This is a genomic window from Paenibacillus rhizoplanae (assembly GCF_042684125.1).
In the GTDB taxonomy this organism is placed as follows: domain Bacteria; phylum Bacillota; class Bacilli; order Paenibacillales; family Paenibacillaceae; genus Paenibacillus_AQ; species Paenibacillus_AQ rhizoplanae.
In genome coordinates, this window is the sequence record NZ_JBHUKY010000021.1 from 230,687 (window position 1) to 288,357 (window position 57,671).

Below are 57,671 nucleotides of genomic sequence, written 5' to 3' on the forward strand. Positions count from 1 at the left end.
AGGCCCAGATCCTTGATCTGATGAAGGACCTGCAGAAGAAGATTGATACAGCGATCATTTTCATCACCCATGACCTTGGGGTTGTGGCTAGAATGGCTGACCGTGTAGCGGTTATGTATGCCGGACAGATCGTTGAAATGGGTACAGCAGAAGAAATCTTCTACGATCCAAGACATCCTTATACTTGGGGCCTGCTGGCTTCCATGCCAAGTCTGGAGAGCAAGGGCTCGATGCTTACAGCTATCCCGGGCACACCTCCCGATCTGATCAAGCCGCCTAAGGGAGATGCTTTTGCCCTGCGCAGCACGTATGCAATGGCGATCGACATGGAGAAGGAACCGCCAATGTACAAGGTATCGGATTCCCATCTTGTGAAGTCCTGGCTGATGCATCCGATGGCACCAGCGGTGGAGCCGCCGGATGTTGTGAAGAAGCAGCGCCGCGTGTTGAGCAATGCCTATCCAGAGCCGGTACTTGTCGGCAACAGCAGCGAATACTAAATTTGATTGATTAGATCAGCGTCAGGCCTTAATGGGCCTGGCGTTTTTTTGTTATATGGGGGATTATATTTCATATAAACATAAAACAAAACTAACTAATATAAATAAAAGTGTTGACTAAATCTCATTTGCCCAGCAAAATGTAAGGGTATACATAGGGAGGTTATGATGAGATGAGAAAAAGATCCTTAACGGCATTGATATCCCTATCCCTGCTGTCGGCATGCAGTGGAGGGAATCCGGAGGGGCCGCCGGAGTTCGGGAATGTATCTGTACACGATCCTTCTGTGATTAAGGTGGAGGATACGTATTACGTGTTCGGTTCGCATCTGGCGTCGGCCAAATCCAATGACCTGATGTCCTGGACGCAGATTTCTTCCGGCGTGACGGATGACAACGTGCTGATACCGAATGTAACGGAGGAGCTCAGCGAGACGCTTAGCTGGGCCCAGTCGGATACGCTGTGGGCACCGGATGTCATTCAATTGGCAGACGGCAAGTTCTACATGTATTACGATGCCTGCAAGGGGGATTCTCCGTTGTCCGCGCTTGGCATTGCCGTAGCCGATGAGATTGAAGGTCCTTACAAGAATAAAGGTATTATTCTGAAGTCGGGAATGTCCGGCATCGGGGATGATGGAGAGGTCTACGATGCCACGGAGAAGCCGAATGTGGTGGACCCTGATGTGTTTTGGGATAAGGACGGCAAGCTGTGGATGGTCTACGGCTCCTACTCGGGCGGAATCTTCATCCTGGAGCTGGACCCGGCTACGGGCTTCCCGCTGGAGGGCCAGGGCTACGGCAAGAAGCTGCTCGGAGGGAATCATGCGCGGATTGAAGGGCCATATATGCTATATAGCCCGGAGACTGATTATTACTACCTGTTCCTCTCCTACGGAGGGCTTGATGCGAATGGCGGCTATAATATCCGTGTCGCCCGTTCCAAGCATCCGGCTGGCCCGTTCGAGGACTCGGAAGGCAAGGCTATGCTGGACGCGCAGGGGACGCCTGGGGTATTGTTCGACGATCCGGCCTACTCACCCTACGGAGTTAAGCTGATGGGGAATCATGAATTTGTGAATACAGACGAAGAAGCCACGGGATCGGGTACAGGTTATGTCTCCCCGGGACATAATTCGGCGTACTATGATGAGACAAGCGGGCAGTATTATCTGATTTTCCACACGCGGTTCCCGGGTCTTGGGGAGCAGCATGAGGTTCGGGTTCACCAGATGTTCATGAATGAAGCGGGCTGGCCTGTTGTCGCACCCCACCGTTACGGCGGCGAGAAGATAGGCAAGTACACGGCCAAGGAGGTGGCGGGTGCTTACAAACTGGTGAACCACGGCAAGGAGATTACGGCTGAGCTGGCGGAGTCGCAGATAGTGGAGCTGAACACAGACGGGACGATTAGCGGGTCAGTAACAGGTACATGGGCCTTGAGCAATGATAATATGGCGAAGCTGACGATAGAGGGTGCGGAGTACAGCGGGGTGTTCCTGCGGGAATGGAATGAAGCGACCTCAAGCGAGGTAATGACCTTCACGGCACTTTCAGCGGAAGGCGTAGCAGTCTGGGGAAGCCATGTATCACCAGAGAAAAAGTAACCTGATCCACTGAGCAGTCACAGCCAGCATCGTATCCTTAACCATTACAAACAGCGGGTCTCCCCTAGAATGGGCGACCCGCTGTTTGCTGTACATAGGAATTAACTGATATTACGCTTCATACTTGCGCAGAACGATTACAGCGTTATGGCCGCCGAAGCCAAAGGAATTGGAGATCCCGATCTTCAGATCCGCTTGGCGGGCTACGTTAGGAACATAATCCAGGTCGCAGTACTCGTCCGGCTGCTCCAGATTAATTGTCGGCGGGATCAGCCCTTCTTGCAGGCTTTTGAGCAGAGCAATGGCTTCCAGACCACCGGCTGCGCCTAGGGCATGTCCGGTCATCGATTTGTTCGCCGTGACCGGAATCCGGTAGGCCTGCTCTCCGAATAGCTTCTTGATTGCCAGGGTCTCCGAACGGTCTCCGACGATCGTGCTGGTTGCGTGTGCGCTGATGACATCTACCTCTCCGGGACTAATTCCAGCCTCGCTGAGCGCCAGCTTCATCGCCTGGTAGGCTCCTATCCCCTCGGGATGGGTGGCTACCATATGATAAGCGTCCGAGCTGGCGCCATATCCGGTGACCTCGCCATAGATGACGGCATCTCTGCGCAGGGCATGAGAGAGGGACTCCAGGATCACAATAGCTCCGCCCTCCGCGATGACAAATCCGTCCCTGTCCTGGTCAAAAGGCCGGCTGGCCCCCTGCGGCTCCCCGTTCCGGGTAGACAAGGCGGTCGCATTGCCGAAGCTGGCCAGAGCAATCTCGGTCACCGCCGCTTCTGCGCCTCCGGCGATAATCACATCGGCCCCGCCGTAACGGATCAGGCGGAAGGCTTCTCCGATAGCCGTGTTCCCGATGGAACAGGCGGTCACCGGCGAGAGTGTCGGCCCCTGTGCCCCGAGCTTGATGCTGATCATCGCTGCCGCCATATTGGAGATCAGCATCGGGATCAGGGTAGGGCTTACCCGCTCCGGTCCCCTGGATCGCAGCAGCTCGCCCTGGTCCATTAACGTCTGGATACCGCCTACGCCGGAGCCTACATAGACGCCCAGCCGTTCCCGGTCCAGCTCCTCCAGCCGGAGACCGGAGTGCGTCCAGGCTTCCTCTGCGGCAGCAAGCGCGAACTGGCTGAACCGGTCCATCCGCCGGGCCTCCTTGCGGCCGAATCTGGCATTCGGGTCGAAGGCTTGCACCGAGCCGGCAATCTTGGTTTTGAAATGGGTAGTATCAAAAGAATCAATCGGCGTAATCCCCGATTCTCCTGCCGCCAAACGGCTCCAGAACTGGTCCACGGTATTGCCAAGCGGGGAGATGACACCCATTCCAGTAATCACGACACGTTCCATCTTCTATTCCTCCTGTTAATCTGAATAAGCTTATTTTTTCATGTTGTTTATCCTATTACAAGTTGTAGTTTATACTAGTATAATTACTACTACACTAACAGGTAGATGAACTATTTGGCAGGAGGAAGCATAATGTCCAATCAGAACAGGCTTCAAGCATTATCGGAATTTCTGAAAGCCAGACGCGCGGCCATTACCCCGGCAGCGGCGGGGCTCCCGGAGGGCACCCGCAGGCGGACGCCCGGGCTTCGGCGCGAGGAAGTGGCGCAGCTCTCGGGAGTAAGCAGCACCTGGTATACCTGGCTGGAGCAGGGGCGGGATATTAAAGTATCTCCATCCGTTCTTGATTGTATTGCCGCAGCACTTCAGCTGACGAAGGATGAGCGGAGTTACTTGTTCGCTCTGGCGCTCGAGAACGGGCCGGGAGTCGCAGATTATACCCAAGAGGAGCATTCGGTGATTCATCCGTCCCTGCAGAAGATATTGCAGGAGCTGAAAACCTGCCCGACAATCATCTCGGACCGGCACTGCGGCATTGTCGGCTGGAATGGGGCAGCGGCGCATGTGTTTCTTGATTTCGCCAAGCTGGCTCCGCTGCAGCGTAATATGATCTCACTGCTGTTCGAGCGCAAGGAGTTCAGGCGGCTGGCGGTGAACTGGGAGCAGTTCGTCCGGGGATACTTATCGATCTTCCGCGCTTACTATGGGCAATACCTGGAGGACCGCTGGTACGATGAATTCATTGCGGAGATGAAGGAGGGGCATCCGGAATTCAATCATTTATGGGAAGAGAGCCGGGTCAGCTCTGCACCGGATGTTGTCCTGGAATTCCGGCATGCCAAAGCCGGCAAAATGCTGTTCCATCTCACCTCGTTACAGGTGCAGGGCGCTGCGGATCTGCGCTGTAGCATCTACACGCCAGCCGGTGACTCTGGCACAGAAGCCAAGCTGAAGCAGCTCATGGAGCCTAAGTAGGGCAGGCGATAGATTTTTCTTATGGATTCATAAAAAACAATAAATATGCAATATAGATTTTGCAGTTTATACTCCTAATATGATGAATTTCTTCCTGCGGGAGCGAAAAAGGGGCAAAGGTATAATGGCTAAAGTAACGGGATTAGAAGGCGTAGTTGCCGGAGAGACAAAAATTGGATGGGTAGATGGAGAGAAAGGGTATTTGGTGTACCGAGGATATTGGGCCAAGGAGCTTGCGGTGAGCAAAACTTATGAGGAAGTCGCTTATTTGCTCTGGAACGGACACCTGCCTGACGCGGAGGAGCTGGCGCAGCTCAAGGCGCAAATGGCAGCGGAGAGAGTGATTCCTGAATATCTCTGCAAGATGCTCGATCTGTATCCGGCGTCTGTCCCGCTAATGCTGGTATTACAAAGTGCAGTGGCTGCACTTGGGGATGAGGAGAACGCTACCTGGCCGCCCACGCTGAAGCAGGCAGTGCGGCTGACGGCAATGCTTCCGTCGATTATTGCTTACAGGTACCGTAGCCTTCAAGGCTTGGAGCCGCTGCAATCGCTTCCTGAGCTTGGCCATGCCGCGAATTATCTGTATCTGCTCACAGGCAAGCTGCCGGAGGAGGCTCATGTGCAGGCGCTCAGTGCCTATCTGATCCTCTGTATGGAGCACGGAATGAATGCCTCGACCTTCGCCGGGCGGGTGGTATTGTCTACGGAATCTGATATCTGTGCGGCCGTAGCCGGATCGATCGGGGCCATGAAGGGTCCGCTGCATGGTGGCGCGCCGTATGAAGTGATATCGATGCTGGAGGAGATCGGAACGAAGGAACGCGCGGAGCCTTGGCTGAGAGGGAAGCTTGAGGCCGGGGAGAAGCTGATGGGCTTCGGGCACCGGATCTACAAGACCAAGGACCCTCGGGCTGAAGCGCTGCAAATTGCAACACTTACGATGATTGGCAAGGATGCCTACTTTGATCTTGCACTTCATGTAGAGGCTACAGCGGTTGCGCTGCTGGAGGAATACAAGCCGGGCCGCCGGCTGTTCACCAATGTCGAGTTCTATGCTGCGGCTATTCTGAAGGCGCTGCAGCTGGCACCGGAGATCTTCACGCCTACATTCACAGCGGGAAGAATTGTCGGTTGGACGGCCCATCTGCTGGAGCAGTCGGCCCATAACCGGATTTTCCGGCCACAATCTACTTATATCGGACCTATGCCTGAATCAGAGACAATCTGATAGTAACAGCTTCTCTCTTGAACATGCAAAAGCACCCCCGGCCGTCTACCAGCCGGAGATGCTTAACAAGGGAATGTTAATGAGAGAGCATGAGGGGGTACTCTTACATTAGATTTTAGAAATCAGAGGTTGCCACTTCGATAGTGCCGAATACGGCACCGGCCGCCGTGCTCAGAAGTCCAGCGACAAGCAGTGCATGAACAGCTAGAGTGAGACTGTTAAATGCAGGGATAATATAAGTGACCACAGGTGCATTGACCCGGTAAATAACAAGATCCACGGGGAACCCGGAATTGTTGTTTACAGTCACTGCCGCGTTGATGCCACCTGCCAGATTTTCATAGTAAGATTTACCTACAGAAGCTGGCAGGTTGAAGAATTGTTGCGGTAACAAGATAGCCATTGTAATGACCTCCTTTTCCTTGTGATAGGATAGTATATTCAGCGAAACTATGATTGCTGTAACGTATGACATGGGAGATTCACACATTTCAATAGGATGCCGGCAGGTTCATAGACAACCCGGATCTATGGTACACTGGATGTAATCTAGTGACAGGTAAGGGGAAATGACAACGATGAAGCTGGTGTCCTGGAATGTTAACGGTCTGAGAGCTTGTGTGAATAAAGGGTTTAACGAGTATTTCCGGGAGGTTGACGCAGATATCTTCTGTGTGCAGGAGACGAAGCTCCAGGAGGGGCAGATTGTTCTGGACCACGGGGAGGAATATGCTCAGTACTGGAATTATGCGCTCAAAAAAGGATATTCGGGTACGGCTGTATTTACTAGAATTAAGCCGCTATCCGTACGATATGGACTGGATCAGGATACGGAAGATGAAGGGCGGATTATCACCCTGGAATTCATGGATTTCTATCTGGTGAATGTGTATACGCCGAATGCCAAGCGCGATCTGACGAGGCTGGACTACCGGATGGAGTGGGAGGACCGGTTCCGAGCCTACTTGCTGAAGCTGGATGAGCATAAGCCGGTTGTCGTATGCGGGGATCTGAATGTGGCGCATCAGGAGATTGACCTGAAGAATGCGAGATCGAACCGGGGGAATTCAGGCTTCACAGAGGAAGAACGCGGCAAAATGACCACGCTGCTCGCAGCCGGCTTCGTGGATACCTTCAGATGGTTCTATCCTGAGCTGGAGGGTGCCTACAGCTGGTGGTCTTATATGCCTAAGGTCAGAGAGAAGAACGTGGGCTGGCGGATCGATTATTTTCTCGCTTCAGAGCGCTTGACCCCGCGTCTGCTGGACGCCGGAATTGAATGCAATGTCCTTGGCAGCGATCATTGCCCTGTGGTCCTTCATCTGGCGGATACGGCGGAAGCATAGACAGAGTGTATATCTATGATATACAAGAGGCTGTATCCCGGAGTTCGGGATACAGCCTCTTGTAGTTGTGTCAGCGGCTGAGCGGTGGCTTGCCAGGTTATTCTGACGCGCTGCCTGGCTCCAGCACCGGCGGTCGCCTGTGCTTCGTGGCTTGTTCGTAACTATACGCAATCCCTAGCAGCATAGCTTCACTATGGGCTGAGGCACAGAAGGTGATACCCTGCGGTCCCTTGGTAAGATAGCCGCCTGGTGCAACAACACCCGAGCAGGTGTAGCCGGCAGGAACTGTAATCAGCGGATAACCCGCTCTTGCTGCTACTTCACATCCGTGATCTCCGGGGAACAGGAGCGCATCCAGACCGTAATGCTCCAGGGCATAATCGATTCCCTGCTTACCGGCCAGTGAACGGGAAGACTGCAGCTGCTCGAGGTATTCCTGCTCTGTAATTTCATCTCCGGAGGTGTTTAGCCATTCCAGTGTTCCTTGGCCATATTTCAGCGCCTGTTCGCCATGCTGCTGGTTGAAAACTATCAGCTCTTGCAGAGAATGCACAGGAGCCGATTCCGGCAGGCTTCCCAGATAGCGGTTCAATCTTGGCTTGAATTCATATTGCAGAATCGTAGTCTTCCATTCAGTATCCTGACAGGGAAGCTCGACAGGGTCAATGATTTCTGCCCCCAGCTCTCTCAGGACCTCTATGGCAGATTCCATCATATCTAATGCTTCATTATCCAAATTACGATAATAGAATCGCGGAATTCCGATCCGCTTGGCTGCCAGTGCATGAAGCTCCAGACCTGCCGAATAATCCAGTACAGCTGAGGAAGAGTCAGCACTCCCGGCTAATACATTAAGCAGGAGTGCAGCGTCCTTGACCGTTCTGGCCATCGGACCGGCGCTGTCCTGGCTGGCGATTCCCGGTATAATCCCCTTGTTGCTGACCAGTCCCCAGGTAGGCTTAAGGCCGACCAGGGAGTTATGGGCTGCCGGGCTGATGATGGAGCCGGAGGTCTCCGTGCCCACGGCGATGGTGACAAGGTTAGCGGCAACCGCCGCCGCACTTCCCGAGCTGGAGCCGCCAATGAACAGCTCCCCCGGGCCGTAAGGGCTCAGTACAAGACCACCGCGCGAGCTGTATCCGGCCCACATCGCCGATGACATGAAGTTGGCCCATTCGGTCATATTGGCTTTGCCCAGAATCACTGCTCCGGCTGTCCTTAGCTGTGTGATAAGCTCAGCGTCTTCTGCTGCTATGCAATCGGCAAGCGCCAAGGCTCCTGCACTGGTGTGCAGCTTATCTGCTGTTCCGATGTTATCTTTGACAAGTACAGGAATTCCGTGCAGCGGTCCCCGGCTGCCCTGATCCCTTCGTTCCTGATCGAGCTTTGCGGCAATCGCAAGAGCCTCTGGATTCACCTCCAGTACGGAGCGGAGCAGACCGTCCAACCGGTTGATCCGTTTCAAATACCAGTCTACCAGTACCTCGGAGGTTAAGCTCCCTTGTGCCATTTGCTCCTGAATGCTGGTGATGTCTGCTTCTATTAACCACTCTTGCTCATCTGGAGCAGGGGGTATACGGGTGAAGTCGTTATTGTTCATAAGGGTGTTGTGCCTCTATTCATTGTTTACTGTATTATCTTGGGTCTCGCTTGCCGCTGCCTGATGCCGCTTCGGCCAGCTGATTACATTGCGGGTTCTGCTAAGATCCTCGTAGATGAGCGGACGGTCGCGCTTAATCAACCGCTGTACCAGATGAATGAAGAATGCCAAATCTGCCAATAGGATGACCATTTTCGCAACAGCAGTCAGGGCTGTGCCGATGGAGACGAAGAAGGAGGAGTCTGGCATCAGGGAGTTCATTCCGCCTAAGACGCCATAGAGTAATCCGTATCGTGCCCATACCCCCCAGGGTCTGGCCGGGCCGCCGTCTTCACTCCTTAGCCGGATACGTACAACCCATTTGCCGAAGGTGCGTCCGCCTGTGAACAGAGGAATGCTCAGGAAATAGACCATACTAACTGCCCACAGCGAAATACGCAGTGAGAGCAGATTGAGGAGAATAGTCACCGCGAGCAGCAGGATGGAATCCAGCAGGAAAGCAAGGGCGCGGCGGGTGTATGTTACTTTTTTGGCAGAAAGGTCCTCTTGGCTGTCAAGCTTCTCAATCCTCGGCAGCAGGCCGGTGATCCATAGGGAGAGCTTGAATCCGATCATGCCGCCCAGCGTATTCGTGATCATGTCATCGACATCGAAGATCCGGTAGGGATGGTCAAAGAACCCGTAAATGCCGGTAATCTGGGTGATTTCGAACAACAGCGACAGCGCAAAGGACAGGATAATGCACACCACCCAGCGCGTGCGGAAGTAGTAGCCCAGGAACATACCGAAGGGCACCGTCAGCACCACATTGAAAGCGGCCAGCAGAAAATCCGTCTCCCCCAGCACCTTCAGGTAGCTTGACGGGTCACTGCGCGTAAGCTGCGTGTTATGCATAATATCCTGGATGAATTGCAGCGGTACGAACTGGAGCATGCTCCCGGAGGGAGCTGCATTATGCCTGGAATCAGGTAAGGGCAGCAGGACCAGGAAGAACGCGTTAAGCAGGTACAGCAGCAGCAGATACAGCACTAAGGCCCGGATTTTATTGATATAGCCGTGCCGGCGGTATTGCACAATCAGCAGCGGCAGGGTGAAGAACAGTGCCGCAACCGGAAAAGCCATGAATGCATAGGAAATCGGAAATAGATAAGTCTGAAACATGGGTTCACCTGCTGTCCGTTTTTTGTCATAACGACTTCATTATAGAGTTAAACATAACCTGTCTCAACAGAATTAATCATTCTAACCGTTCTTTCCTGCATAGACATGTTAGGAGAGGAGCGTGAGCACTGTATGGAAAAGAAGGTTCAACAGTATTACAAGCTCAAGGCGAAGCAGAAGGAGCTGGAAAAGGAGCTGGCCGGACTACGGCAGGAGATCCTTGCCCATATCAATGAAGCGGGGCAGACTGAAGCGGTGTTCGGCAGCTACAAGGTCAAGCTGGTCACTCAGAACCGTAAGGAATATGATGACGACAAGCTCTATCAGACCTTATCCGACCCTGAGCTGTGGAGGCTGCTCTCCCGGGCAGACCCGGCCAAGGTGGCGAGCCTGACGAAGCTGAAAGTGATCGCAGAGGAGAAAATTGCCCATACTTACGATGTGAAGACCATTCAGCTGTTGCAGGTGGATAAGCAGTAGAGCAGCGTTGCCGGAAGCTTAAGCGTTACATCATGCTCAGCTTCCGGTTGTACATAGAACTTAGAGTACGTGCCATCTTCCCTGTCTTCCGCTATAATTATACAGAGAAAGAGAAGAAATGGAGGAAGAGAAGAAATGAAGGATTTTGAGCAGATGCTGGAGAAATACGCAGAGCTGGTAGTGAAGGTCGGTGTGAATGTGCAGCCGGGACAAGTGCTGATGGTTCACGCCCCGCTGGAGACAGCGGAGCTTACCCGGCTGATTGTAGGCAAGGCCTATGACGCAGGCGCGAAATACGTGCTTGTGGACTGGGACGATGAAGCGGTCACACGCATCCGTTACGAGAAGGCTCCTGAGGAATCATTCGGGTATTATCCGCAGTGGCATGCTGATATGCTGGAGGGATTCGCTGAAGAAGGCGGGGCTATATTACATATAAAGGTGCCGGACCCGGAATTGTTCCGCGGGATCGATTCGGCCAAGGTCTCCACTGCCGTTAAGGCAGCGGCGGTTGCGCGCAAGAAATACCAGGCCTACACCCGCAACAGCAGAATCAGCTGGTCGCTGATCAAGGCGCCGACACGTGCCTGGGCGGACAAGGTGTTCGCAGATCTGCCAGAGGAAGAGCGGATCGATGCCATGTGGGAAGCGGTGTTCCAGATGAACCGTGTGAACAGCGAAGACCCGGTGGCCGCCTGGCGCAGTCACATTGGCGAGCTGAAGCAGAGCCAGGACCGGATGAATGCCAAACGCTACAAAAGCCTGCACTACCGCGCTCCGGGCACGGATCTGCGTGTCGAGCTGCCGGAAGGCCATTTATGGCGGGGCGGCGGCGGGGAGAACGCACGCGGCGTCTATTTTGTAGCGAATATGCCTACAGAAGAGATCTATACCATGCCGCACCGGACAGGTGTGAATGGGACAGTCAAGAGCACGCTTCCGCTTAATCTGAACGGGCGGCTCGTCGACGGAATTACCGTTACCTTTACAGATGGCAAGGTTACAGCTTATGACGCTGAATCCGGCCGTGAGCACCTGACCTCCCTGCTGGATACGGATGAAGGAGCCTCCTACCTCGGAGAAGTGGCACTGGTGCCGTATGATTCGCCAATCTCCAGGCTGAACAGAGTGTTCTACAACACCGGAATTGACGAGAATGCTTCCTGCCATTTCGCGCTGGGCAGTGCCTATCCGGTGAATATTGAAGGTGGTACCTCCATGACCAGCGAGGAACTGATATCCAGAGGGGCTAACGTCAGCCTCACACATGTTGATTTCATGGTAGGCTCCGATGCGCTTGATATTGACGGAGAACTGGCTGACGGCACGATTGAGCCGGTGTTCCGTAAGGGGAATTGGGTGCTCTAGGTGTGACCTATATAAGACGCACTTAAGATTTAAACTTGAAGCTTCATCGTCACTGCGGTGAACATTTGGACTTCCGGCCGCTGCCCATCCCCAGATTTCTTGATTTTGAACCGCTGTTCGCGGGTGAAATCCGGTGACAAAGGCGGACGCTATCGCTCCTACAGTTCCAAATTTCCCCTCCGCTTCTTTTGCTTTTTGTTTATTTCTTTAGTGCTTTTTATATAGTTAGAAGTTAAATAATCTACAGAACTAAGTAATCCTATCGATGAATAGGATTACCTTCGCACCAGCACAATGTATACTGTTTTTCACATACATTCGGGCCATACGCCCGTGCGCAGCACAATGTATACTGTTTTCCACATACATTCGGGCCATATGCCTGCTTGCGAACACAATGTATACTGTTTTCCGCATACATTTGGTCCAACACACCTTCTCCGCAGCAGCAGGAAACTATAGTTTCCTAGTATAATTAAGAAAGGCCGCAACATTCCCGGCAGCGGGGGTTGCGGCTTTTCTGTTGAAATATAAGAATTTCATGGAAGTTATAAAATAATTGCCGCAGACTAAAACTGTTTGCATAACCTCTCCGTCTAATTCATGAAAAGTGATGGAGAGGAGAGGGAGAGATGACTTTGTCCGGGGCAGAGATGAAGCGGGTCACTGCCGCTGTGCCGCTTGAGGAGACGGATTGGGCCAAAGCGGTGATGGAGCATAGCGACCAGCTATACCATATTGCTTACAGTTATCTGGGCAACCGCAATGACGCACTGGAAGCGCTCCAGGAGACCACCTGCCGGGCTTGGATAAAGCGGCGAACCCTGAAGGACCCGAGCGCGTTCAAAACCTGGCTGATCCGAATATTGATCTATGTCTGTATAGATGAGCAGCGGAGAAGAAAGAAGGCGGTCCCTACGGCCGCAGAGAATATGCAGCAGGGGGTCATGCAGAACAGTACGGATGCCATGGAAATGCAGTGGGCGCTCTCGCAGGTGAAGGTGAAATACCGCCATGTGCTGCTGCTCAAATATTATAATGATCTGACCCTGGCCGAGATAGCAGTCCTGCTGGGCAAGCCGGAGGGAACCGTCAAAACCTGGCAGCACAAGGGCCTGAAGCAGCTTAGGGAAATTATGAAGAACCGGGGTGAATGGAATGGACAATAGCAGAGAAGAACAGGCGATGCTGACGGATGCGATACGTATCCGTGAGGAGGTACGGGTGGACTGCGGGGGCAGTGAGGTCAGAGGGGCGGTTCAGGCGGGAATCGAGCGCGGACGCCAAAAAAGCTGGCAAGGCAGACTCACCAAAGGTTCCTTCCTCGGATTAGCCGCAGCCGCGGTTGCTGCAATAATTCTGTTCCTCATTCCGGTCATTCATGATGCTGCACCTCGTGCTGCCGAACCTGCCGGAGAAGTGAATTGGGGCGGGCTGGAAATGTTCAAGAGGCTATATGAATTCGATTTAGAAGCGCCTACACTGGATACGGCGATCCGGCACGGCTACATTCAGGAAATTAATCAAAGCGCAGCCAGCGGGAATTACCGGATTACCTTGAATGCGGTAACGGCGGATGAGAACAAAATCATCTTTTTGTATACAGCTAATGTCGCGGAAGGACAGGAGATCTATGGAATTAGCAGTGCGAGAATCAAGAATCTGGCAACCGGATACGATCTGGAGAACGGGGGCGGGATCGGCGCCCATGCTAAAAACAATGGACACGATGATAAGCGTATTTTTTACGGGCGCGGCGCCATCCTTCTGGACCGGAGCAAGCCGTTCCCGGAGCAGTTGGAAGCGGATTTCCAGATTTCCTCAATGGATAAAGGGAAAATGAAAGATCTGGCGAAGGGTGTCAATGTAGCCGATGTGCATTATTCCCCGAGACTCAAGATCAGCTTCAAGCTTGACCCGAAATTCAAACAGCAGCAGACGGTGATTGTCCAGCCAGAGGAGGATTTCATGCTGGAGGGCATTCAAGTGACACTGGAGCAGGTTGAGCTCTCCCCCCTGATGATCCGTACTGTGTTCAAAATTAAGAACGAGTCTGAGGTTACATGGCAGAACCGGCAAAAGATATTTGGCGTGGCATACGGGGAAAAAATTCAATCGATAACGAAGCATGGGACCACCGAGATCGGGTCATCGCTGGGCTCAGGCACCGATGAGGGCTTTGAACATTATTTCGGCAGCAATCTGCTCGATAAGCCGGAATCGATGAACATGATTATGAAGACCGGAGAAGGCAAGAATACCAGGGAGATTAACCTGCCGATTCTGCCGTGAATCCTCGGACACAAGTGGGAACGAATTTAAAAAGGCTGACTGCTGGAATATCCGGCGGGTCAGCCTTTTTGGCGGTTAAGTTATTACTTCGCAGAGACCAGTTCTAAGTAGCTAACCGGACCAGTGGACAGCTTGGTTTTGGTTTTGCCGTCATTGCTGTACCGGTACAGGCAGTCGTTATCCAGACCGTTGATATAATACAAGCCGGGAATATCGTCTGTAATTACAGAGTAATCGGATTCTACACCAGCCATTTTGGTCAGGGTCGAATTGGCATTCAGGACGTAAGCATCCGTCTTGGTGAACAATACGGTGGTGAGCGTCGTTCCGTTCTTAACCGTTCTGACATCTTGAACATTCGTCAGTGGAAGAGGCTTGGAGGAGGTGACTTTGCCGTTAGCAAGCGTGCTGATGTAAGCCTTGCCTTTGGAATCTGCATATACCAGCTTATTCGCAGCAATCTCGCTGATGCTGGTCACACTGTTCTGGCTGAGCTGCAGGATCTTCCCGTTCTTATCCATCAGGAAGCCTTTGCCGGTGTTATAGTCCAGCTCATCGCCGGTGGCGTCCACTTTAATGCCTTTATTGAACAGAAAATAATGGTCGGACCAACTGCCGGCAGTAGCAGCATTGGATTCAAGCGGATTTTTGGCATTGGCTGCTTTGGGAGCTCCACCGCTTAGAGGCAGGGTGTAGAGCACCATGGAGTTCAGAGAATACTCGGTTTCGGCAGGTTTATTGTCAATCATAAGGTTAATACTTGTAGCGTAGGGATGATAAAATTTGCTCTTCTGAATTGCTCCGCCGGCTATCCACTGAATGACTCCACTCCCGTCGCGGGACCTCGAAGCAACCCACGTAGTGTTATTCTTCAGCGCATTATAGTAGATCCGCCCGCCTGAGACGTCGAAGGCCCGGAAATTCACATCGGCATTGTCTGCGATAAGGGTAAGCTGTGAATCATCGTCAGCGTCGGCCAAGGTGCGGTAGATGTGTCCTGTATCATCCAGGAAGTACAGATAGGGACCCTCGAACAGGTAAAAGAGGATATTCCGGTCCCCGAGGAAGCTGGTAATTAAAGCATCGGGATCGCTCAGAGACAGCCGCTGAATTCCCATACCGTCATCATAATAAAAATACAGATATTTGCCGGTCGAGTCTAATCCGTTGCCGTCAAAATTCTCAGCGATCTTCTGTGTCTCACTTCCATCTGTCGTTACACGATATAGAACATCATTAGAGACATAGTACACATAGGGTTTCGCAGAAGCTGCCGCTGCTGCCGTGTGTGACTCTCTGCCGCCCCCAACTGTACCGAGTGTTGCCAGTAGCAGTACGAGCAGAAGGACACCTGTTTTTCTGGATAGCAATTCTAAAGCCTTCATAGTAATTCTCCCCTTCAGCCAATGTGGTGAACATACGAGCAAATCCTGTTCTAATAAGATATCGGAGAAATTCACGGTTTCAAATATACAGCTTAAGCCCTAAAGAGCTTGCATGAAAGAGCAAATAAAGGGGTGCGAGGGGACTTAGGTCTCGATAGCATCAATGGGATAAGCAATAGATCAGGATGGCTTGCTGAACATAGATCAGGCTTTTCTTGAACCCGAATCCGGCAAAATAAGGCGAAGCAATCGCCTCTTCACTGACCTCCTCATTGCGGAAGAAGGGAGGACAGGGGTTCAGCAGCGCCCCGGGTCTTGTCTGCTTCATCCGGTCCAGAGTAATCTGATAGGCGCTGATATACTCCGGGGTCAAGAAATCCTTGGGCAATGAATCGGTAAGAATCACATCGCTCTCCGGTAAAACGCTATCCAGGCTCGTATGAAAGGTATAGCCCGGGTGATTCCCGCTGGCCATCTCATGACCTGGCGTGCATACATGATGGAAGGATAAATTCAGGGCTTGCGCCGCCTCCAGCCAAGTTCTTGATATATTGCCGGGCGGTCCAACAAAGGTGTAGGTCAGCTCCCGGTAGTTGTGCCGGAGGGTGCGCAGAGCATACAGGTCAGCCAGAATCTCGCAAGGGTGATTATGTGCAGTCATCGCATTAATAACGGGAACAGAGGCGTGTGCAGACAGCTCCTCCAGTTTGCAAAGGTCAGGGGTTCTGGCAATGATGCCATCCCCCCAGTTCTCCAGGTAGCGGACGATATCGCCCGGCGCTTCTTTCTTGTCGAGCGTCTCCGGCGGAAAGCTAATGCAGGCCCCGCCCAGATCACGGATGCCTTTCTCGAAGCTCACCCTTGTCCGCAGACTGGTCTCCGGGAAGAAGAGAATCATGGTTTTGTCTGCGAGCAACGGTTCTGATTTTCGGAGACGAAGCCGGTCGGTTAATTCGAAGATTTCCAGGATCTGCTCTGAACTGAGCTGGTTGATATTCAAAAAATGCATAGATGTATCCCCCGGTAGATGAGAAATCAGCAATAAATGCCGGTTGAATAAATATACAATAAACAGGAATAGTATACAACCCATTTTATGTTAAAAAGCACATTCTACCGGCAGTTGAATAAAAGGGATGCAGCCGTTCAACCAGCGATTGATAGGAATGTGTATGCTGAAATGCTATGCTGTTTTCGACAGTGCGCGCTGTACATTTTATGATCTCGGAGGGATATCATGCTCGACTTGCGTAGAATTGGAGCTTATATATCGCGGCTTCGCAAAGACCAGGATTGGACCCAGCTGGAGCTTGCCGATCAACTGAATGTAAGCCATCAGGCTGTATCGAAATGGGAGCGGGGCGACTCGCTGCCGGACATTGGAACACTTCCGCAGGTTGCGGGGTTATTCGGCTTAACCGTAGATGATATTTTGAATGCAGGAGATAACGCAGACCATCGGGAGCACCCGCACATGGGTCGGATCGTAGAGGAGATCGCAGGGAACAGGCCGGGACAGGTTGCAGAGATGGTCAATGCGGGTAAGCTGGAGATGGAAGAGCTTGTAGAGGTAGCGCCTTTTGTAAAAGCAAGTGCCCTGCATAAGGTTACAGAGAACATAGACAGCAGCGTCCTTACGTTAGATGTAATTATGCGGCTGGCCCCGTTCCTTGGAAGAGATACATTGGATGAGCTGGTTCGTCAGGTAGAAGAGGACACCCTGGGCTGGCAATCTATTAACTGGCATTGTATTCAAGGGCTGGCCCCCTTTATTAACAGGGAAACTTTAGACCGTTTGGTTGACCGGGTTGCAGACGGCTCTATCGATGCGCACCGGATTATGAGCCTAGCTCCTTTTCTGGACAGGGATAGAATCGGGAAATTATTAGGTGAAGTCGAAGCGGATCAGCTCAACCCGGATCTGCTGGCAAGCCTAGCTCCTTTCCTGGATCAAGGGACGTTGAGCAGAATGGTGACAGGCTTGTTGAATAAAGGGAAGTAGACAGCAAAAGGAACATAGACAGACAAAAAAACAGAGCACCGGCGTATCCTCAGCCATGCTCTGTTTTGCGTTAAATATGGGCAGTGATGCTACAGCCCGAGCGTATTACCCTTTTCCAGCCGCTGAATCTGCTGTTCCCCGTTATCTGCCAGCTCCCGGAACTGGATAATCGTCTCCCGCATCTTGGGGAGCGCTTCCTGCTTGTAGGTGCTGATCGAATCCAAGGCAGAGAGGACGTCGGTGAAGGCCACCTTCAGCGTATCGACCGAAATACTAGTTTCGAGCGATTGCTTGTGAATGGCTGCACCCTGCTCTTTTAGCATTCTGGAGGTGCCGCTGATCAGATTGTCGGTGGTCTGGTTCAACAGCTCGATTTTTTGGAGGACGATCTTCTGGTTATACAAGGCGCTGGCGACAGTAACCGAAATTTTGAGCGCAGATACCGTAACATTTCGGGCTCTGTCGACTCCACGGATCAGTTCCTTGTTGTTGCGGATGACCACCTCAATGGCCATAATGCCCTGTTGATTGACCACGAGCATCTGCTGCAGATCCATTACCCGCTGGCGCAGCGGGAACAGGACCTCCTCCGTAATGAACCGCACCTTATCCTCATCTTCACTGCGCTGCTTGGCAGCTTCAATCTGCTTCTCGATTTCCTCATCCATCAGGATGCCGAGCTGAATCTCCTTCTTAAGCCGCTTGGTCAGCTCCCGCAGGGTCTGCTGTTCAATCTCCAGTGTCGTATTGTCATTCTTCAGCACGGCTTTGCCTTTATCCAGGGATAGAATAATATCTGAGATGACGGCATCGGCCTTTTGATATTTGGCGAAATAATTACGCAGGGGGTGGAAAAACTTGCCGAGGAACCCGCTTTTGGCGAAATCGACCGCGCTGGGGTCCAGATCCTTGAGCTGCTGATGCAGCTCGGTTAATCCCTTGGCGACCTGACCGCCTTCATCCCCGGTCTTGGACAGATTACCCACCGATACCTGAAGCAGGGAGTTCTTCTCCGACGAGGAGCGCATGGTGCCCATCCCGAAGCTGTCAATCGACTGCAGCACAGCCTTGCGTTTCTCCAAAGATTCGAAGTCCAGCTCCAGGATACTGGAGACATTATTGATCGCCTGCTCCTTAAGCTGGGTGACTTCCTCCGGCTCCGGCTGGACCTGCTCCTCGATGACCGATTTCAGCTTCTCGGGGCTGGGGATTTCCATGGTGAATGACATATGAACCCTCCTTCAGAATATAAAGTCTACATTTGCACGTTGAGCAGGTTTCCGATTTTGTATACTACATCCTCTGTGTCGGCGTTGATATTGGCTGCCTCGTTGATGCTGGAGATGCTCTCCAGAGCCTTGATATTAGCGTTATACCCGATGGTGTATACCGGAATCTTGTACGTCTGAATCAAGCCCCGGATATCATCCAGGGAATGGCCTTCGTTGGTCTCCCCGTCGCTAAGCACGAAGATCAGGGGCTTCATATCCGGGTTCACCGCCAGCTCATCCTTCAGCATCTTCATCGCAACCACCAACCCGTCGAAGGTAGCCGTACCGCCCACAGGCTGAAGGCTGTTAATCGCCCCAACGAACATGGACTGCTGATTGGTGTCATATTTGCCGATGGGCAGATTGATAGTCACATCACTGGAATAAGAGACAAAGCCGATGCTGTTGTCCTTGCCGAGGAATTTCTGGCCCTTCAGCAGGGACTCCTTGAGACGGTTCAGCGGCTCGCCGGCCATGCTGCCTGAGACATCGGCTACGAACACTGCCGCAATCGGTTTACTGCCGTTCTTTTTCTCCTTCCAGAGCTTCTGGGCCGAGGAGAGAATGGAGCCGTCAACCGGTGCCAGCTCTGAGACATAGTCGGTCAGGCCGTTGAAGCCCTTGTCCGCAGCCGTCTTCTGGTATTTATCCTGCTGGACGAATTCGCCGAACTTCTTAATGATCGCCAGCTTCTCCGGCGGCAGCTGCCCGAGTGCATAGAGCGGGCTGTCATGTCTTACCCCGAAGGGGGTGAACACATAGCCGCTGGTCAGATCCTTCGCATTAACGAAGGTCTGATACTCAAGGACGAAGGCATCCAACATGCCGGATTTGGCCGCTTCCCGCATTTGCAGGGTGGTGGAGGCGATGAAGGGCACGTTGGCCTGGAACTTCTCGAAGCCTTGAACCGCCTTGGCTCCCAGCAGATCCGTACTGTCGAAGGTGCTTAGTGCGGTGACCAGGAAGTTCAGCCCCGTTGAGCTGGCAAAAGGATCGGTGTACCCCATCGCCAGCTCATTAGCCGCAATGGCATCGGTAATTGTCTTCACGTTGATCGAGCCGTATTTGTCGACCAGCTGATCGTATTTCTGCTTGCTCATTACCACTCCGGCCACGTTGCCGGTCAGCCGCTTCGTAACCAGCTCGGCTTGCACGCCGCTGGCCTTGACCATCTCGCCCCATAGCTCATTAGAGGGAGTGAAGGCGTCAGGCACATATTTGCCGGACCGGATATAATCAGCGGCTGTGCCGGAAGCGATGTTGCGGATTTTGACTGAGGCCGGTTTGCCGTCTATTGTAATACCGGCAGCGTTGAAATCAGCGGCCACCTCATTCAGCCAGCCGTCGTTGCCTGTTCCTGACTTCTCCGTGGAGGAGAAAATCTCGACAAAGCTGTCCGTGGTGCTCTCTATGGAGATGGGGAACTTGGAGATATCGGGCAATGAATCGCCGATGGATGCCGGATCAAGATCGATCTGCCCTTTTACAGGCTCAGCACTGGTCACGTTGATATCCTTATAGATGCGGTTCAGTCTTTTGTCGGCGTCTTCGGCAGAGATTTCTGTCTTGGATTTGCCCAGATTGGACGTTAAGGTAATGCCGAAATAGACAAGTGCGAAGACGGATGCGGCGATAATGCCGAGTATGAACAGTGTTTTGCCTTTCCTCATAGGTTCATCTCCCTTTCCTTACTGATAGAGTTTCGTCTGCCCGATCAGGGCGGTCAATTCCTGCATGCATGGCATGTCTTCCACATTGGTATAATCTGCGCTGCCCAGCTCGGTAATCTCCAGCAGCAGCTGATCCAGCTTCAGCAGAATTTCTTCATTGGCTCCGAGACTGCCTTTGACATAAGTCAGATATTCGTTGTACACGGCTGTTTTTTTCTGAATCAGGGAGCTGGAGAACCGGCTTGACGCGTTACCGGCGTTGAATTTGGCGAACTCCGCGGCATCGAATACACTGAGCTTGTTCAGAAGCCCCCGGATATTCAGGTAGAAGAGCTTCTCGACCTCCAGAATGACGGAATGAAACTTGCGGAAGCTGAGCTCAGCCGGATCGAACCTGCGGCCCAGCACTTGGAGCAGTGTGGTCTTCTTCTTCTCAATCCGCTCCATCTGGTCGAGGGCGAGGGAGATATCCTCCTTCAGCACCTTCACATTCCGGTGACGGCTCAGGCCGGCAATGTAATCCTCCCGCGTCTCTAATTGCACGCTGGCGGGCGTGGCAGCCGGAGGTCTGAAGAGCAAGGTGTAACTCCCGTATAGGACGACCAGCAGACTGATGATTAGCAGGGTTACTGCCGATGCCGTTTCCAGCGGACTTCCGCCGATCTCGATACCGAGCAGGCCGGGAGATAGAACGATGACATTTAAAATTACAACTCCGGCAATCATGCCGAGGAGCTTAACGGGCCCGGATCTGTTCAGGATCTACACCTCCTTCAGTTATGTATATTTCGGTAAACCATGGGATCATTCATGCCTCCGGGTGATCACGCGGTTCCCTTCACAATATTACCCATCTCACATAGAAATGATTGGAATAAAGGGCGGTTACACACTGATACGCAGCGTAACTTGTCTTTGTTTCAAATTTTTACTTTATTTATTCATAGAGGGCTGCCCTTGGATTGCTGTTCATTACAAATAAATGGAAGTATAATAGGAAGGTTAACAGAATCTATGAGAATAAAGTAAATTACAAGGGGGAAAAGCCATTGTTACTTCGTAAATCAAAGCTTCTCATCGCATCACTTCTGATATTATCCTTATGCTTTCCTGCCGGCAGCGAGGCCGCTGCTGCGGTGCCCAGAGCTGTAAGTGTATCGGGCGGCTCTGCGCATGGAATTGCGGCTTGGAGTGACGGGACGGTAACAGGCTGGGGAGATAATAAGTTCGGTCAAGTCGGGGACGGGACAAGTATTAACCAATACATCCCCAGACAGGTGGAAGGTCTGAGCGGGATTGTGCAGGTGGCGGCGGCAGGAAGAGTGTCTTTTGCACTCAGCAGGGATGGAGAGGTATGGGGCTGGGGCCTGGACTACAGCAGCTATATTGAGAATGATCCTCTGTTGAGGTATCAAAAACGGGGAGGTCCGGTCAAGCTGGAGGGTCTTCGGGAAGTATCCTCCATCACTGCGAATGGTAGCCTCGGCATCGCTGTAAAAAAAGACAGGACGGCCACCCTGTGGTACCCTTCCTACGATCAGCCCGGTGTGCTTCCGGTGCAGATTCACTATTTGGAGCTCAAGGCAGTTACGGGGATTAGATCCGCCCTAATTAACGGTAACGATGCGTTGTTTCTTACTGAAGAGGGCAGTGTGAAGCAGATGAGTATTGTTAACACAGTGTATAACCGTATCCGCTTGGAGAGTGATCCGGTCAGTGTAGCTACGATTGCTTCATCCTCGATAACCGGTATGGCAGCATCGCAAGGTGAGCTGTTCCTGCTGCGCAGTGACGGCCAAGTCTTGCGCTGGAACAGGGGGCTTAAAGCACCATCTGCCGTTGCTGGCCTTAATAATGTCTACAAGCTGGATACCGGCTTCTACCGGCTGTTTGCCTTGAAGAGAAACGGAACGCTCTGGCAATGGAACTATAATTCTGGAGTGCTGGCTAAGCCGTATCAGATAAAAAAAGGAAATCAAATCAGCAATATTTGGGGAAGCAGTGGAACCTTTGGTTTTGCTCAGCACAAGGATGGGACGCTTCTGGGCTGGGGCGACCGCTTCGACACGGGACTTGCGACCGGGAGGGGGACAGTGACCAAGGATCAAGCTGGATATATCCTGACACCGGTCCGACAGCCATTGATGTTCTTCGTCAACGGTGAGCCGTTCTCATTCTATGGCACGCCCTCCATCAAGGATGACAAGCTGTATGTACCGCCGACTAGTGTATTCAAGGCGCTTGGCGTACAGGTAAGCTATGGGACATTTAAAGCTGATCCGAAATATGGAAATGATCCATTCACAGGCTGGTCTTTTGTATACGGTAATAACATCGTTCAGGTGAAAGTCAGCGATCCGCTCGAATTGTATATCAATGGCAAGAAATCAGACCGCGAATTTACAATGAACAGGCTGCCGGATTCGGCACAATTCCCGCTGGAGGCAATATGTGATCTTCTCGGTATTGGCTTACAGTGGAATAAAAGTACGGGTGAAGTAAGGCTGGAGAATTGAAAAGAAAGAGGTCTATCTTTCCTAAATTTCAAATTTAAAATAATTAAGGCTTGACGTCAGCTCACTTGGCGTGTAACATATGAACAGTCGTCAATCAGGCAATACTTCACAACTCTATATTGTTCTCGTATAACCTCGCAGCCATTCAGATGTCACAGGGCGAGGGTTTCTACAGGAAGCCTATTCTTCCTAACTACGATGATAAGGACCATGAACCAGCGGTCCCTGTCCCGGAGTTAGGATTTTTTGCGTCTGGCGGTCCTTGACCTTGACGCAACATGATTCAGATCAAAAGATTCAGGAGGCATAATCAGAATGAAAGATATGAAATATTTAATCTCCGTACTTGTAGGCGCGATGAGCTACGGCATTTTATCAACGATTGTTGTATTGGCCTACGGGCACGGTTACAAGCTGGGAGAGGTGGTCGGCACGCAGCTCTTAACCGGCTGTATTCTCGCCTGGCTGCTTGCGTTATATACCAAGCTCAGAGCGAACCGCAACGAGCGCAGCACAGCGAACGTTACAGCACCCGCCAAGGCGGTTCCCACCCGGCTGACCTGGAAGCATAGAGTGTTCTTGATGATGGCCGGTGCGCCAACCGTGGTTACGGGTCTGCTGTACTACCAGTCACTCCGGTATATTCCGGCTTCGCTGGCGATTATCCTGCTGTTCCAGTTCACCTGGATCAGTGTGCTGATTCAGGCGGTAAGCAAACGTCAGCGCCCAGACAAAATCACGGTGCTGACGCTGATCCTGCTGTTCGGCGGAACCCTGCTGGCCGCAGGTATTCTGAATCAGGGAGCTGCTGAGTTCAACCTGCTGGGGCTGGTACTCGGATTATTATCGGCAGTCAGCTATTCCATGTTCATTATCTTCAGCGGCAAAGCCGTTCCTTCGGCCCATCCGGCCTACCGGAGCGCCTGGATGGTCACTGGCGGCCTGGTGCTGCTGTGCATCCTGTTCCCGCCGACCTTCCTGTTTAACGGTATGCTATGGGGACCACTGCTGCTGTTCGGCTTCCTGCTGGGCTTGTTCGGCGCCTTCATCCCGCCGCTGCTGTTCGCCATCGGGGTTCCGCATATCGGCGGCGGCATGGCCGGTATTCTGGGCGCCGTCGAACTGCCTGTTGCCGTCTTAATGTCTTCGTTCGTATTGCAAGAGCATGTAAGTCTTCTGCAATGGACCGGAGTGGTGCTGGTGCTGCTGGGTGTGGTATTGCCTGAGTTATATAAGCTGCGGTGGGGCAATGGAAATGCCCAAGCCGTGAGTTCGTCATCGGTCTGAGTTCAGGCGGAGAGAAGAGGAGTGTTCCCTGTGAATAGGGGGCGCTCCTCTTTGCAGGTTGATAGATTATGTAAGCGCAAACAATTTTGTTGCCAAAAGTGAAATTAGGTGCTATTCTGAATTTGGGATTGTTACTGCAAAGGCAAAACCCAAAACATGGTCACGTGTTTTGGGTTTTGCCTTTCTTTATGTTAAGGGCCCTGCGGGACGCCGCAAGGAACCTTGACCCGTCTAACATCCTGTAAGCAGTGCCAAAATGAAATTCGGGGTAAAGGAGGGCAGCTTGGTTGATTATCAAGAAGATTTTCAATAACAATGCCATTATTGCCAAGGATTCAGGTAAGGATGAATTGGTTGTTATGGGACGCGGCATCGGCTTCAAGAAGAGCCCGGGTGATCCGGTGGATGTCTCTCTGATCGAGAAGACCTTTGTCCTGAAGCGAAATGACGCGTCCGAGAAATTCAAGGCCTTAATGGCGGATGCCCCCGCCGAATATGTAGCCTTAAGCTATGACATTATCGAGTATGCCAAGCAGACGCTGAAGGCCCGGCTGAGCGATTATATCTATGTGACCTTGACGGATCATTTGACTCATGCACTAAGGCTTCATGAGCAGGGTATCCGCAATCACAATCCGCTTCTCTGGGAGATTCAGCGCTGTTATCCGAGGGAATATGCCATCGGGCATCATGCCATGGGGATGATTGAGCAGTATACCCGTATCCGCCTGCCGGAGGATGAGGCCGGGAACATTGCCCTCCATCTGATTAATGCGCAAATGAACAGCTCGGGCAACAAAATTGCAGACCTTACCAGGCAGACTCAGCAGATTGATGACATCCTCAATATTGTGAAGTATTCCTATAACAACGAAATTGATGAGCATACGGTCAGCTACGAACGGTTCATCACCCATCTGCGGTATTTCTTCCAGCGCTCGCGCAAGCAGGAGTCTGAGGAGTCCGTGGACGATTTTCTGCTCAAGCAGGTGAGGATGAAATACAGGAAGGCGCATCACTGTGTGCTCAAAATTGAGAAGTATCTGGACCTGAAGCTCCTGGATGAAGAAATCCTGTATCTAACGATTCACATTCAGCGGGTAACGCAAAGACAAACTGAATAAAACCACTTGGATTGTTACTGGTCATGCAGGCGAAACCAAATCAGGCAGGAAGCTGCCGGGATGGTTTCGCCTTTTGCTTATCATTCATCAGGAAACGGGAGGATTTACTATGAAATATGAGGCACTAGCCAAGGATATTATCAAGCAGGTCGGCGGCAAGGAGAATATCAACGGACTCAGCCATTGCGTGACCCGTCTGCGCTTCAAGCTGAAGAATGAGGCGGTGGCGAATACAGATGTGCTGAAGAATATGGACGGAATTGTAACGGTGATTCAGAGCGGCGGCCAGTACCAGGTCGTGATCGGCAATCATGTGTCTGAGGTCTACGCCCAGGTGATGACGGCGGGCGGATTACAGGAAGGCGGATCAGAGACAGCCTCCGGTGAGAAAATGGGGCTGTTCAACAGCTTCATCGACATGATCTCCGGCGTATTCTCGCCGACCCTTGGCGTACTGGCTGCGACCGGGATGATCAAGGGCTTCACGGCCCTATTTCTAACCGTGGGACTCCTTACCAAGGAGTCGGGGACCTACCAGATTCTGAATGCGCTCGGGGATTGCCTGTTCTACTTCTTCCCGATCTTCCTGGGGTATACCTCGGCCAAGAAATTCGGGGCCAACATCTTTATCGGGATGGCGATAGGCGCTACGCTGGTCTACCCGTCCTTCGGCAGCATCACGGCGGCGGGCGAACCGCTGTATACGCTTTTTAGCGGAACGATCTTTGAATCGCCTGTGTACATTACCTTCCTGGGGATTCCGGTCATCCTGATGTCCTATACCTCCAGCGTCATTCCGATCATCATCTCGACTTATATTGGCTCCAAGCTGGAGGCCTTCTTCCGAAAAGTGACGCCGAGCGTGGTACGTACCTTCCTCGTCCCGTTCTTCACCCTGCTGGTCACCGTTCCGCTGGCGCTGATTGCAATTGGACCAATCTCCACCTGGGCCGGACAGCTGCTGGGGCAGGGAACCTTGTTCCTCTACAACCTCAGTCCGGTTATTGAGGGGCTGCTGGTAGGCGCATTTTGGCAGGTCTTTGTGATCTTCGGACTGCACTGGGGTCTGGTGCCGATTGCCCTCAATAACATGGCTGTACTGAAATCCGATCCGATTCTGGCGGCTTCCTTCGGCGCTTCGTTTGCTCAGACCGGTGCTGTGCTGGCGATTATGCTGCGGACCAAGAACGCCAAGCTGAAGTCATTGTCGATTCCGGCTATTATCTCAGGGATCTTCGGAGTTACGGAGCCTGCCATTTACGGAATTACGCTCCCACGTAAGAAGCCGTTCATCTTAAGCTGTGTCGCGGCGGCGGTCGGCGGCGGTATCGTCGGTCTGATGGGCACCAAAGGCTATATTCTCGGCGGTCTGGGGATCTTCGGTATCCCAAGCTACATTAGTCCTGACGGGATGGATAAAGGCTTCTACGGCGCGATTGCCGCCATTGTAATCAGCTTCATTCTCGGGTTCATTCTTGTCTTCTTCTCCGGGTTCAAGGATGAGGAAGCGGTGGACAGCAAGAGCGGCGGGACTGCCCGGAGCGTTTTGGTGAAGCAGGAGACGGTGGGAAGTCCGCTGAAGGGCCAGATCAGAGCCTTGTCGGAGCTTACGGACGAAGCTTTTTCTACTGGCGCAATGGGCAAAGGTATAGCGATTGAACCGCTGGAAGGCAAGGTGTACTCTCCCGTTGACGGGGTATTGACCACCTTATTCGCCTCCGGCCATGCGATTGGCATTACCAGTGATAACGGGGTCGATATTCTGATTCATGTCGGGAAGGACACGGTCAAATTGAAGGGCAAACACTTCACCCCCCGGGCCAAGCAAGGCGATACTGTCACCAAAGGCCAGCTGCTCATGGAGTTCGACGTTGCCGCGATTAGAGAGGCGGGCTATACGCTGACTACGCCTGTGATCATCTCCAATTCCGGTGAGTATCTCGACGTTATTGAGACGGACCAGAAGAGCATCGATTACCGGGAGAATCTGCTGACCGTCATGATCTAATCACTAACCTAATCCAATCGCAGGAGGAACTAATATGAATATGAATAAGAATATGAGTGTGAACAATAGAAGATTTCCGGACAATTTCCTGTGGGGCGGCGCAACGGCTGCGAATCAGCTCGAAGGCGGGTTCGATGCGGGCGGCAAGGGGTTAAGCACGGCGGATGTCATGACCGCAGGAACGCATACAGTCTCCCGGAGAATTACTCCGGTGTTGGAAGCCGGTTCTAATTATCCGAGCCATGAAGCAGTTGATTTCTATCACCGGTAGGAGGAGGATATCGCGCTGTTCGCCGAAATGGGCTTTAAGGTGTTCCGCATGTCGATCGCCTGGTCCAGGATCTTCCCGAACGGGGATGATGCCATGCCAAGCGAAGAAGGGCTTAAGTTCTATGACCGGGTGTTTGCCGAGCTGGCCAAGCACGGGATCGAACCGCTGGTGACGATCTCGCATTATGAAGCGCCTTATCATCTGGCGGAAGCCTATAACGGATGGGCGGACCGCAGAACGATTGATTTCTATGTCCGTTACTGCGAGGTGATCTTTAACCGCTACAAGCACAACGTGAAGTATTGGCTGACTTTCAATGAGATCAACATCCTTACGATGCCATTCGGGACATTTATGGCAGGAGCGATGAAGCCGGAAGGAAGTGCCGAACTAACGGCATCCGCGCAAACTGACAATGAGCAACTAAGATATCAAGCGCTCCATCACCAGTTCATCGCTAGTGCCAGAGCCGTGAAGCTGGGACATGAGATTCATAAGGATTTTCAGATCGGCTGTATGATTGCCTACATGTGCTCTTACCCGCTGACCTGTAATCCCGAGGATGTACTGCAGGCCCAGCAAAAGGATAATCTGAGTAATTTCCTCTGCTCCGATGTTCAGGTGAGAGGCGCTTATCCGGGCTTCGCGCTGCGACACTTCCGGGAGAAACAGATTGAGCTGCAGATGGAGGCGGGTGACGAGCGGATTCTTAAGGAAGGCTGTGTGGACTTCTACACCTTCAGCTACTATTCATCCACCTGCGTAAGCGCAGCTCCGGATCAGGAGGCGATTGGCGGCAATATGTCGCTGGGTCTGAAGAACCCGTATCTGCAGGCAAGCGCCTGGGAATGGCAGATTGACCCGCAAGGCCTGCGGTGGTCCCTGAATAATATCTACAACCGTTACGGACTGCCGATGATGGTGGTGGAGAACGGCCTTGGCGCAGTAGATACTGTAGAAGCAGACGGTTCTATCAAGGACATTTACCGGATCGAATATTTGCGGGAACATGTCCGGGCGATGGGGGAAGCGCTGGCTGACGGCGTGGACTTGATCGGATACACCTCTTGGGGCTGTATCGATCTGGTCAGTGCAGGCACCGGAGAGATGAAGAAGCGCTACGGCTTCATCTATGTGGATAAGGATAACGAAGGCAAGGGTACTCTGGACCGGTCCCGCAAAGACAGCTTTTTCTGGTATCAAAGGGTAATCGCCAGTAACGGAGCTGAGCTGGAGTAATCCGCGTCTGCCTTCAGCTCACTTTTTACAAATATCTGTCTGCTGTTTCAGTCTGTGGTCCCTACGGTATATGATTATTAATAACCATTAAAGGGGATTTCCTATGATCATAAAAGGGATCGAAAACATGGACGGCGGCAATATAATGAGCCAGATTCAGCAAGGGGGCAAATTCGTGATCTACACGTATTGCTTCTCTGTTGTCCTGATGACGTTCAGACGAAGCTCGGGCATCTATTTCATCAAGGCGGGCGAGGGCTCCGTCAAAAAAGGATTGAAGTACACCCTGCTGACGGCCCTGGTGGGCTGGTGGGGGATTCCCTGGGGGCCGATCTATTCCATCGGCGTGTTCATCACCAACTTCAAGGGCGGCAAGGACGTCACGAGTGAAGTGTTAGCGGCTCTGTCGAACCAGAATGCTTCATAAATAGAAGTACACATACGAGAAGCTGTCCCGCATGCCGTGAAATATGGCTGGTTAGGACAGCTTCTTATTTAAAAATAGAAGAATTTTTATGTTGCACACGAGTCTACTCACTGGAATAACCACTTAATTATCTATAGCTCCTTATAATATGTTATAATGAATTTCGGATTTCATACTAAGCAGAATAGAGGTCGCCAGAGGATGAAAGTAAAAATTAACCGCAATGCAGCTAAAGTTCTAAAAGATATGCTGAACAGCCCGGAAGCGGAAGGCAAGAAAATCCGCGTAGTCATCACCCAGAATCACGGAGATCACGGACACTATGATGTGGCGCTGGATACACCTACTGAGCACGATGAAGTGGTTGCTACAGATAAGGATATCGAGATTCTGCTGGATACCCGCGAACCGCTGCTCGACGGCGTCTGGATTCAGTATTTCTATGTGCCGCAGGAAGGCTTCTTCATCACCAATCCGTCTACCGGATTCCTGGAGAAATAAGCAGCAGTTAACTATGATCTGTGTTGCCTTAAGGCGGCGCTGTCTGAATCAGCCTCACCCGGCTGGTAAGACGGTGCCGTTTTTTTGTTGTATTGAGTAGAAGTTAGGAGAGTGAAAGTTGGGCGCTATGGAGCAGGTTTAGCACACTTTAATGAGAATGTATGTTCCTTTTATTATATACAATTCCAGAGTGATGGAATATAATTACATACACGAAGTCCGATACTTGACCCGGGAGGCGATAGAGATTTCTATACCGCATGATGAGGCTTTTAAAAAGCTGCTGGAAACTTTTTATCAGGAATTCATTGAGTTGTTCTTTCCTGAGCTGGGCGCTATGCTAGACTATAGTGAGACCCGGTTTCTGATGCAGGAATTGCTGGTGGATATTGTTGGCGAGGAGGCGCGGGAGCTGGATCTCCTGTTGGAGACCCGCTACAAAGGGCTGGAAGGTTATATTCTGATTCACCTGGAGCCACAATCGTACAGAGATAACGAATTCCGTGAACGAATGTTTATTTACTTCAGCCGCTTATTCGAGCGCTACCGCAAAGACCATAAGCTGATTATTCCCATTGCAATTTTTACTTCAGATGAGATCAGGGAGGAAGAGGACACGCTGGAGATGTCCATCCCCGAGCATTCCATTCTGCGCTTCCAGTTTCTTAAGGTGGAGCTGCGTAAGCAGAACTGGCGGCGGTTCATCGATTCAGATAATGCGGTGGCTGCTGCGTTATTAGCGAAGATGGGTTATACTACAAGAGAAGCGAGAGAAGTGCGCCGGGAATTCTTGCGGATGTTCATGAAGCTGAGAGCGCGGCTGGATCAGGGCCGATTGGCACTGATAATGTCCGTGGCGGATCTGTACTTTAAGCCGGACCGGGTACAGGATGAGGAGATTCTAAGAGAATTAATCGATCACTACCCGGAGGAGGGGGATGCCATTATGGAACTCATGCCAGCCTGGAAGCGTTGGGGATATGAAGAGGGTATTGCGGAAGGTATTGAGAAAGGTATTGAGAAAGGCAAAGCGGAAGGGAAAGAAGAAGGCCAGGCGGAGACGATTCGTAAGCTGCTGCTCCACGGATTTTCTCCCGAGGTAGTATCCAAGGCGGTTGAATTGCCACTGGATGAGATTAAGAAACTGATGTGAATACAGACCCGGGCGGATGTTGTCCGGGGTCTTTTTTTATTATGGGCTATATACAGGAATATTATGTTATCCCGCCCTAAAAGTCGTTGCAAAAGTATGCATTATCGTTGAATGCCTATATTAGCGGGGCGCGGAATTTTTATTATACTATTCTTGTAAGCGATTACACACATATAGCTGGGGGGAAATTCTAGTGAATAAGAAAAAAGCAATGACACTGATGTCCAGTATTCTGATGATCTCTCTGCTCAGCGCGTGCGGAGGCGGTAACGGGAATGCCGGTGGAAACGCAGCGGAGCCTAAGGCCTCGGCCGCAGCAACGGAAGCTGCAGGAACGAATGCCCAACCAGCCAAGGATGCCGGTGCAGTGGATACATCCCAGCCTGTTACCCTGAAGATGATTTTCGTAGGTCCGAAGCCGGTTGATTATGATCAGGTATTCGGAGAGATCAATAAGAAGCTCAAGGAGAAAATCAACGCCACACTGGAAGCTGAGTTCCTGGACTGGTCCGACTGGGCGCAGAAATATCCGCTTAAGCTGGCGGCTAACGAGGACTTCGATCTGATCTATGCAGCCAACTGGGCAGGCTATAACGACCAGTCACTCAAAGGCGGGTTCCTGGAGCTGACGAACGAAATGCTGGAGAAATATGCACCTATGACCTGGAAGGCGATGCCGGAGGTAGCCTGGGGTCAGGCGAAGGTGAACGGCAAGCTGTATATGGTGCCTCAGAACCGCGGCGAAACCGTAGAGAAGCTGATTCTGTACCGCGAAGACCTGCGCAAAAAATATAACCTGCCGGAGATCAACAGTCCGGAGGCATACGCCAACTATCTCAAGACTATATCCGGTAAAGAGAAGGGGGTTACCCCATTCGTACCGGAGACCGGAGACTGGAAGCTGCATAATCTGGACCGCATCCTGCTCAAGCAGCAGAACGAATGGAATCTGTTCGACCTCGATCTGCCGATGGGCTTCAAGCTGGATGATCCGGCCGGCAAAGTATTCAACTTATATGAGACTCCTGAATTCAAGGAGCTTGTCTACTATTATAAAGATTTGGCCGAGAACAACGCCTGGTCGAAGAGCGCACTGAACAGCAAGCTGGATCATCAGCAGGAATTCAAGGCAGGCAAGGCAGCCTCCATCACCCACAATCTGGGTACGCTTGGCGCCTTGATGACCGATATGCGGGAGAAGAACTCCCCGTATGAGCTGGCTCTGGCCGATATTAACCCGGATAAGAAAAAATCCGTTGCCGTCTCTACGCAGAACGGCGTAGCGATTCACTCCACCTCCAAGCAGCCGGAACGTGCACTGATGATGATCGATCTGCTCCAGAACGACAAGGAGCTGCATGATCTGATGATGAACGGCATCACGGCGGTGCATTATAATCCGGTCGGCGAAGATAAATTCACGAACGCCGAGAAGAATGCGAACTATACCGGCTTCTCGAACTGGGGCTTCAACTCGCCGCTGAACCGGGATAACGCCTCCTTCCCGGATGAAGCGAACGCCCTGACTGACAAATGGGAGAAGGAGGTCTATCACTATCCGCTGGAGACCTTCGTCTTCGATAACAGCAAGGTGAAGACCGAAGTGGCCAATGTCGGCAATGTGATGCTGCAATACGGCATTCCACTGGAATACGGCACTGTGAAGGACGTAGATGCGGGTCTGGCCAAGCTCCAGCAGCAGGTTAAGGCAGCCGGTATCGACACCATCATCGCAGAGGTGCAGCGTCAGATTGATGAATTCCTGGCGAACTCAGGCCAATAAGCCTGACAGCTTAGTTACACCTTATATGTACAATATGGCAGCGGTTCTCCCTTCTTGGGATGGAGAACCGCTGCTTTATGTTTTTATGCTCAATTCATACAGGTTTCATCTTTACCGGCCCGTCATTCAGCTTGTAGTACGGGCTGGCGGGATACTCTGCGGATTGTTGAACACATTCCCGGGATCATATTTCGCCTTGACTCTGCGTAATCTGGCATAGTTCGTTCCATAATAGACCGGGCCGGAATGCTTGATGCCCTGGTCAGGCACGTTGATGTAGCTTCCCACGATGAACGGCTGCAGCTTGCGACGGGTGTTGCGGACGTAGAATATATTTTTGGCGGCATCCGATTTCTTGATCCATGAGCTGTTCCACTCCACGTAGAATTTGGCCTTTCGCCAGTAGAAGGCAGTAGATTTAGGAGATTTACGGCTTACAGCCCCACCCCAGTTGAGGAAAAAGAACCCGGCGTCTTTCCCCTCCACCTTCTCCAGGAACTCACGCATCGGCTTAAATGCCTGATCCGGGAACGGTTTCCTGCCGAAGGCACTGGAGAACTGGTTGCTGAAGCGCTGAGTCTGTACCGGATCGGGAGCTAACAAGAAGCTGACCACTTGCGGATAAGGCAGGGAACGGATCGTTTGGATCGTAGGCGTTCCTACACTTGTAATGGGCTTCAAGAGGCGGACAGCCTCAGCCTTAGATCCGAGGAACAGTCCCAGCATGCTGACATTTCCACCCTTTTTGGGACCGATGGATAATTCGCTGCCCAGTCTGGTATTCACGGAGGGAGCCCAGCGCTGCCAGGTCTTAAGGACCTTCTCGAACTGGCCCCAGGGCCAGGTGATGCGGAATACCGTTGCTGTGGCAGGAGCCGGGCGTACTTTGAATTTGTAACGGGTGCATACGCCGAAGTTCCCTCCGCCGCCCCCGCGGGAAGCCCAGAGCAGATCGGCATTCCTTTTCTTATTCGCAATAATAATTCTGCCCTTGGCATCAACCATTTCGAGCTCCACGAGATTATCGCTGACCAGTCCCAAGGTACGCTGAAGCGGGCCGATGCCGCCGCCCAGTGTAATGCCGCCGATTCCAACGGTAGGACTGTCCCCGAAAGGCGCCATATACCCCTTCCGGGCAAGCGTATGTGCGATTCTCCCCACTGTGTTTCCGGCTCCGACGACGGCTGTCCCCGTTTTTTTGTTTAGCTTGATGCTGTTCATTTCACTGACATCAATGACGATTCCGCCGTTCACCTGGGACAGATTGACCTCCAGCGCATGTCTGCCGCCTCTGGGCCGGATGGGAATCCGGTGCTCGTTGGCCCATTTAATGGCGTTCGACACATCTTGCGTCTTCTGGGCGAACACGAATACTTTGGGGAATCTGTCGGTATGCGGGTCCCAATTTTTGCGTGCTGCCTCATAACCCGGGTCACCTTTAAAGATTACCCGTCCGGTAAGCTTTGTTCTTGAATTCACTGGTTTCCAGCTCCTTTTGAGCTAATAATAGAAATACATAGGCATAGGTCTGACTTTGACTAGGTATTGTATGCAGGGCGTTAGTCTATGGCGTGGGCTATAATGCGGCCTACAAATGAGAATTTCACACGAACACTATCTTTCTACTTCTTGCTGTAACGGCACAATACTAGTACAAGGACGGTACAGGCGTTTCTATTTGTCTATTGGCCGACAGCAGGAGTTAATTATTGCTAGATTGTACAGGTTTGTTGTTAAACACAGTGCATACATTAATCTGCAGGGGTAGATTAAATCTAGCAATTGTGAGGAGGAATAAGTATGGCGATTTTATCGACAGGTCCCATTGAGAATAGTCCTGCCGGCGGGGTCAGACCCACTCAACTGGTAACGATCAAATTCGATAACCGGGACCCGCTAATCTCTTCGGTGATTCTGGTAGAAGGCTATGTCTTGAACGGAACCCGGACGCTGTATGCGCAAGAGGAATTCTCTATCGCTCCGAATGAAGTGATCACGAAGAACTACTTCGCCGATCTGAATGCATTTGAGTTTGTTTTCACGATCGACGATGCCGCTTCAGAAGTAATTCAAATCTCGGCATGGGGCAAAAATTCGGCAGGGCAGCTGGTTACAGCTCACCGCCTGGTATCCTCTGAAGTACTGGATCCCGCAGGATCAGTGGTTTTCGAATGGGGTGAAACGATCTTTTGGGCGGATTCGGCAGCTCCAGGGCCGGGCAGCGGATCTCCGTTTGATCCGTTTAACTCACTGCAGGCGGCCATTGATGCCGCAGCCAACAGTCCTTTAGCAGTGGCTATCGGTATGAGAGCACGCTGTATTGTGCTCATTGCGGCTAATTCAATTTTTGATGAAGATGTCGTCATCCCGCCTGCCCGGCACATTCAATTGCTTGGTCTGGGTCCGTGGGTACTTGGCAATTCGGATCTGGCGAATTTCGGATCATCAACTCCGCGCAATGTAACGATACAGACCGACCCGGCTGCCGAAGACGTATACAGTGATCAAGGACCCGCCTTTGTTGCGCGCCCGGTTACTGTGATAGGCACGTTTGATAACGGTACCTCCGTAAGCACCCATACGAACTATACGGATGGAGCCATTATCAGCGGCGACATTACTTTCCAGAATGTGGCTGTGGGGGATCCCTTTACAACTATAGAATTTCAGCTTCTGAATGCCCGGGTAGTCGGAGGTATCATCCAGGCGGGACACATGGGGAATTTAAATACCTATTTATATCATAGCCGCATCAATACAATGGTTCATACGGGACTTAATATTCAGCGTATGGTTGACAGCCAGTCGGACGGGATCATCAATGTCCGCGGATATTCCCATATCACGAATACAAACATTAATGGTGCAGTCACTGTAACACTTGCCTTGACAGATGTGCCGCCAACCGGGATTTTCAGCAGCCAGTTCGCCACCATTACTTGGACCGGTCCGCTCACACTGGATACATCGTCCAACTATTATTTTGTGAACAGCGGTTCAACGTTAATCGGCACCAAAACCGTCTTATTCAGCTTGGCTTAGGATTTCCTGTGTCATGTGAGTTGCTCCTGTGCCGCCGGGCTGTTCCCTCGTCTGCTTTCAACCACAAACTGCTAAAGCCCGGTACACATGCTCAGCTGCCGGGTTGCCGGGCTTCAACCAGATGGTCTTCACCTTGTGCGCTTTGTGAAGCGTCAGCTGCTGCTTTCCATAAATAACTGTGATTGATAACACTTTAATTATTTACATTTCGTGTAATGTATATATACTTAACATTTGAAGGATTCATATCTCCGGGTTAACCGGTAAGGGAGGATATTACAGACATGACTTCAACTATTAGAGTAGGGATCGTCGGATACGGAAATTTGGGCAAAGGGGTACAGCAGGCCATTGCGCAGAACTCCGATATGGAGCTGGTAGCCATATTCACCCGCAGAGATCCGCAGCAGCTGGCAGACATCACAGGAACGCTTACCGAACACATATCAGCCGCCGAGCAGTACATAGGCAAGATTGATGTAATGATTCTGTGCGGCGGTTCCGCGACAGATCTGCCGGAGCAGACTCCGCAGCTGGCCCGGTTGTTTAATACGGTGGACAGCTTTGACACTCATGCCAAAATCCCCGATTTCTTCGCAGCAGTGGACAAGTCCGCCCGCGAAGGCGGCAGCGTAAGTGTGATCTCCACCGGCTGGGACCCGGGCATGTTCTCCATGAACCGGCTGCTGATGCAGTCGATCCTGCCGGTAGGCGAGGATTATACATTCTGGGGTACGGGAGTTAGCCAAGGGCATTCGGATGCGATTCGCCGGGTTCCCGGCGTCAAGGCAGGCGTGCAATATACCGTGCCGGTCCAGGAGGTCATTGACAGCATTCGCGGAGGCGAGACCCCGGAGCTGTCCACCCGTGAGAAGCACCGCCGGGAATGTTACGTAGTGGCTGAAGCAGGAGCTGACCGCGATGCCATTACCCGGACGATTGTGGAGATGCCGAACTATTTTGCCGATTATGATACAACGGTGCAATTCATCACGGACGAGGAGCTTGCCGCTGAGCATTCAGGGATGCCGCACGGCGGCTTCGTCATCCGCAGCGGAGTGACTGGAGGCGGAAGCAAGCAGATTGCCGAATTCGGGCTGAAGCTGGACAGCAACCCGGAATTCACCGCCAGCGTCCTGGCCGCCTATGCCCGCGCTGCTGTGCGCCTGAAGCAGGAGGGCCAGACAGGAGCCAAGACGGTATTCGACATTCCGCTCGGCCACTTGTCCCCAAGATCGGCTGAGGAGCTGCGGCGCGAGTTGCTGTAGGCAACAATTTTGGTGAGGTCAAGTGTGACTGAAGGAGAGTGATGAGGAGCACAAGTGCACCTGAATTCACCGGAAGTCAGCTATATGAGCAAATGAGGTGCACTAGTGCACCTGAATTCACCGGAAGTCAGCTATACGAGCAAATGAGGAGCACAAGTGCACTTGAATTCGCCAGAAGTCAGCTATATGAGCGAATGAGGAGCATTAGTGCTCCTTCACCCGCCATTGGCACCTGAACCCACCATTCGTACGCGTAAGACCAATCGGCTGCGCTCAGCCTAACCACTAGCGAGCATACATTATCACCAACCAATCCCTCACCTAAAAAAGAGGTGTCCCCAGCCAAATGGCTTAGGGACACCTCTTTTTGTATCAAAATATAAGAATTTATAAGTTTTACGCTATAAATTATCCTTCTATTTCTCGCTGAAACGGTACCGTCCTTTAAAAGGACGGCAAAGCCGTTTCCACTTGTTTAAGTCTACAACAGTTACACGATACCCTGCGCCAGCATGGTATCGGCGACTTTCAGGAACCCGGCGATGTTGGCGCCGGCAACCAGGTTACCGGCGACGCCGTAATCTTCAGCTGCCTGAACGGTTCTGCTGTAGATATTTTTCATAATGCCTTGCAGCTTCTCGTCCACCTCTTCGAAGGTCCAGGACAGACGCATGCTATTCTGGCTCATCTCAAGGCCGGAAACCGCTACGCCGCCGGCATTGGCAGCTTTGGCTGGAGCAAACAGCACCTGGTTCTCCAGGAACAGCTCCACCGCTTGGAGGGTGGTCGGCATATTGGCACCTTCGCCAATGGCCTGAACTCCGTTCAGAATCAGCGTGCGGGCGGATTCCAAATCCAGCTCGTTCTGTGTGGCACACGGCAGGGCGATATCGCAAGGCAGAGACCAGATTCCGCTACAACCCTCAACATACTCGGCATGCGGGTGCTCCTTCACATATTCGCTAATACGCAGGCGTTCGGTTTCCTTCAATCTTTTGACGGTAGCCAGATTGATGCCCTGAGGATCATGGATGTAACCGTTCGAATCACTGCAGGCAATCACGTGGGCCCCAAGCTGCTGAGCCTTCTCGATAGCATAGATGGAGACATTCCCGGAACCGGAGATGACTACCTTGCGGTCCTTGAAGCTTGCTCCGCGTGCTGACAGCATCTCTTGCACGAAGTATACACAGCCATAGCCGGTAGCTTCCTTGCGCGCCAGACTGCCGCCGTAGAGCAGCCCTTTTCCGGTTAGAACTCCGGCAGCATGCCCTCCGTGAATCCGTTTGTACTGGCCGAACATATAGCCGATCTCGCGCGCGCCTACACCGATATCTCCTGCGGGAACATCTGTATCCTGCCCAATGTGGCGGTACAATTCCGTCATGAAGCTCTGGGTGAAGCGCATAACTTCTTGATCCGATTTATCCTTGGGATCGAAGTCGCTGCCGCCCTTGCCGCCGCCCATGGGCAGGCCAGTCAGCGAGTTTTTGAAAATCTGCTCGAAGCCCAGGAACTTGATAATCCCGAGGTAGACGGAAGGATGGAAGCGCAGGCCGCCTTTGTAGGGACCGATGGCACTGTTGAATTGAATGCGGAAACCGCGGTTCACCTGGGTATTACCGGCATCGTCCACCCAAGGAACACGGAAGGAGATGCTGCGCTCAGGTTCAACCAGCCGCTCGAGAATCCCGTGCTTCATATACTGCGGGTGGCGGGTCAGAACGGGGGTGATGCTCTCCAGGAATTCCTGGACAGCCTGGTGAAATTCTGGCTCATGCGGGTCGCGCTTCTGGACCTCTGCATAGATCCGCTGCACGTACTGCACAGCCTCATTTGATACTTCTGACGATAGTGTAGGAACGATGGACACTTTGGCAAGCACTCCCTGTCTGATTGTAATTCGGGCTATCCCGTATTTAATTCGAATTTAAAAGAATTCTATAAAACCTGACATCAATTTGCCAATCAATTATTTTTGGCATAGTCATTAAGAAATTCTATGAACCTTACATATTATGCAAGCTATATGCGGCAGAATGTTAATAAACCTCTGGTCAATTCAGGATTGCAGTTCCCCTTGAATAGGGTATATATAAATAGCGGCAATAGCATAAAGTATTGAGAGAGAGGCGTTAGCATATGCACTTATTATCTGTAGCAGAATTGGTAGATGTGGAGAACCACGCCTGGGAAGAGATCAGGGAGCTGCTGAGTCAGGGATCACGCACCTACCGGCTGGAGGCGGCAGAGCCGGAGGCAGCAGCGCAGACGCTGGTCCGCCTGCAGGTCAGCACGAAATCCTATCTGGGAGCGATAGCCTATGAGACAGGAGGAATCGTGTTCGAGCATGGCTGGATTACGCTGCTTGGTGCGGGAGCCGAAGGGATCTTCGGAAGCTTAGCCTCTTGGAATGGCCTGTCTACAGCGGATGATATTCCTCCCATGCCGGGGATGTTGATCGTGGCCTATGATGCGGCAGGCGGATTCTTCGGCCTGGATACGGGGCGGTTCGGGCAGACCGGTCATATCTATTATTATGCCCCGGATGTGCTGCAATGGGAGACCACCGAGCTGACCTATTCGGGCTTCATCGGCTGGCTGGCGGAAGGGGACCTGAATCTGTTCTATGAAACGTTCCGCTGGGAGGGCTGGGAAGAGGCTGTCCAGCAGCTTGAGCCGGGCCAGGTCATGGGCTATTACCCGCCGCTGTGGACGAAGGAAGGCAGCGGCCCGCTTAGTCGAAAAGCACCAGCTTCTATTCTGGAGGCCTGGCGTTCAGCGAGAAGTGAGGGCGCTATAAATGAAGTAGAGTAAGGCCTGCGGCAGCCAAGGGATTGTATGTGTTGTCCGTAAACTTTACAAACAGCATCGGAATAGGTATAATTTAAGTATATTTCAGGGTTTGAAACAACAAAGAGGGGCCTAACGCCATTAGGCTCCTTTTGTATTTTCACCCATGTTAACAGGAGGGCGAAAGTCATTCACAAGGAAAAGATTTTGGTATGTGTTCATTATGGGCCGCATGGGGAGCGTCTAATCCGGCGTGGTGTCGAGCTGTCTGAGATGCTTGGGGCACCGCTCTATGTGCTTAATGTGGATAGTTCGGACAGCGATGAATATAATCATAGCAAAGAAATGTATATGGCTGTCTGGAAGCGTCTGGCGGAGGAAGCCGGAGCGGAATTTCTGGTCCGCAAACGCCGGGGCCGCAAGACAACGGATGTGATCGTGGAAGCAGCAGAAGAGAAAGAGGTCACTCAGATCATTATTGGCCAATCCGCCCAGACCTTGTGGCAGGAGCTGACCAAACGCAACTTCGTCAATGAGCTGATCAGCAAGATGAAGATGATGGATCTGCATGTCGTTGCAGTTCAGCGTATGCGCGCCGGCCTCGAAGAGACCCATGAAGAAGGGGTGATCTCTTATCTGGTGAAGAATGAGGGCGTGTACCAGCTCAGCGATGAGCCGGAAGGCAACGATTACATCAAAGGCAAATTTTTTCATGAATTGCACACAGAATTTGAGAATGGCTTGTTCAGAATTGAGCAAGATGGTAAAGCAAGATATTTGCATATCTGTGAAGGGACGTTGACCGAGCCATTGTAACCGGCTCTTGTCTTCAGGAAGTAAGTACCAGCGTTCACAACCCAAATTGTAAAATGGAAAAGGAGGCTTGCCTTTGCTGCATATAACCGTTCTTGTTCCGTTTCTCCTGGCCCTGATGATAGCGCTTCTGCGCGGGAGGATGCGAAAGCTCCATAGAGGATGGCTTGTATTAGCCGCACCGCTGGCGTTATTCATATATTTCTTGACCCGGATTCCAGTCATCAAGGGAGGGGATCTCGGATATGAGACCTTGTCTTGGATTCCTTCCCTTGGTATTGATCTGGTCTTCCACCTGGATGGATTAAGTTTGCTGTTTGCCTTATTAATTACGGGAATGGGCACCCTGGTCTTTATCTATTCCATCTTTTATCTGGATAAACGCAAGGAAGAGCTGACGCCGTTCTATGTATATCTTCTGCTATTCATGGGGGCGATGCTTGGAGTCGTGCTGTCCGATAATCTCATGGTGTTATACGGATTCTGGGAGCTCACGAGTGTCTCGTCGTTCCTTCTGATTGCCTACTGGCACCGGAGACAGAAATCACGCTATGGCGCACAAAAGTCAATGCTGATTACCGTCTTCGGCGGTCTGGCAATGTTCGCAGGCTTCTTAATGCTGTATGTGATGACCGGTACGTTCAGTATCCGCGAGATCTGGAGCCAGGTCGGCGACATCAGCGGACAGACGCTGTTCATTCCTGCAATGCTGTTGATTCTGCTGGGTGCCTTCACCAAATCGGCCCAGTTCCCCTTCCACATCTGGCTGCCTGATGCGATGGAAGCGCCGACTCCGGTCAGTGCGTATCTGCACTCGGCAACTATGGTCAAAGCCGGTTTATATTTGGTAGCACGTTTCAGCCCGGTGTTCGCGGGGCAACATGAGTGGTTTTGGATTGTGTCGGGTGTCGGCCTGATCACCTTGATCTATGGATCGATCCAGGCGATGAAGCAGACGGACCTGAAGGCTCTGTTAGCCTATTCTACAATCAGTCAGCTCGGACTGATTATGGGACTACTGGGAATGGGATCTGCCGCGTCCTTCTATACAGGGGAAGAGGCTGTATTCTATACCGCCGCAACAACGGCAGCACTATTTCATTTAATTAATCATGCCATATTCAAAGGTTCGCTCTTCATGGTGGTCGGAATTGTCGACCATGAGACGAATACACGTGATCTGCGCAAGCTTGGGGGACTGGTGTCTCTGATGCCGGTAACCTTTACGCTGGCGCTGATTGGCAGCTTCTCGATGGCGGGGCTTCCCCCGTTTGCCGGATTCCTGAGCAAGGAAATGTTCTTCACGGCTGTGCTGAATATCAGACAGCTGGATATCTTTAGCCCCGGGTCTTTTTTCACCATCTTCCCGGTTCTGGCGTGGATTGCAAGCATATTTACCTTTGCATACAGCATGATTATGGTCTTCCATACCTTTTTTGGCAAATATCAGCCGGAAAAGCTGGACAAAAAACCGCATGAAGCGCCATTCGGCCTTCTGCTTCCACCAGTTCTCCTGGCGCTGCTGGCTGTTGTCACCGGATTGTTCCCGAACATGCTGTCGAAGACACTGATCGTGCCGGGGATGAATGCCATTCATCCGCAGCTTGCAGCAACCGCACCTTTTGAGGTGAATATTCATTTCTGGCATGGATTCACAACCGAGGTCTGGATGACGCTGGGCGTGATCATTCTGGGGATTATTGTATACCGTGTATATGGCAGGTTCAGCCTAGTTGAGAAGGAATGGCGCAGCGGATATACGCTGACACAGGCATATGACGCGAGTATCCGTCTTGTTGAGCAGGCCTCACGTGCAATCACAGGGCTATATATGACAGGTTCCATGCGTCAATATCTGATGTACATTTTCACTTTGATTATTATAACGGTTGGCGGCTCCATGCTGTATTCGGAAGGCATTACGTTCGGCCAGGGGAGCTACGCTCCGGTCACCTTCTTTGAAGTTGTTGCTGTACTGGTCCTGCTGACAGGCGCGCTCGCCATTCCGTTCGCAAAGTCCAGAGTCTCGGCGATTCTGCTGACGGGAATGGTCGGGTATATGGTGACCTTGCTCTTCATCCTGTTCCGCGCACCCGATCTGGCACTGACACAGATGATCGTTGAAGTGGTATCGGTCACGCTGTTCCTGCTCTGCTTCCGGCATTTGCCGAAGCTTGAGCGGGAGAAGGTCCGGTTCCGGCTGAAGGTACCCAAGCTGATCATTGCCGTAGGATTCGGCGCAACGATGACACTGGTTGCCCTGGCTGCGCTCGGCAGCAGTCCGTTCGAGTCGATCTCAACCTACTACGTGGAGAATAGTTACAAGCTTGGCGGCGGCAAGAACATCGTCAATGTCCTGCTGGTGGACTTCCGCGGCTTCGATACCATGTTCGAAATTACGGTGCTGGGACTGGCGTCGCTGGCCATCTACTCGATGATCAAGCTACAGCTGGAGCAGGATAATACGCCTGTTCTGCCCAGAAAAAGACCGGAGGAGAGCAAGCGCCGCTATACCCGCAGCAATGATGTATTGTTACAATCGGTGGCAAAAGTAGCCTTCGTGATCATCATCACTTTCTCCCTGTATCTGTTCTTCGCGGGTCATAATCAGCCGGGAGGCGGCTTCATCGGAGCGCTGATGGCGGCGGCGGCACTCGTGCTGATTGCCATTGCCTTTGGTATGGAATTCGTTGAGAAGGTGCTGCCTGTCGATTATCGTAAGTTAATAGCCGTCGGAATCTCTATTGCTTTTCTCACAGGCATGGGTTCCTTTGTATTCGATGCTCCGTTCCTGACCCAAGCCTTCGGCTATTTCGAATTGCCGGTCATGGGCAAGACAGAGCTAACTACGGCGATGCTGTTCGATCTGGGCGTATACCTCTCGGTCATCGGTGTCACTATGAATATCATCTTTACGGTCGGGAGGGATAACTGATGGAGATCCTTATTGCCCTGGCGATCGGTGTGTTGTTTACCGTAGGTGCATATCTGGTCCTGTCCAAAAGCCTGCTCCGCATCCTGCTGGGAACCACGCTGCTGGCTCACGCCGTTCATCTGCTGCTGCTGACCATGGCGGGACTGAAGACAGGCGCTTCCCCTCTGCTTGGGGAGAACGCGGACAGCTATACCGATCCGCTGCCGCAGGCGCTTATCCTTACTTCGATTGTAATCAGCTTTGGGGTATCCGCGTTCTTCATCGTCCTGGCCTACCGGGCCTACCGCTCGGCGGGTATGGATGATGTGGAAGGAAGCAAGGGGGAGAGACCATGAACAACCTGCTGGTACTGCCTTTGCTAATTCCGGCCTTTACGGCGGTCATCCTGATTTTTCTGAAAGAGAAAGTGAAGCTGCAGCGTATACTCAGTGCCATCAGTGTGCTGGTGAACATCGCAGTAGCGCTTATCATTGTGTACCAGGTCCGTACGGACGGGATTCAGACGCTGTATATGGGAGGATGGCTACCGCCTTACGGCATCGTCTTCGTAGCCGATATGTTCGCAGCGCTGCTCGTATTGACGACTGCGGTGGTGGGGGCGGCCTGTCTGTTCTTTTCCTTCGCAAGCATTGGTGAAGAGCGGGAGCGGTTCTACTATTATACGTTCTTCCATTTCCTGCTGACCGGTGTGTTCGGCTCGTTCCTCACGGGAGACCTATTCAACCTGTTTGTCTGCTTCGAGGTCTTGCTGGTGGCCTCCTACGCCATGATTGTACTCGGTGGAACGAGAGTCCAACTGCGTGAGACACTCAAATATGTACTGGTTAATGTCATTTCCTCCACCTTGTTTGTAGCCGCAATCGCCTATCTGTACGCAGCAACCGGGACACTGAATATGGCACATCTCGCCATGCGTGTAGCGGAGGCCGGGCAGGGCGGTGTGATGAGTGTTATTGCCGTATTGCTGTTGCTGGTGTTCTCGCTCAAAGCGGGTCTGCTGCTGTTCTTCTGGCTGCCGGATTCGTACAGTGCCCCTCCGCAGGCAGTAAGGGCCTTGTTCGGAGCCTTGCTCACCAAAGTGGGACTGTATGCCATTACCCGGACGTTCTCACTGATCTTCGTGCATGATATGGGTCTGACGCATACGCTGATCGGCTGGATGGCAGGAGCCACTATGATTCTTGGAGCCATCGGGGCGCTGGCATACAATGATCTTAGCCGGATCTTCAATTATAATATTGTGATCAGCGTGGGATTCATCGCATTCGGCATTTCTGTCGCAACCCAGGATTCTCTGAGCGGGGTAGTGTTCTATCTGATGCACGATATGATTGCCAAGGCGCTGCTGTTCTTCCTGGGAGGACTCATTATCGCCGCCTCGGGAACCGAGCAGCTTAAGCTGATGGGCGGTCTAATCCGCCGGTATCCATGGACGGGCTGGATGTTCTTCATCCTGACGCTGGCCCTGGTGGGAGTCCCTCCGCTTAGCGGTTTTGCCGGGAAGGTCATGATGGTCCGCAGCGGCTTCGGGGAGCAGCACACTGTGCTTGCGCTCATTGCTCTGGCTTCGAGCTTCGTGGTCTTGTATTCGCTGATCAAAGTGTTCCAGCAGGTATTCTGGGGAGGCGAGAAGAACGAAGAAGAAATCCGCCCTCTGCGCTACAAAGCCATGATGGCACCGGCTGCCGTGCTGTTTGTGCTCGTCATCCTAATGGGTATCGGCGCTGAGCTGGTGAACGGCTATGTAATACAGGCCGGCGCAGTCCTCGCTGATCCGGCAGCGTACATTAATGCTGTCATAAGGAGTCGATGAAGATGGCCTTTCAAATATTATTGAATCTCATGATAGCCTTCCTGTGGATGTTCCTGAATAATGACTGGACGGCCTCCGGCTTCATAATCGGCTATGTGCTGGGGGTGGCCGTTCTCATTGTCATGCGCCGCTTCTTCGGCGGGCGGCTGTATCTGGGCAAAGTATGGGCGGTGCTGAAGCTGGTGGCCTTGCTCCTGCGGGAGCTGATCGTATCCAGTTATGTAGTGGTGAAGGCAGTGCTAAGACCGAATCTTAACATCCGCCCGGCTATTCTGATGTACCATACAGAGCTGAAGTCGGACTGGGAAGTAGCGGTGTTGATCACCATGCTCTGCCTTACACCGGGCTCTGTGGTGCTGGAGGTATCCAAAGACAACCGCACCCTATATATTCATGCGATGGATATAACAGATGTGGAGCAGTTCGACGCGAATATCCGCAATACGTTTGAACGCGCGATTCTGGAGGTGACCCGTTCATGATTCACTTTATCCTCATGCTGTCGCTTTCGATTATGGTAATCTCTATTGCCATCTGCGCCTGGCGGCTGGTCAAGGGACCTTCACTGCCTGACCGGGTGGCCGCGCTGGATACCATTGGAATCAATCTGCTGGCGATGGTAGCGGTTCTCTCGATCCTGTTTAAGACTGAGGCTTATATCGAATATATTCTGCTCATCGGAATTCTCTCTTTTATCGGCACGATGGCACTGGCCAGATATATCGAAAGGGGAGTGGTGTTTGAATATGGAAATGATCAAGACGGCAGTTGAATTACTCTTTGTCCTGCTTATTCTGACTGGTGCACTGCTAAGCGCTGTCAGTTCTGTGGGGCTGATCCGCTTGCCGGATGTCTATTTGCGATCACATGCCGCAGCCAAAAGCGCTACGCTTGGTGTGCTCTGTATCCTCAGCGGCGCGTTTCTCTATTTTGCCTTTTTTCTCGATTTCGTCAGTGCGAAGCTGCTGCTCGGAATCGTGTTCGTATTCATGACTTCGCCGCTCTCCGCTCATCTGACAGGCCGGGCGGCCTACCGCTCCGGTGTTCCGCTCTGGAACCGCCGCGTCCAGGATGACCTCAAGGGGGCACTGGAGAAGGAACAGCTGGAGGAACAGGTGAAGACCGATTCATCCTCGTCATAATCAAATAAGAACAGGGATGTCCGAAGCACCTTGAGTCGCTGCGGGACATCCCTGTTGTGATATTTGGCTATGAACGGATGGCAGAGGTTAATGAGAAGCGTGCTGGTGTACGGTTCGTCTGCGGTACAGATGCAGCAGCAGATACGAGGCAGCAAAGGCTGCCGTAACCAGCCACAAGGGGATTCGCGGGTCCAGCTTGTATGCCCAGCCTCCGATAATGCCCGCAGGTGCGGTGAACACCAGGATCAGCACGGACAGCATAGAGAATACCTTCGCCCGTTTATCATCATCAATCGCGTTCTGCACGGCTGCCTCCAGATAAGGAGAGCTGATCATTAGTCCCACAGCTGCGAGAATGGTGCTAAGCCCGATCCAGATGAAGCTTGCAGAAGGATAGAGGACCAGCATGGCATTCGAGAGAGCAGATAAGCCGAAGCCTGCCATCATGGCGCGGTTGGCGCTCTGATCCGGGATTCTGGGCATCAGCAGCCACAGGGTCAGCAGCATGATGACAGAGGACACTGCCGGGAACAGAGAGAGAATGCCGCTGTCCAGATGAATATAATCTGCGAGATAGAGATACAGGTAGGTGCTTTTCAGCGTGGCCTGGAAGTTGAACAGAATATAGACGCCGAAGATCAGCAGCAGATTGCGCTCAGCCCCAAGGTCACGGAAGGCACCGCCGTATTCGATCATACTCTCCCTAAGGCCGAGCTCCCGGGTCTCCTGTCTTTTGCGAATGCCGGCTTCGGTCTCCCGGGTGGTCAGATGACGGCCCACGAACTGGAAAGTCATGAAGAGGAAGGCCAGCACGTACATGATCCTCATGCCCGTGACCATGCCATACTGGTGGACAAGCAGACCACCCAGCGGAGCGAACAGACCTCCGATCACCCCGATGATCTGTAGCAGGGTGAATACATAGGTCCGGTCTGAGGGACGGGTATCTTCCACAATCAGGCAGTAAAAGGCGATATGCGGCACACGCTGGAAGCCGTTGATCACCGCAGCCGCCACAAAAAACCACAGGTTCTGTGAAAAGGCCCACAGCAAGGTTGCCAGACTCCAGCTAAGCAGGTCGAAATATAAAATAGCCCGCTTGCGTCCCAGACGGTCCGTTAAATATCCGCTGAGCAAAGAAGAGAACACCTGTACAATCAGTCCGATGGTTGTGATCCATCCGATGTTCAGCTCCGTCAGTCCCAGCTCGTACATGTACAAGGTGGCATAGGTAGAGAACATACTAAAGGGAATCAGGAAAAAAGGCTCAAAGGTCAAGCAGCCCCGGCTGTTTCCCTGCAGCCGCGGAAAAAAGGGTTTGGCCATGATGAAATCCTCCAGGTTGTCATTTGAGTACACTATATTTATTTAACACAAATTGGAGCTGAGTGCATGTTTATTATTCTCGGGCTGGTATTTATTACGATATACGCCTTAATTGTATTCTATATTGGCTGGAGCGGCTGGGGCTGGATCAAGCCGGTCGTCTCCGGACGGTTCCGGCTGTTCTACATCATTGCGCTGATCTTCCTGGCCAGCTCGCTGATCCTCTCCAGAGTGGTGGCGGGGTCAGCGGTCTTAAGCGTCATTGGCAGTTACTGGCTGGCCGTATTCAGCCTGCTGCTCATGCTGCTGCCGCTAGTGCACCTTACGGTCTGGCTCACGAAGCTGGTCAGGCTGCCACGCCGGGCCGTTCAGAAATGGTCCGGTATTCTAACGCTGGTGGCGCTGGTGAGCCTGCTCGGGTATGGAAGCTATAATGCATACAGCCCGGTTGTGCGTTCCTACGAGGTACAGATTGACAAGCCGGGTCCGGCCAGCGGTAAGCTTCATATCGTGATGGCTTCGGATATGCATTTCGGTTATTTATCCGGCAAACGCCATGCGGAGCGGATGGTACAGGAGATTAACGCCTTGCACCCCGATCTGATACTGCTCCCGGGCGATATCGTGGATGATGATGTCAGGCCGTATAAGGAGAAAGGACTCGGCGCTGTGCTGGCGAAGCTTGAAGCTCCGCTCGGAGTGTATGCTTCCCTGGGGAATCATGACCGGTTCAAAGGCGGGACGGAGGAGATCATCAGCCTGCTGAAGGAGAGCGGGATGCAGGTGCTCTATGATGAAGACGTCGAGGTGGGCGGCTGGCTGACGCTGATTGGACGGAAGGACTACAGCGATAAGGAGCGGGCCAAGCTGGCTGATCTGACCAAGGACATAGATCATTCCAAGCCGGTGTTCATGCTAGAGCATCAGCCGGTGGAGTTCGGGATTGCAGAGGAGCAGGGCATCGACCTGATGGTCTCCGGCCATACCCACCGCGGGCAGATCGCGCCAGCCAACCTGATCACTTCCCGGGTGTTCGAGAATGATTGGGGGTACCTGAAGAAGGGGCAGCTTCATACCATCGTGTCTTCAGGCTATGGCTTCTGGGGTCCGCCGATCCGCATCGGGTCGCGCTCGGAGGTAGTGTCCATTCAAGTTCATTTCTCGAATGCACAATAAGTAATGTGGAAGGGCTGACCTCAAGCTGGGGTTGGCCCTTTTTTGTATGTCTTAGTGTGGTTATTTAGCAGGTTTACAAAAAATAAGAAATCAGTTATATTGTACTGGTACAATAAGTACACTGTTCGCGCAAGGAGGCAGCGTGTGGAGATCATCATCAGTAGTAACAGGAACAAGCCCATTTATGAGCAGATCACCTCGCAGATCAAAGGCAAGATTATGAGCGGAGAGCTTCAGGCAGGAGATCCCATTCCTTCGATGCGCGCCTTAGCCAAATCCATTCAAGTCAGTGTCATCACCGTACAGAAGGCGTATGAGGATTTACAGCGAGACGGCTTCATTGAGACTACCGTTGGAAGGGGCAGCTTCGTTTCCGCCGTGAGCCAGGCGCTGTTTCAGGAAGAGCAGCAGAAGCAAGTGGAGGAGCATCTGAGACAAGCCGCAGAAATCGCCCGTGCGGGCGGAATCAAACTGGAAAAGATGGTAGAGATGCTGACTATCTTTTATAAGGAGGGTAATCATGAATCTTAGTTTGGAAATCACCGGACTGACCAAGTCCTATGCCGACTCCGGCTTTATGCTAGACAATGTATCATTAGCAATTCCCAGCGGAACCATTATGGGGTTCGTGGGGGAGAATGGGGCCGGTAAGACGACAACCATCAAATCTATTCTGAACACGGTTCATAAGGGCAGCGGGACGATCCGGCTGTTAGGCCAGGAGATGACGGATAGGGATACTGCATTACGCGAAGACATCGGGGTTGTGCTTGATTCGGCTAATTTCTCGGCGATATTGACCCCCGGCAAGCTTGCTAAGGTAATGCGCGGAATCTACCGGCAATGGGATCAGGAGCTCTATGTGAGGCTTACGGACAAGTTCGCCCTGCCCATGAATAGGAAGATCAAGGAATTCTCCCGGGGCATGACGATGAAGCTTGCCATAGCCGCCGCCATGTCGCATCATCCCAAGCTACTGATCCTCGATGAAGCGACCTCAGGCCTGGACCCTGTGACCAGAGAGGAAATACTGGAGGTGTTCCTGGAGTTCGTAGAGGATGAGCGCCACGCTATACTGATGTCCTCCCATATCACAAGCGACCTTGAGAAAATTGCCGATCACATCACCTTTATACATCAGGGGAAGATTATTCTGACAGCAGTGAAAGATAAGCTGATCTATGACTATGGTGTTGCCCGCTGCACAAGAGAACAGTTCAAGCGGATTGCGGAAGGAGACAGAATGACTTATAGAGTAAGGGAGCATCAGATTGATGTGCTGGTCGAGGATAAACAAGGCTTTGGACAGAAGTACAGCGGCGTTACGGTGGATCAGGTATCCATTGATGAGATTCTGCTGCTGCTCGTAAAGGGGGAGAAATAATATGCGCGGGCTGCTGTTAAATAATTATTACTCACTGCAAAATAACATCAAATCCTCCCTCGGCATTGCGCTGCTTCTGTCGCTGGTTTCCTTTGCCGGGGTGGATCACAGTGTACTGAATGCAGTCATCGCGGCGCAGATTTGGATTTTTGTGTTGAGCATCGGGGCCTCCCTGCAGATGGATGAGGCATCGAAATGGAACCGGTTTGAACTCACCATGCCGATCAGAAGGAGAACAGTCATCCATGCGAAGTACCTGTCCTTCCTGATGTTAATCCTCATGGGCAGCGCTGTAAGTCTGGTTACTCTGGCATTAACCTATGTAAGCAAGGGAGACATAGCACATTTGAACCTGTCCACCGGGTATACCTTCGGTTTATCTTTATCTATCTCCACCCTGGCGATCTATTATCCGGTCATTCTTAAATTCGGTGTGGAAAAAAGCGAGCAGATGGTGATGATATCGGCAGGGCTAGCAGTGGGCCTTCGTTTCCTGGTGTGGATGCTGCTGAACCTGTATATGGACGATGTGAACTATAATGGTCCTGAGACCGGGTATGCCACCCTGCTCCTTGCTGTTCTCCTGTTCGCGGTGTCCTATCTGATTTCCGTGCGGATTCATCGGAATAAAGAATTCTGATGATCACCGGAATCCGATTGCGATTGGGAGACTATCAGCCTTGCCGACTCCGCATGATCTCTTTGTAGACTTCGATGGCGTATGCCCGGGACCGCTTCAGATCCACAATGGCATCTTCATCGGGCAGGTGAATGTCCTTATCAGACCAGTCCGCGCGTTCCGGCAGCCAGGTACGGATATAGCTGCCGCTCGGATCATGGGTCTGGGATTGGGTGACCGGATTCATCACCCGGAAATAGGGAGAGGCATCGAAGCCGAGCGAAGAGCTCCACAGCCAGCCGCCACGGTTCTGGGCGTTGTCATAATCGCTTAGCTTCAGCCGGAAATAACGCTCGCCATAGATGAAGGGACAGCCCAGATTCTTCGTCAGGAACATGGCCGTTATCATCCGCAGCCGGTTAGGCATCCAGCCGGTTGCGTTTAATTGGCGCATAGCTGCATCGATGACCGGAATGCCGGTCCTGCCCTGAGCCCAGGCCTCGAAGTGCTGTGTCCCCAGCACAGAGAGATCATATACATTCTCATAGGTGAAAAAATCCTTGTCCAGCCGTGCCTGACCCAGATAGAAATCCCTCCAGGCTAATTGTCTCAGCCAGTCTTCGCCGATATCCTCTTCTTCAGTAAGCCTGCTGTATAGGGTCCGTGCCGAGATCGCTCCCGTATTCAAATGTCTGCTGATCCGGCTGGTCCGTTCTTGCGCGTAATGATCGCGGTTGACCTTGTAATCCTGCAGATCCGCATGCAGGAAACTCTCGAGCACATGATCCGGGTTCATCTGCTCTGCAGCGGGAGCCAGCGCTGTAAGCTCCCGGGCAATCTCTTCGGGAAGCTGGAAGGAATCTGCGAGCTGCGGGTGAAGAGCAACGGTTCGCAGACTACTTAGCCCAGCAGAGTAAGGCGGCTGGAACCGCTGCGAGAGGAAAGCGCGCCAGCGGCGGTAAAAGGGAGTGAACACCTTGAACGGTTCACTCCGTCCGCACCAGTCCATGAATTCATCCAGATCACAGAGCATGCTGTCATGCCGGGCATGGAACCGGAGGTTCAGCGCATAGGCGGTGTCCTGCAGCAGCTGGTCGCGCTTAAGGGCATAAGGGGTATAGTCCGCATGTAGGCTGACCTCCTGAACAGGGTGGAGCTGTGCCAGCCGCCGGAGGATCACCTCCGGCTCCCCATACAGGAGATGGAGCAGCTTGCCTTCTTTCGCATATTCCTGCTGAAGCCGGGCAACATGCTGAAGGAAATTCTGTCCGCTATGCTCCAGATAACGCTTATTTCTTAGCAGAAACGGCTCCATTATTAATACATGCAGCGAGTCTTCCTGCGCCGCAGCTATAGCGTCGAAGGCTGGCAGATCAGAAGTCCGCAGGTCCTTGCGGTGTATAAATAGAATCATAGCTGTAGTTCCTTTCAGATTCAGATGCCATCTCTTAAATTGTAAACGGTAGTTCTGGCAGATACAACTGGGTCAACACCTGCATATGGTGATGGTTCATCGGATCAACTATTCCGAAATAAGGGAGCTGCCATGTCTGAGTAGCTACAGCCTGCTTATTGGTCACGGTATCCCAGGCTGGATATATCCGTATCGCCATTTTCCCCGGTGCATTATCGGTTGCCAGCACACCATGTTTTTTCAGCAGGTCCTTCGGAAAGACAAACTGTCCAAGCTCCCCACTAACGGGATGGAAGGTGTTAATGACCAGCAAATCAGGGGCATCGGCATAGGTGAAGGCCTGGTTTTTACGCTCGGCATTTTTTTCCCACATTGCGACAAATTGACCGGTCTTCGTGGGGGTGATTTTGGCCACCCGAAACCGGACCGACAGGGCACCCAGCTGGAATGTACCGGCTCCATATTCGGCATTCTGCGGTTCTTCACGTATGGAATCGGCAATGAAGCCGGCTGGTGCGTACAATGTTTCATTAATATAAGCTAATGTGGTGTGGAATTTATTCATGCACTGGCCCTTCTTCCATGAAGATAATCATGTTGCTTCTCCTAAAGATACTATCAGTGAAAACGCCCGAAAGGAAATTTTCCGGTAATCGCAGAGGTTTTTTGTTAGAATAGGGGGACTGCAGGATTTTACTCGACTAAAGGAGAGATTATATTTGTTGTTGAAAAAAGGATTTACAGTTCTGCTATTGGCATTACTGCTGCTATCGGGCAGCATTACAGCATTTGCGGCTGAGCAAGGCAGCGTAGAAGCAGGGGGAGTTACCCCGTCCGGTATACCGCTGACCGGTTTGGAAGCTTTTGCAGATGATTATGTAAAAGAGTACATAGGAAAGCAGACCGTAGGCGCGTCCGTTGTGATGGTGAAGGATGGACAGGTCGTGCTGTCCAAGGGGTACGGCTACGCCGACGTGGAACAGCAGATCCCCGTCTCCCCGGATACGGTCATGGAATGGGGCTCTATCAGCAAGCTCGCCGTATGGACATCCGTAATGCAGCTGGCCGAGCAGGGCAAGCTGGATCTGAATGAAGATATCCGTAAGCTTTTGCCGGAGCATTTCCTGAACAAGCTGGAGTATGACGAGCCGATCACCATGCTGCATCTGATGAACCACAATGCCGGTTTTGAAGAGTATATGTTCGATATGGCTTACCAGTCGCCTGAGGAAGTGCGGTCACTGGAAGAGGGGCTGCAACTGGCCCAGCCAGCACAGATCTACAGACCTGGAGAGGTAGTCGCTTATTCTAACTATGGCAACTCCCTGGCTGCCTACATTGTAGAGAGAATCAGCGGGCAGCCTTATCATGAATATGTCCAGGAGCATATTTTTGAGCCGCTGGGCATGAAGCATTCCATGGCGTATTCCGTGGTGGAGGACCGCCCGGAGCTGCTGAAGCACAAGGCCAAAGGGTATTTCTTCGCCGGAACAGGCTCCTTCAAGCAAGGCCCGTGGAATTATATGTCTATGTACCCTAATGGCGGCAATAACGGGACTGCGGAGGATCTCGCCAAATTTGCCATGGCCCTCATGCCTGCAGCCGGAGAGCAATCTCCGCTGTTTCAGAAGTCAGGAACGCTGGCTACGATGCTGACCCGGAGTCATTCCGCTGCGGAAGGCATGCCTGGCATCGCCCACGGGTTCTGGGAGTATCCCGGGGCACACCGGACGCTGGGACATGGCGGGAACACGATTGCTTTTGCCACCAACCTTATGCTTGTGCCTGAAGACCGGTTTGCAGTTGTCGTCATGACGAATCAGGCGGGCGAATCCCATATTGTTCATGGTCTGACCAAAGCAGTTGTGGGACAACGAGCGCAGACGGAGGCAGCGGTTCTGCCAGACGTGTCAGAGGTGGAAGGCCGATTCGTCGCGGCTCGCCGTCCCGGTCATGGCTTCATGAAGCTGTTCCCATATCTGACGATGATGAAGCTTGAGCCTCAGGGAGCAGATCAGCTTCAGGTGTCGCTTGCCGGGATGAGCGGAAGCTATCAGCAGGTTCAGCCTTACCTCTATGAGAAGACGGGTGGGGATTCAGGACTGGATGCCTGGCCGATGCTGTATGCCACAATGAAAGAAGGGAAGGTAGCGTCTATCTCGGTGTACACCTCCGATTATCTGCCGCTGTCTCCGGTTCGGTCCATGCCGGTATTAATTCTAAGTGCAGCACTTGCGGCGCTGGCGATCGTCTATTTTGTAATCGCTCCGTTTGTGTGGCTGGTACAGGCGCTTCTGAGCAAAAGGAAAGCTCGCCGTAACCGTCCTGCACCCCGTTCCGCCAACCGGAAGCTGACGGCCGGACTGACCTTAACAGGTACCGGTCTGGTGGTGAACAATCTGGTGCTGGCCTTACGCATGCTCAGCAACAATGAACGTGCCTATGCGGAGGTGTATCCGCAGATCATAGTGAATATTGCGCTAACCGGACTGGCTGCACTGCTTATCGCTGCGCTGTTTCTAACCAGGAAGAGGCACCTGACTCCGTCGCCTGCTTCAACGGCCCGTTATCCTTGGTCCGTCATCGTGCCCATGGTGATGATATCGATTCTACTGACCCAGCTTGTATTCTGGGAGTTCTACAGTTAGTATTTCGGCTGCTTAATGAAGGGGGATAATAGCTTTTGTGCAATTGGACGAAGCCAGAAAGCTACGACTGTCGTTCCCGTCCATGAGCTGCGCTTATTCTGGAGATATTGATCATTGATGATATAAGTCCGGGTCGAAGCAGGGCTCCTAAGTCCCAGCCGTTCCCATTCAGCCGGATCATTGGACCCGCCGAGCCTGGCAAGCATAGTCTCTGTCGCACGTTCGATCTTACCCGGGATCTGATCGAATGCTACGGTAATCTGCGTATGAAATTCATCGATCGGGCTGCGGCTGGCGATGCTCTCCAGGTGAATGCCTTCGCGGAGATAGGAGACGAAGGCCAGATGGTCTGCCCAGCATTCATCGATATAGAACAGCCGTACCCGCTGCTCCGCAGGGCTCATAGGCTGCTCGCCCAGCAGGATACGGAGCCGCTCTGCGTAGAGAATCCGCCGCTGGTCCTCGACCATATCCGAATAACCGTTCAGCTCATTATGGATATCAAAGTTCTGGCTCATCACAATCTGCTGAATACTTGCGATCTTGCGGCTGAGCTCCCGTTCTTCAATAGCTTCCTGTTGTCTTAGCGCATGGGCTGGGGTAGGGGAACTGAAGCGGCGCATCAGGTCGTCTTCCAGACTGACATAGAAGACAGAAGCCCCCGGGTCGCCCTGGCGGCCGGAACGCCCGCGAAGCTGGTTGTCAATCCGAACGCTTTCGTTCACATGGGTGCCTATGACATATAATCCGCCCAACCGGGTAACAGCCTCAGCCTGTACAGGATCGCCGCCGCCGAGCCGGATATCGACACCGCGTCCTGCCATATTCGTAGAGACCGTTACAGCGCCGAGTTCTCCGGCTCTCGCGATGATATCAGCTTCCTCAGCATCATTCTTCGCATTCAGAACCTGGGCGGGAACACCGGCAGCCGCAAGCTCCGCAGCCAGCATGTCCGATTCCTCCACGCTTGCTGTCCCGATCAGAATGGGACGCCCCTCTCTGTGAATAGAGGAGATGACCTGCACGAGCGACTGATATTTGGCTTCCTTATGCGTGTAGATTCGGTGCGGGTAATCGGTCCGGATGTTGGGCCGGTTCGGCGGGATCTTCACCACCTGGAGGGCATAGATATCCTTGAATTCCAAGGCAGAGGCACAGGCCGTGGCCGTCATGCCGCAGATTTCCGGATATAGGCTGATGAAGTGTTGAATGGTAATTGTGCCGAGAATTTTTCCGCCTGCAGTCCACTTCAGTCCTTCTTTTGCCGTGAGTGCCGCTTGCAGCCCGTCCGGCAAAAACCGGTTCTCGGCCACGCGTCCGGTATACTCTTCGATCAGCTCGATAGCACCGTCACGGACGATGTAATCAATGTCCTTGGTTAATAAGGTCTCCACATGCAGCGCACAATTCAGTGAGGTTAGCAGCTGACTATTCCGGCTATCGTAGAGGTTACCGCACCCCAGCAGCAGCTCCACCTGGGCAGCCCCTGCATCGTTCAGGTACACGTTCCGCTGGAATTCGTCATAATCATAATGCTCCCCAGGCAGCAGCTGCCTGGCCAGATCCGCATACAGCATGCCGTCGCTATGGCTAACCTCGGATTCGCCGCTGATTACAAGGGGGACCCGCGCTTCATCTAGCAGCAGTGAATCGGCTTCGTCCACGATGACGTAGTGGAAAGGGCGGTGTACTGTAGCACTCTCTGTGAGGGCAATGGTGTCGCGCAAGTAGTCGAACCCCGCTTCTTTTGCCGTAACATAGGTGATATCACTCCTGTAGGCTGCCCGTTTCTCATTCAGGCTCATGCCCGCTTGAACCGAATTCACGGTTAATCCCAGGAAGCGGTAGACCGGACCCATCCACAGCGCATCCCGCCGGGCCAGATAATCATTGAAGGTCAGCACATGCACGCCTTTACCGGTCAGCGAATTCAGATAGGCTGGCATTACCGCTGAGAGGGTTTTGCCCTCACCGGTATGCTGCTCAATCAGCATACGCTCGTGCAGGGCGATTGCGGCCATAATCTGGACATCATAGGGCTGTAACCCGAGTGCTCTGGCAGCCGCCTCACAGACTAATGCATAGGCATCCACCAGCAGCTCATCCAGGGGGATGCCGGACCGGGCCGCTTGCTGTAGCCTGAGGGACTCCACCTGAAGCTCTGCATCAGCCCAGACTGTCAAATTCCGTGTGCGGATAAGCTCCGCTGTAACCTCATAGTTCTTCAGCAGTTGCCGGTTATCGTGGTCTCTGAAATTCTGCAGGAGCCTGGCGGCTATCTTCATAAATAAATCATCTCGCTTTCTATGGCTTCCATACAAGCGTGCTTGTAAACTTCGTATTACTACGAAAATTTTTACAACAGGTTCCATTTATAACAAACAAGCGATCCTTCAGGGAAGGCGTACTGCCCTCTGAGGATCGCTTGTTTTTGTTTAAATATAAGAATTTATATGTTGCACACGATAAATTATCCTTCTATTTCTCGCTGAAACGGTACCGTCCCTTTAAAGGACGGCAAAGCCGTTTCCACTTGGCTGTATTCTTTTGAGCGGTTACACTTAGCCTTTGACCCCGCCGACAACCATCCCTTTGACGAAATACTTCTGCAGGAACGGATAGACGATGATAATCGGCACACTGGCCACAATGGTCATCGTGGCACGGATAGAGGTCGGTGTAACGGTCGCTTTGTTGCCCTGCGCGTTCGCAAAGGCATCGGCTGCCGAGGAACTGGACATCGCGGTGTTG

At 52.3% G+C, this 57,671-nt stretch carries 49 protein-coding genes and 1 pseudogene (2 of these 50 running past the window's edge); 34 read left to right on the top strand and 16 right to left on the bottom strand.

Annotated features, from left to right (window positions below; all coding sequences use genetic code 11):
* Both ACFSX3_RS11305 and ACFSX3_RS11310 read left to right on the top strand, forming a co-directional pair.
* Window positions 1–500, top strand: the 3' portion of a protein-coding gene (locus tag ACFSX3_RS11305) for an ABC transporter ATP-binding protein (protein ID WP_209985780.1). Its footprint begins 571 nt before the window's first position; only the last 500 of its 1,071 coding nucleotides appear in the window; the start codon falls outside the window, past its left edge; its stop codon occupies window positions 498–500.
* A 173-nt stretch (window positions 501–673) separates the two neighbouring features.
* Window positions 674–2,107, top strand: a complete 1,434-nt coding sequence (locus ACFSX3_RS11310) for a glycoside hydrolase family 43 protein (RefSeq protein ID WP_209985782.1) — start codon at window positions 674–676, stop codon at window positions 2,105–2,107.
* 111 nt (window positions 2,108–2,218) lie between these two features.
* On the opposite strand, the gene fabF is transcribed toward ACFSX3_RS11310, so the two are convergent.
* The gene (gene fabF, locus ACFSX3_RS11315) at window positions 2,219–3,457 is read right to left on the bottom strand and encodes a beta-ketoacyl-ACP synthase II (RefSeq protein WP_209985785.1); all 1,239 of its coding nucleotides are present in this window, start codon (window positions 3,455–3,457) and stop codon (window positions 2,219–2,221) included.
* Window positions 3,458–3,589: 132 nt separating this feature from the next.
* Between fabF and ACFSX3_RS11320 the strand changes: the two genes are divergently transcribed.
* On the top strand, window positions 3,590–4,432 hold the full coding sequence (locus ACFSX3_RS11320) for a helix-turn-helix transcriptional regulator (RefSeq protein ID WP_209985788.1): 843 nt from the start codon (window positions 3,590–3,592) through the stop codon (window positions 4,430–4,432).
* Window positions 4,433–4,556: 124 nt separating this feature from the next.
* Window positions 4,557–5,663, top strand: a complete 1,107-nt coding sequence (locus ACFSX3_RS11325; RefSeq protein WP_209985790.1) for a citrate synthase — start codon at window positions 4,557–4,559, stop codon at window positions 5,661–5,663.
* Window positions 5,664–5,778: 115 nt separating this feature from the next.
* Here the strand turns inward: ACFSX3_RS11325 and ACFSX3_RS11330 are convergent, their stop codons facing one another.
* Window positions 5,779–6,066: a hypothetical protein gene (locus ACFSX3_RS11330; RefSeq protein WP_209985792.1), complete on the bottom strand. Its 288-nt coding sequence runs from the start codon at window positions 6,064–6,066 to the stop codon at window positions 5,779–5,781.
* Window positions 6,067–6,241: 175 nt separating this feature from the next.
* On the opposite strand from ACFSX3_RS11330, the gene ACFSX3_RS11335 reads away from it, so the two are divergent.
* The gene (locus ACFSX3_RS11335) at window positions 6,242–7,009 is read left to right on the top strand and encodes an exodeoxyribonuclease III (RefSeq protein WP_209986396.1); all 768 of its coding nucleotides are present in this window, start codon (window positions 6,242–6,244) and stop codon (window positions 7,007–7,009) included.
* Between the two features lie 97 nt (window positions 7,010–7,106).
* On the opposite strand, the gene ACFSX3_RS11340 is transcribed toward ACFSX3_RS11335, so the two are convergent.
* Both ACFSX3_RS11340 and ACFSX3_RS11345 read right to left on the bottom strand, forming a co-directional pair.
* Window positions 7,107–8,609 carry an amidase family protein gene (locus ACFSX3_RS11340; protein ID WP_209985795.1) on the bottom strand — a complete coding sequence of 501 codons (1,503 nt, stop codon included), beginning with the start codon at window positions 8,607–8,609 and terminating at the stop codon, window positions 7,107–7,109.
* Between the two features lie 15 nt (window positions 8,610–8,624).
* Window positions 8,625–9,770, bottom strand: coding sequence for a VanZ family protein (locus tag ACFSX3_RS11345; RefSeq protein WP_209985798.1), 1,146 nt, complete (start codon window positions 9,768–9,770; stop codon window positions 8,625–8,627).
* 132 nt (window positions 9,771–9,902) lie between these two features.
* Here ACFSX3_RS11345 and ACFSX3_RS11350 point away from each other — a divergent pair, with 132 nt between their 5' ends.
* The 4 genes from ACFSX3_RS11350 (at window position 9,903) to ACFSX3_RS11365 (ending at window position 13,910) form a co-directional block, all read left to right on the top strand.
* Window positions 9,903–10,250, top strand: a complete 348-nt coding sequence (locus ACFSX3_RS11350; RefSeq protein WP_209873329.1) for a hypothetical protein — start codon at window positions 9,903–9,905, stop codon at window positions 10,248–10,250.
* A gap of 135 nt (window positions 10,251–10,385) precedes the next feature.
* A complete protein-coding gene (locus ACFSX3_RS11355) occupies window positions 10,386–11,618 on the top strand; it encodes an aminopeptidase (RefSeq protein ID WP_209985800.1) in 1,233 nt (410 codons plus the stop codon).
* A 632-nt stretch (window positions 11,619–12,250) separates the two neighbouring features.
* Window positions 12,251–12,787 carry a sigma-70 family RNA polymerase sigma factor gene (locus tag ACFSX3_RS11360; RefSeq protein ID WP_209985803.1) on the top strand — a complete coding sequence of 179 codons (537 nt, stop codon included), beginning with the start codon at window positions 12,251–12,253 and terminating at the stop codon, window positions 12,785–12,787.
* Window positions 12,777–13,910 (top strand): DUF4179 domain-containing protein, encoded by a 1,134-nt coding sequence (locus ACFSX3_RS11365; RefSeq protein ID WP_209985806.1) that lies wholly within the window; start codon window positions 12,777–12,779, stop codon window positions 13,908–13,910. The genes ACFSX3_RS11360 and ACFSX3_RS11365 overlap by 11 nt, the downstream gene beginning before the upstream one ends.
* Window positions 13,911–13,993: 83 nt before the next feature.
* On the opposite strand, the gene ACFSX3_RS11370 is transcribed toward ACFSX3_RS11365, so the two are convergent.
* The gene (locus ACFSX3_RS11370) at window positions 13,994–15,295 is read right to left on the bottom strand and encodes a DUF5050 domain-containing protein (protein ID WP_209985810.1); all 1,302 of its coding nucleotides are present in this window, start codon (window positions 15,293–15,295) and stop codon (window positions 13,994–13,996) included.
* Between the two features lie 160 nt (window positions 15,296–15,455).
* Window positions 15,456–16,304, bottom strand: coding sequence for an ornithine carbamoyltransferase (locus ACFSX3_RS11375; RefSeq protein ID WP_209985814.1), 849 nt, complete (start codon window positions 16,302–16,304; stop codon window positions 15,456–15,458).
* A 228-nt stretch (window positions 16,305–16,532) separates the two neighbouring features.
* Here ACFSX3_RS11375 and ACFSX3_RS11380 point away from each other — a divergent pair, with 228 nt between their 5' ends.
* Window positions 16,533–17,297 carry a helix-turn-helix domain-containing protein gene (locus ACFSX3_RS11380; RefSeq protein WP_209985815.1) on the top strand — a complete coding sequence of 255 codons (765 nt, stop codon included), beginning with the start codon at window positions 16,533–16,535 and terminating at the stop codon, window positions 17,295–17,297.
* A gap of 89 nt (window positions 17,298–17,386) precedes the next feature.
* Here the strand turns inward: ACFSX3_RS11380 and ACFSX3_RS11385 are convergent, their stop codons facing one another.
* Genes ACFSX3_RS11385 through ACFSX3_RS11395 form a run of 3 tightly spaced genes read right to left on the bottom strand, consistent with a single transcriptional unit; the run spans window position 17,387 to window position 20,964 of the window.
* Window positions 17,387–18,526, bottom strand: a complete 1,140-nt coding sequence (locus ACFSX3_RS11385) for a toxic anion resistance protein (protein WP_209985819.1) — start codon at window positions 18,524–18,526, stop codon at window positions 17,387–17,389.
* A gap of 26 nt (window positions 18,527–18,552) precedes the next feature.
* Entirely contained in the window at window positions 18,553–20,238 is a 1,686-nt protein-coding gene (locus ACFSX3_RS11390) for a vWA domain-containing protein (RefSeq protein WP_209985821.1), read from the bottom strand.
* An 18-nt stretch (window positions 20,239–20,256) separates the two neighbouring features.
* The gene (locus tag ACFSX3_RS11395; RefSeq protein WP_209985824.1) at window positions 20,257–20,964 is read right to left on the bottom strand and encodes a hypothetical protein; all 708 of its coding nucleotides are present in this window, start codon (window positions 20,962–20,964) and stop codon (window positions 20,257–20,259) included.
* Between the two features lie 323 nt (window positions 20,965–21,287).
* On the opposite strand from ACFSX3_RS11395, the gene ACFSX3_RS11400 reads away from it, so the two are divergent.
* The 9 genes and pseudogenes from ACFSX3_RS11400 (at window position 21,288) to ACFSX3_RS11440 (ending at window position 32,547) form a co-directional block, all read left to right on the top strand.
* Entirely contained in the window at window positions 21,288–22,754 is a 1,467-nt protein-coding gene (locus ACFSX3_RS11400) for an RCC1 domain-containing protein (protein WP_379312877.1), read from the top strand.
* Window positions 22,755–23,078: 324 nt separating this feature from the next.
* Complete coding sequence (locus ACFSX3_RS11405; RefSeq protein ID WP_209986399.1) at window positions 23,079–24,041, top strand: EamA family transporter; 963 nt, start codon at window positions 23,079–23,081, stop codon at window positions 24,039–24,041.
* 287 nt (window positions 24,042–24,328) lie between these two features.
* Window positions 24,329–25,165 carry a BglG family transcription antiterminator LicT gene (gene licT, locus ACFSX3_RS11410; protein ID WP_209985830.1) on the top strand — a complete coding sequence of 279 codons (837 nt, stop codon included), beginning with the start codon at window positions 24,329–24,331 and terminating at the stop codon, window positions 25,163–25,165.
* A 109-nt stretch (window positions 25,166–25,274) separates the two neighbouring features.
* A complete protein-coding gene (locus ACFSX3_RS11415) occupies window positions 25,275–27,173 on the top strand; it encodes a beta-glucoside-specific PTS transporter subunit IIABC (RefSeq protein ID WP_209985833.1) in 1,899 nt (632 codons plus the stop codon).
* A 52-nt stretch (window positions 27,174–27,225) separates the two neighbouring features.
* Window positions 27,226–28,683, top strand: a pseudogene (locus ACFSX3_RS11420) (6-phospho-beta-glucosidase).
* 103 nt (window positions 28,684–28,786) lie between these two features.
* Window positions 28,787–29,110 (top strand): hypothetical protein, encoded by a 324-nt coding sequence (locus tag ACFSX3_RS11425; protein WP_209985835.1) that lies wholly within the window; start codon window positions 28,787–28,789, stop codon window positions 29,108–29,110.
* A gap of 201 nt (window positions 29,111–29,311) precedes the next feature.
* Window positions 29,312–29,611 carry a heme biosynthesis protein HemY gene (locus ACFSX3_RS11430; RefSeq protein WP_036729071.1) on the top strand — a complete coding sequence of 100 codons (300 nt, stop codon included), beginning with the start codon at window positions 29,312–29,314 and terminating at the stop codon, window positions 29,609–29,611.
* A 151-nt stretch (window positions 29,612–29,762) separates the two neighbouring features.
* Complete coding sequence (locus ACFSX3_RS11435; RefSeq protein WP_379256662.1) at window positions 29,763–30,764, top strand: Rpn family recombination-promoting nuclease/putative transposase; 1,002 nt, start codon at window positions 29,763–29,765, stop codon at window positions 30,762–30,764.
* 193 nt (window positions 30,765–30,957) lie between these two features.
* Complete coding sequence (locus ACFSX3_RS11440; protein WP_339224738.1) at window positions 30,958–32,547, top strand: ABC transporter substrate-binding protein; 1,590 nt, start codon at window positions 30,958–30,960, stop codon at window positions 32,545–32,547.
* A 126-nt stretch (window positions 32,548–32,673) separates the two neighbouring features.
* Here the strand turns inward: ACFSX3_RS11440 and ACFSX3_RS11445 are convergent, their stop codons facing one another.
* Entirely contained in the window at window positions 32,674–34,026 is a 1,353-nt protein-coding gene (locus ACFSX3_RS11445; RefSeq protein WP_209985841.1) for an FAD-binding oxidoreductase, read from the bottom strand.
* Between the two features lie 321 nt (window positions 34,027–34,347).
* Between ACFSX3_RS11445 and ACFSX3_RS11450 the strand changes: the two genes are divergently transcribed.
* Window positions 34,348–35,589: a hypothetical protein gene (locus ACFSX3_RS11450; protein ID WP_209985845.1), complete on the top strand. Its 1,242-nt coding sequence runs from the start codon at window positions 34,348–34,350 to the stop codon at window positions 35,587–35,589.
* Between the two features lie 284 nt (window positions 35,590–35,873).
* Window positions 35,874–36,857, top strand: coding sequence for a diaminopimelate dehydrogenase (locus ACFSX3_RS11455; RefSeq protein ID WP_209985847.1), 984 nt, complete (start codon window positions 35,874–35,876; stop codon window positions 36,855–36,857).
* A gap of 490 nt (window positions 36,858–37,347) precedes the next feature.
* Here the strand turns inward: ACFSX3_RS11455 and gdhA are convergent, their stop codons facing one another.
* Window positions 37,348–38,724 (bottom strand): NADP-specific glutamate dehydrogenase, encoded by a 1,377-nt coding sequence (gdhA, locus tag ACFSX3_RS11460; protein ID WP_209986405.1) that lies wholly within the window; start codon window positions 38,722–38,724, stop codon window positions 37,348–37,350.
* Window positions 38,725–38,999: 275 nt separating this feature from the next.
* On the opposite strand from gdhA, the gene ACFSX3_RS11465 reads away from it, so the two are divergent.
* The 8 genes from ACFSX3_RS11465 (at window position 39,000) to mnhG (ending at window position 46,353) form a co-directional block, all read left to right on the top strand.
* On the top strand, window positions 39,000–39,674 hold the full coding sequence (locus tag ACFSX3_RS11465) for a DUF2625 family protein (protein ID WP_209985850.1): 675 nt from the start codon (window positions 39,000–39,002) through the stop codon (window positions 39,672–39,674).
* A gap of 183 nt (window positions 39,675–39,857) precedes the next feature.
* Entirely contained in the window at window positions 39,858–40,466 is a 609-nt protein-coding gene (locus ACFSX3_RS11470; protein WP_339224742.1) for a universal stress protein, read from the top strand.
* A gap of 67 nt (window positions 40,467–40,533) precedes the next feature.
* Window positions 40,534–43,398: a Na+/H+ antiporter subunit A gene (locus tag ACFSX3_RS11475; protein ID WP_209985853.1), complete on the top strand. Its 2,865-nt coding sequence runs from the start codon at window positions 40,534–40,536 to the stop codon at window positions 43,396–43,398.
* Window positions 43,398–43,733, top strand: coding sequence for a Na(+)/H(+) antiporter subunit C (locus tag ACFSX3_RS11480; protein WP_209985856.1), 336 nt, complete (start codon window positions 43,398–43,400; stop codon window positions 43,731–43,733). The genes ACFSX3_RS11475 and ACFSX3_RS11480 overlap by 1 nt, the downstream gene beginning before the upstream one ends.
* Window positions 43,730–45,211, top strand: coding sequence for a Na+/H+ antiporter subunit D (locus ACFSX3_RS11485; protein ID WP_209985859.1), 1,482 nt, complete (start codon window positions 43,730–43,732; stop codon window positions 45,209–45,211). Before ACFSX3_RS11480 ends, ACFSX3_RS11485 begins: the two co-directional genes overlap by 4 nt.
* 2 nt (window positions 45,212–45,213) lie before the next feature.
* On the top strand, window positions 45,214–45,693 hold the full coding sequence (locus tag ACFSX3_RS11490) for a Na+/H+ antiporter subunit E (protein WP_209985863.1): 480 nt from the start codon (window positions 45,214–45,216) through the stop codon (window positions 45,691–45,693).
* Window positions 45,690–45,983 (top strand): Na(+)/H(+) antiporter subunit F1, encoded by a 294-nt coding sequence (locus ACFSX3_RS11495; RefSeq protein WP_173126715.1) that lies wholly within the window; start codon window positions 45,690–45,692, stop codon window positions 45,981–45,983. The genes ACFSX3_RS11490 and ACFSX3_RS11495 overlap by 4 nt, the downstream gene beginning before the upstream one ends.
* Entirely contained in the window at window positions 45,958–46,353 is a 396-nt protein-coding gene (gene mnhG, locus ACFSX3_RS11500; protein ID WP_209986412.1) for a monovalent cation/H(+) antiporter subunit G, read from the top strand. The genes ACFSX3_RS11495 and mnhG overlap by 26 nt, the downstream gene beginning before the upstream one ends.
* Before the next feature lie 87 nt (window positions 46,354–46,440).
* Here the strand turns inward: mnhG and ACFSX3_RS11505 are convergent, their stop codons facing one another.
* The gene (locus ACFSX3_RS11505; RefSeq protein ID WP_209985866.1) at window positions 46,441–47,679 is read right to left on the bottom strand and encodes an MFS transporter; all 1,239 of its coding nucleotides are present in this window, start codon (window positions 47,677–47,679) and stop codon (window positions 46,441–46,443) included.
* A gap of 66 nt (window positions 47,680–47,745) precedes the next feature.
* On the opposite strand from ACFSX3_RS11505, the gene ACFSX3_RS11510 reads away from it, so the two are divergent.
* From ACFSX3_RS11510 to ACFSX3_RS11525, 4 genes are all read left to right on the top strand, one after another.
* Window positions 47,746–48,855, top strand: a complete 1,110-nt coding sequence (locus ACFSX3_RS11510) for a metallophosphoesterase (protein ID WP_209985869.1) — start codon at window positions 47,746–47,748, stop codon at window positions 48,853–48,855.
* A 144-nt stretch (window positions 48,856–48,999) separates the two neighbouring features.
* Window positions 49,000–49,386, top strand: a complete 387-nt coding sequence (locus ACFSX3_RS11515; protein ID WP_209985872.1) for a GntR family transcriptional regulator — start codon at window positions 49,000–49,002, stop codon at window positions 49,384–49,386.
* A complete protein-coding gene (locus ACFSX3_RS11520; protein ID WP_209985875.1) occupies window positions 49,376–50,239 on the top strand; it encodes an ABC transporter ATP-binding protein in 864 nt (287 codons plus the stop codon). The genes ACFSX3_RS11515 and ACFSX3_RS11520 overlap by 11 nt, the downstream gene beginning before the upstream one ends.
* 1 nt (window position 50,240) lies before the next feature.
* Complete coding sequence (locus tag ACFSX3_RS11525) at window positions 50,241–50,879, top strand: ABC-2 transporter permease (protein ID WP_209985878.1); 639 nt, start codon at window positions 50,241–50,243, stop codon at window positions 50,877–50,879.
* Window positions 50,880–50,913: 34 nt separating this feature from the next.
* Here ACFSX3_RS11525 and ACFSX3_RS11530 read toward each other — a convergent pair whose 3' ends face one another.
* Together ACFSX3_RS11530 and ACFSX3_RS11535 are read right to left on the bottom strand one after the other, a co-directional pair.
* Entirely contained in the window at window positions 50,914–52,272 is a 1,359-nt protein-coding gene (locus ACFSX3_RS11530) for a cryptochrome/photolyase family protein (protein WP_209985881.1), read from the bottom strand.
* 34 nt (window positions 52,273–52,306) lie between these two features.
* Window positions 52,307–52,837, bottom strand: a complete 531-nt coding sequence (locus ACFSX3_RS11535; RefSeq protein ID WP_209985884.1) for a MepB family protein — start codon at window positions 52,835–52,837, stop codon at window positions 52,307–52,309.
* Between the two features lie 154 nt (window positions 52,838–52,991).
* Here ACFSX3_RS11535 and ACFSX3_RS11540 point away from each other — a divergent pair, with 154 nt between their 5' ends.
* On the top strand, window positions 52,992–54,920 hold the full coding sequence (locus tag ACFSX3_RS11540; protein ID WP_379256657.1) for a serine hydrolase domain-containing protein: 1,929 nt from the start codon (window positions 52,992–52,994) through the stop codon (window positions 54,918–54,920).
* Here ACFSX3_RS11540 and ACFSX3_RS11545 read toward each other — a convergent pair.
* Window positions 54,917–57,205 carry a preprotein translocase subunit SecA gene (locus tag ACFSX3_RS11545; RefSeq protein ID WP_209985891.1) on the bottom strand — a complete coding sequence of 763 codons (2,289 nt, stop codon included), beginning with the start codon at window positions 57,203–57,205 and terminating at the stop codon, window positions 54,917–54,919. The genes ACFSX3_RS11540 and ACFSX3_RS11545 overlap by 4 nt on opposite strands.
* Before the next feature lie 276 nt (window positions 57,206–57,481).
* Window positions 57,482–57,671: the 3' end of a carbohydrate ABC transporter permease gene (locus ACFSX3_RS11550; RefSeq protein ID WP_209985894.1), read on the bottom strand. 734 nt of this gene lie beyond the right edge of the window; the window shows 190 of its 924 coding nt (coding positions 735–924); its start codon lies off the right edge, out of view; its stop codon occupies window positions 57,482–57,484.

What these genes read in the sequence shown, in the direction of transcription:
- ACFSX3_RS11310 (WP_209985782.1), top strand. Translation starts at nt 674, where the DNA reads ATGAGAAAAAGATCCTTAACGGCATTGATATCCCTATCCCTGCTGTCG.
- fabF (WP_209985785.1), bottom strand. Translation starts at nt 3,457, where the DNA reads ATGGAACGTGTCGTGATTACTGGAATGGGTGTCATCTCCCCGCTTGGC.
- ACFSX3_RS11320 (WP_209985788.1), top strand. Translation starts at nt 3,590, where the DNA reads ATGTCCAATCAGAACAGGCTTCAAGCATTATCGGAATTTCTGAAAGCC.
- ACFSX3_RS11325 (WP_209985790.1), top strand. Translation starts at nt 4,557, where the DNA reads ATGGCTAAAGTAACGGGATTAGAAGGCGTAGTTGCCGGAGAGACAAAA.
- ACFSX3_RS11330 (WP_209985792.1), bottom strand. Translation starts at nt 6,066, where the DNA reads ATGGCTATCTTGTTACCGCAACAATTCTTCAACCTGCCAGCTTCTGTA.
- ACFSX3_RS11335 (WP_209986396.1), top strand. Translation starts at nt 6,242, where the DNA reads ATGAAGCTGGTGTCCTGGAATGTTAACGGTCTGAGAGCTTGTGTGAAT.
- ACFSX3_RS11340 (WP_209985795.1), bottom strand. Translation starts at nt 8,609, where the DNA reads ATGAACAATAACGACTTCACCCGTATACCCCCTGCTCCAGATGAGCAA.
- ACFSX3_RS11345 (WP_209985798.1), bottom strand. Translation starts at nt 9,770, where the DNA reads ATGTTTCAGACTTATCTATTTCCGATTTCCTATGCATTCATGGCTTTT.
- ACFSX3_RS11350 (WP_209873329.1), top strand. Translation starts at nt 9,903, where the DNA reads ATGGAAAAGAAGGTTCAACAGTATTACAAGCTCAAGGCGAAGCAGAAG.
- ACFSX3_RS11355 (WP_209985800.1), top strand. Translation starts at nt 10,386, where the DNA reads ATGAAGGATTTTGAGCAGATGCTGGAGAAATACGCAGAGCTGGTAGTG.
- ACFSX3_RS11360 (WP_209985803.1), top strand. Translation starts at nt 12,251, where the DNA reads ATGACTTTGTCCGGGGCAGAGATGAAGCGGGTCACTGCCGCTGTGCCG.
- ACFSX3_RS11365 (WP_209985806.1), top strand. Translation starts at nt 12,777, where the DNA reads ATGGACAATAGCAGAGAAGAACAGGCGATGCTGACGGATGCGATACGT.
- ACFSX3_RS11370 (WP_209985810.1), bottom strand. Translation starts at nt 15,295, where the DNA reads ATGAAGGCTTTAGAATTGCTATCCAGAAAAACAGGTGTCCTTCTGCTC.
- ACFSX3_RS11375 (WP_209985814.1), bottom strand. Translation starts at nt 16,304, where the DNA reads ATGCATTTTTTGAATATCAACCAGCTCAGTTCAGAGCAGATCCTGGAA.
- ACFSX3_RS11380 (WP_209985815.1), top strand. Translation starts at nt 16,533, where the DNA reads ATGCTCGACTTGCGTAGAATTGGAGCTTATATATCGCGGCTTCGCAAA.
- ACFSX3_RS11385 (WP_209985819.1), bottom strand. Translation starts at nt 18,526, where the DNA reads ATGTCATTCACCATGGAAATCCCCAGCCCCGAGAAGCTGAAATCGGTC.
- ACFSX3_RS11390 (WP_209985821.1), bottom strand. Translation starts at nt 20,238, where the DNA reads ATGAGGAAAGGCAAAACACTGTTCATACTCGGCATTATCGCCGCATCC.
- ACFSX3_RS11395 (WP_209985824.1), bottom strand. Translation starts at nt 20,964, where the DNA reads ATGATTGCCGGAGTTGTAATTTTAAATGTCATCGTTCTATCTCCCGGC.
- ACFSX3_RS11405 (WP_209986399.1), top strand. Translation starts at nt 23,079, where the DNA reads ATGAAATATTTAATCTCCGTACTTGTAGGCGCGATGAGCTACGGCATT.
- ACFSX3_RS11415 (WP_209985833.1), top strand. Translation starts at nt 25,275, where the DNA reads ATGAAATATGAGGCACTAGCCAAGGATATTATCAAGCAGGTCGGCGGC.
- ACFSX3_RS11425 (WP_209985835.1), top strand. Translation starts at nt 28,787, where the DNA reads ATGATCATAAAAGGGATCGAAAACATGGACGGCGGCAATATAATGAGC.
- ACFSX3_RS11430 (WP_036729071.1), top strand. Translation starts at nt 29,312, where the DNA reads ATGAAAGTAAAAATTAACCGCAATGCAGCTAAAGTTCTAAAAGATATG.
- ACFSX3_RS11435 (WP_379256662.1), top strand. Translation starts at nt 29,763, where the DNA reads ATGAGAATGTATGTTCCTTTTATTATATACAATTCCAGAGTGATGGAA.
- ACFSX3_RS11450 (WP_209985845.1), top strand. Translation starts at nt 34,348, where the DNA reads ATGGCGATTTTATCGACAGGTCCCATTGAGAATAGTCCTGCCGGCGGG.
- ACFSX3_RS11455 (WP_209985847.1), top strand. Translation starts at nt 35,874, where the DNA reads ATGACTTCAACTATTAGAGTAGGGATCGTCGGATACGGAAATTTGGGC.
- ACFSX3_RS11465 (WP_209985850.1), top strand. Translation starts at nt 39,000, where the DNA reads ATGCACTTATTATCTGTAGCAGAATTGGTAGATGTGGAGAACCACGCC.
- ACFSX3_RS11480 (WP_209985856.1), top strand. Translation starts at nt 43,398, where the DNA reads ATGGAGATCCTTATTGCCCTGGCGATCGGTGTGTTGTTTACCGTAGGT.
- ACFSX3_RS11485 (WP_209985859.1), top strand. Translation starts at nt 43,730, where the DNA reads ATGAACAACCTGCTGGTACTGCCTTTGCTAATTCCGGCCTTTACGGCG.
- ACFSX3_RS11490 (WP_209985863.1), top strand. Translation starts at nt 45,214, where the DNA reads ATGGCCTTTCAAATATTATTGAATCTCATGATAGCCTTCCTGTGGATG.
- ACFSX3_RS11495 (WP_173126715.1), top strand. Translation starts at nt 45,690, where the DNA reads ATGATTCACTTTATCCTCATGCTGTCGCTTTCGATTATGGTAATCTCT.
- mnhG (WP_209986412.1), top strand. Translation starts at nt 45,958, where the DNA reads ATGGAAATGATCAAGACGGCAGTTGAATTACTCTTTGTCCTGCTTATT.
- ACFSX3_RS11505 (WP_209985866.1), bottom strand. Translation starts at nt 47,679, where the DNA reads ATGGCCAAACCCTTTTTTCCGCGGCTGCAGGGAAACAGCCGGGGCTGC.
- ACFSX3_RS11510 (WP_209985869.1), top strand. Translation starts at nt 47,746, where the DNA reads ATGTTTATTATTCTCGGGCTGGTATTTATTACGATATACGCCTTAATT.
- ACFSX3_RS11520 (WP_209985875.1), top strand. Translation starts at nt 49,376, where the DNA reads ATGAATCTTAGTTTGGAAATCACCGGACTGACCAAGTCCTATGCCGAC.
- ACFSX3_RS11525 (WP_209985878.1), top strand. Translation starts at nt 50,241, where the DNA reads ATGCGCGGGCTGCTGTTAAATAATTATTACTCACTGCAAAATAACATC.
- ACFSX3_RS11530 (WP_209985881.1), bottom strand. Translation starts at nt 52,272, where the DNA reads ATGATTCTATTTATACACCGCAAGGACCTGCGGACTTCTGATCTGCCA.
- ACFSX3_RS11535 (WP_209985884.1), bottom strand. Translation starts at nt 52,837, where the DNA reads ATGAATAAATTCCACACCACATTAGCTTATATTAATGAAACATTGTAC.
- ACFSX3_RS11545 (WP_209985891.1), bottom strand. Translation starts at nt 57,205, where the DNA reads ATGAAGATAGCCGCCAGGCTCCTGCAGAATTTCAGAGACCACGATAAC.